Raw genomic sequence first — 45,173 nt, 5'->3', positions numbered from 1 at the left:
GCTGCAGGTGCAGGACGGCACCAACCTGATCACCCTGAACAACAGCGGTATCACCGATCTGGCCGGCAACAGCGGTACTGGCACGACCAACTCGCCTAACTACACCGTCAACACCGTGCTGCCGACGGCAACCATCGTGGTTGCCGACACGGCCTTGGCAGTCGGCGAAACCAGCCTGGTCACAATCACCTTCAGCGAGGCGGTGAGCGGCTTCACCAATGCCGACTTGAGCATTGCCAACGGTACGCTCAGCACTGTCAGCAGCAGTGATGGAGGTATTACCTGGACAGCCACGTTCACGCCATCGAGCAACGTCGATGACAGTACCAACCTGATTACCCTCGACAACACCGGTGTGATGGGGGCGTCCGGTAATACCGGCATCGGCAGCACCGACTCGAACAATTTCGCCATCGACACCCAGCGCCCGACCGCCACTATCGTAGTCGCGGACAACGCCTTGAGCATCGGCGAAACGTCGACAGTCACCATCACCTTCAGCGAAGCGGTGAGCGGCTTTACCACCGCCGACCTCAACGTCACCGTTGGCCTGCTGAGCAATTTGAGCAGCAGCGATGGCGGGGTTACCTGGACTGCCACCCTGACCCCGACCAGTAACATCGCCAACACCAGCAACGTCGTTGTTCTGAACAACGCTGGGGTCACCGACCAGGCCGGTAACAGCGGCATCGGCAGTACCGACTCGAATACCTTCGCCGTCGATACTCAGCGCCCGACCTCGACCATCGTCCTTTCCGACTCGGTACTGACGGCAGGGCAGACCTCGCAGGTGACCATCACCTTCAGCGAAGCGGTGACCGGTTTGACGCTGGATGATTTCAGCGTCAGCAATGGCCAACTGAGCAACCTTTCCAGCAGCGATGGCGGCGTGACCTGGACGGCGACGTTCACTCCCGCCAGTAATGTCGAGCAAGCCGGCAACCTGATCAGCCTGGACAACAGCCGCTACACCGACCTGGCAGGCAACAGCGGGACCGGCAGCAGCGCTTCGCCGGCGTTCAGCATCGACACCGTGCGCCCCAACGCAACCATAGTGGTCGCCGACGGCGCGCTGACCGGTGGTGAGAGCAGCCTGGTCACGATCACCTTCAACGAGCCCGTAAGCGGGTTGACGCTGGCTGACTTCAGCGTCACCAATGGCGCACTTACCAACTTGTCCAGCAGCGACGGCGGGATTACCTGGACCGCAACCTTGACCCCCACCGCAGGCGTCGAGGCCGCCAGCAACCTGGTCAGCCTGAACAACGCCGGCGTGACCGATCAGGCTGGCAACAGCGGCGTTGGCAGCAGCGTCTCGAATGCCTTTGCGGTCGACAGTCGCGCGCCGACCGTAGCCGTCAGCAGCGTCGACAGTTCACCGAACACCCCCGACAGCGTGCGCTTCACCGTGACCTTCAGCGAGGCGGTCAACGGCGTCGACCTGGCCGACTTCGCCCTGCTCGCGACCGGCAACGCCAGCGGCACGTTGAGCAGTCTGCAACGCCTGGATGCGAACACCTATGTGGTCACCGTCAGTGGCATCAGCGGCAGCGGCAACCTGAGCTTGAACCTCAACGGCGCTGCCAGCGGCATTGCCGATCAGGCCGGCAACGCCCTCAGCGGCGGCATCACCGGCGGGGGTTACAACGTCGACCGTGTGGCGCCAGTCACCACTGGCGTGACGGTCCCGGTCGGGGTTACCTACAGCGCCGGCGACAACCTGTCGTTCGTGGTCAACACCAGCGAAACCGTGCTGGTCAACGGCACGCCGCAGCTGGCGCTGGATATCGGCGGGCGCACCGTATTCGCCAACTATGTCGCCGGCTCGGGTAGCTCGACGCTGGTGTTCCAGTACACCGTGCAAGCCGGCGACAACGACGCCAACGGCATTCAGGTGGTCGGCTTGTCGAGCAACGGCGGCAGCCTGCGCGATGCCGCCGGCAACGCCATGCAACTGGCCCTGAACAATGTCGCCGACAGCAGCGGCGTGACCGTCGATACCGATGCGCCGCAGGTCGAGTCGATCGTCGCCGCGCCTTCGGCGCCGGGCAGCATGAGCTTTACCGTGACCTTCAGCGAAGCCGTCAACGGCGTGCAACTGTCCGACTTCAGCCTGCTCACCACCGGCAACGCCAGCGGCAGCCTGCAGTCGCTGGTGCAGATCGATGCGCGTACCTGGCAGGTCACTGTTATCGGCACGGGCGGCTCCGGCAGCCTGGCGCTGGCGCTCAACGGCACGGCCGGCACGATTACCGATAACGCCGGCAACCCGATCAGCGGCGGCTTCAGCAGCCAGGGCCAGAGCATGGTCGCCAACGACGGCGACCCCGAGTTCCGCGCCAACGCCGGGGTCAGCCCGCTGGCACCTGCGCAGCCATTGCTGGTGCCGCAGGTGCCGCTGGCGACGTCGATGGACGCACGCTCGCCGCTGCTGCCAGCACCGCTGTTCGAGGTGCCGACCTTGGGCAACGGCGTAGCCACGCTGGGCAGTGTCTTTATCCACAACGGCGCGCTGGCGCCCAGCTACCTGGCGCAGGTATTCGCCAGCAGCAGCAGCGGCACGCCGGCCACTGGCGGTGTATTCGGCCTGGCCGGCAGCGACGGCAACGCGTTCGGCAGCAGCAGCCTGGCCAGCATCTTCAGCAAGACCATGCCCGACGACGGCGGCCAGTACGAACTCAGCGGCGGCAAGCCGTGGCGCCAGGGCGGCGAAGGCGGGGCGGGCAGGGGAATGACCTCGGCACCAAGCCTGGGCGAACAGTTACAAGGTATCACCGACAATCAACAACGCCCGACCAGGGAACTGGCGCAGGCGCTGGGGCAGATCAACGCACGCGTACCTCAGGTGTGAGCGGGCAAGCAGTCATAGGATTCATATGTGCCGTACCAGGGGGCGGACAGGGATGAGCAAAGCATCGAGGTTTTTTGCGGTAAGTGTTCTAGCGTTGGCGGTGACCGGCTGCGCAGTCAAGACCCAGCCGATCGAGCCGGGCGTCAGCGAGCAGCGGGCCAAGTCCGACCTGGCCAGCATGTTCAAGAATCAGGAGGCCCTGCAAGGCCCACTGACCTTGCACGAAGCCATGGCGCGCGCGGTCAAGTACAACCTTGAAGCACGGTTGAAAATCATGGAAGAAGCCCTGGCCCAGCGCCAGGTCGACCTCGCCACCTTCGACATGCTGCCACGCATGGCCATGTCGGCAGGCTACGCCGGGCGCAGCAATGTCAGCGCCTCCAGCAGCCAGAGTATTCTCACCAATACCCAGTCTCTGGAACCGTCCACCTCACAGGACCGCGACCGCGATGTGGCGGACCTGACCATGGTCTGGAACGTGCTCGACTTTGGCGTCAGCTACGTCAACGCCAAGCAGCAGGGCGACCAGCGTCTGATCGTGCAGGAGCGCCGGCGCAAGGTGGTCCAGACCATCATTCAGGATGTCCGTTCGGCGTACTGGCGTGCCGTTGCCGCCGAACGCCTGCTGGCCCAGATCGACGCGCTGATGGCGCGCGTCGACCAGGCCAAGGCTAACAGCCAGCAATTGGGCGAACAGCGCCTGGGCGATCAGATCGCCACGCTCAACTATCAGCGCGCCTTGATCGAAGCCACCCGCCAGCTCGAAGAACAGCGCCGCGCGCTGTCGCTGGCCAAGACCGAGCTCGGTGCTCTGATCAACCTGGCGCCCGGCAGCAAACTGACCCTGGCCGCCAGCAACGACTACAGCGTGCCCGAGCTCAAGGTCGACCTCGCCACCCTCGAACAGCAAGCCCTGGCCTCGCGCCCTGAATTGCGCGAGCAGGACTACCAGGCGCGCATCAGCGCCGCCGAAGTGCGCAAGTCGATGCTGCGCATGCTCCCCGGCCTCGAGTTCTCGGCCGGCGGCCACTACGACAGCAACAGCTTCCTGAGCAATCAGAGCTGGGCCGACTACGGCGTCAAGATCACCTGGAACCTGTTCAACGTGATCTCCGCGCCCGCCGCGATCAACGTCGCCAAGGCCGGCGAACAAGTGGTCGAAGCCCGCCGTCAGGCCATGTCGATGGCCGTGCTCGCCCAGCTGTACGTGGCCAACGCCAACTACAACGAAGCTCGCCGCCAGTTCGCCACCAGCCAACAACTGGTGTCGCTGGATGGGCAGATCGTCGAGCAACTGCGCAACCGCCATCAGGCCCAAGGCATCGGTGAACTGGAGCTGATCCAGGGCGAGCTGAATGCCCTGCAAGCCGACCTGCGCCGCGACCTCGCCTACGCCGAGCTGCGCAACAGCTACGGCCAGGTCTTCGCCAGCGCCGGCCTTGACCCATTGCCAACCAAACTGCGCTCGGACTCGCTGACCGACATCGCCCAGGCCCTCAGCAGCAATGAAAGCCGCTGGCAGCAGGGCAACATCACCCCAGGTCTGTAAGGCCCGGCCTGCGACCCTGTTCGTGCAGGGTTGCAGCCAGCCTCAAACCAAAGCTTCAAGCACGTAAGCCAGCAAGCGCTCGGCCGAATGGCCAAGCGTCTGTGCGTCCGTCTCCAACTGCAACTGCGGCTGCTCGGGCGCTTCATACGGCGCATCAATCCCGGTAAACGCCGGCAGCTCGCCCGCCCGCACCCGCCGATACAAACCCTTCGGGTCACGCCCCTCGCACGCTTGCAGATCCGCGCTCAGATACACCTCATGAAAGCCCGCCTTGCACGCCCGCCGCGCCGCCGCCCGATCTGCTCGGTAGGGTGAGATGAACGCTGCGATGCAGATCAGCCCCGCATCCGCGAACAACGCCGCCACCTCACCGGCACGGCGCACGTTTTCGCTGCGATCGGCGGGGGAGAAGCCCAGGTCGGCATTAAGGCCAGTGCGCAGGGCGTCGCCGTCGAGAACGTAACAACCGTAGCCGCGAGCGGTCAGTTGTTCGGCGAGGGGCGGTGGCCAGGGATGACTTGCCGGCGCCGGAGAGGCCGGTTAGCCAGATCACCGCGCCGGGGTGGCCGCGGGGGGTAGCAGCAGGGGGTGTGGCGACAGTTTGCACTTGGCTGGATTCCATTCCCGGTGAGCATGCTGAGTTTACTGGACTATTGCTCAGTTGGCGGTGGCAGAGCAATTGCTGGCTGAGGCAGCACCCGCATGCACTGCGGGATCTGCAGGCCATTCAAGCCCTAGTCTGATCTGCCAGCTTCCCCCAGAACTCCTGCGCCGACTGACTGATCGGCCCGGTTGGCCGGGTCAGGTGAATCTCCAGCGGAATATCCCAGCTCTCATCCAGCGCCCGCACCAGGCGGCCATCGGTCACTTCCTGTTCGGTCAAACTGCGCGGCAGCCAGGCCACGCCTTTGCTCTCCAGCGCCATCGACATCAGCACCGCCGCCAGGTGGCTGCTGAACAGCGGCTTCAGGTGTAGGTATTCCTCCTTGCCGCGCAAGCGATGGGCAACGATGCGCCCCAGGCCCGACTCATGGGTGTAAGCCAGATAAGGCAGCGCCTCAGGTGAGGTGCCAAAGTTGGCCGAGGCACTCGCCAGCGGCACCAGCACATCCTCGCCGACCTTCTTGCTGACGAACTGGTCCGGTGCCAGCAGCGGCGGTACATCGGGATGGCGGTGGCAGAGCATGAACTGCACCTGGCCATGGATCAGCATCTGCTCGCACACCGCCATGCTGTCAGAATGCAGCTGCACCGCTTCGATCGGCGCGCCGTTTTCAGCACTGCGCAGCCACTTCGGAAAGAACGTGAACGACAGCGAATGGGTGGCGGCAAAGTGCAGCGACTTGGCGGCCATGCCGGCCACTTCCTGGGCCTCGGTGCGCATGCGGTACAGGCGCCGGGCGGCGTCCTGGGCGCTGGGCAGGATCTGCCGGCCGGCGTCGGTCAGGGTCGCGCCCTGAGGGGTGCGGATGAACAGTTGCACGCCCATCCAGTTCTCCAGCGCCCGTACCCGACGGCTGAACGCCGGCTGGGTAACGTGGCGTGCTTCGGCGGCGCGGACGAAGCTGCCGTACTCCGCCAACGCGGAAAGATCCTCCAGCCAAACCAGTTCCAAGGGCCATGCCTCCTGTGCATAGGGTCCGGCATTAATAGCATTGGGCGGGTACCCTCGCAACGCCTAACGTGGGGCCACAAACAACAACAGGAACCCCGCCATGCGCATCGTCGACATTCGTGAAAAAACCGTTTCGATTGCCTCGCCCATCGCCAACGCCTACATCGACTTCTCGAAAATGACCTGCTCGGTGGTCGCCGTGGTCACCGATGTGATCCGCGATGGCAAACCAGTGATCGGCTACGGCTTCAACTCCAACGGCCGCTACGGCCAGGGCGCGCTGATGCGCGACCGCTTTCTGGCGCGCATCACCGAAGCCGACCCGGAGACCTTGATCGACCACGAGAACAACAACCTCGACCCGTTCGCCATCTGGAAAACCCTGATGACCAACGAGAAGCCCGGCGGCCACGGCGAGCGCTCGGTGGCTGTAGGCACCATCGACATGGCCGTGTGGGATGCCGTCGCCAAGATCGAAGGCAAACCGCTGTACCGCCTGCTGGCTGACCGCTACCGCAATGGCGTTGCCGACGACAAGGTGTGGGTCTACGCGGCCGGCGGCTACTACTACCCCGGCAAAGACCAGACCAAGCTCAAAGCCGAAATGCAGAGCTACCTCGACCGCGGCTACGACGTGGTCAAGATGAAGATCGGCGCCGTGCCGCTGGACGAAGACATCCGCCGTATCGAAGCCGTGCTCGAAGTGGTCGGCGATGGCCAGCGCCTGGCGGTCGACGCCAACGGCCGCTTCGACCTGCAGACCGGTATCGCCTATGCCGAGGCGATCAAGAAGTACAACCTGTTCTGGTACGAGGAAGTCGGTGACCCGCTCGACTACGCCCTGCAAGCCGAACTCGCCAACCACTACGAACTGCCGATGGCCACTGGCGAGAACCTGTTCTCGCACCAGGACGCACGCAACCTGCTGCGCCACGGCGGCATGCGCCCCGACCGCGACTACCTGCAGTTCGACTGCGCGCTGTCTTATGGCCTGGTCGAGTACATGCGCACCCTCAAAGTGATGGAAGACCTGGGCTGGTCATCGCGCCGCGTGGTCCCCCACGGCGGCCACCAGATGTCGCTGAACATCGCCGCCGGCCTGCACCTGGGCGGCAACGAATCCTACCCGGACGTGTTCCAGCCATTCGGCGGCTTTGCCGATGGCATCCAGGTTGAAAACGGCTATGTCGGCCTGCCGGACATCCCAGGCGTGGGCTTTGAAGCCAAGTCCGCGCTGTACGCCGTCATGCGCGAACTGGGCGAGGGCTGAGCCACCCCCCGCGCTGCGGTCTCGCGACAGAGACCGCAGCCGCCGGCGTCGCCCGCCGACGCCACGCCACACGCCCATCACAACAATAAAATGAGGTGCATTCGTGGAAACGTCCAAGTCCCGCTGGTACAGCCAGCTCTACGTGCAAGTGCTGATCGGCATCGTCATCGGCGCCGCCATCGGTTACTTCGTGCCCGACATCGGCGCCAAGCTGCAGCCGTTTGCCGACGGCTTCATCAAACTGATCAAGATGCTGCTGGCGCCGATCATCTTCGGCACCGTCGTGGTCGGCATCGCCAAGATGGGCAGCATCAAGGAAGTCGGCCGCATTGGCGTAAAAGCGCTGATCTACTTCGAGATCCTCTCGACCATCGCCCTGGTGGTCGGCCTGATCGTGGTCAACCTGGTCAAGCCCGGCGAAGGCATGAACATCAATGCCGCCGGCCTCGATGGCAGTGCCATCAGTAAGTACAGCCAGGCTGCCAGCGAACAGGGCGGTACCGTTGATTTCTTCCTCAATATCATCCCCAGTACTTTTGTTGGCGCGTTCTCCAATGGGGTGATGCTGCAGGTCATTCTGCTCTCGGTATTGATGGGTGTGGCGCTGGTGCAGATGGGCGAAACCAGCAAGCCGCTGATCAACACCATCGACCTGTTCCTGCAGGGCCTGTTCAAGATCGTCGCCATGGTTATGCGCCTGGCCCCTCTCGGCGCCGGTGCCGGCATGGCGTTCACCATCGGCAAGTACGGCATTGGCACCTTGCTCTCGCTTGGGCAGTTGCTGGTCGCGCTGTACATCACCACGCTGATCTTCATCGTGGTGGTGCTCGGCGCTGTGGCCCGGTGGTCGGGCATGCCGCTGATGATGTTCTTGCGTTACTTCAAGGATGAGATCCTGATCACCCTCGGCACCTGCTCAACCGAAGCCGTGCTGCCGCGGATGATGGTCAAGCTGGAGAAGCTTGGCTGCAAGAAGTCGGTGGTGGGGATGGTGTTGCCGACCGGGTATACCTTCAATGCTGACGGCACTTGCATCTATCTGACCATGGCGGCGATCTTCATCGCCCAGGCGACCAATACGCCGCTGACGTTCATGGATCAGATGATCTTGCTTGGGGTGTTTCTGCTGACCTCGAAAGGCTCGGCCGGGGTGGCGGGGGCAGGCTTTGTGACGCTGGCGGCGACGTTGACCACGATTCATTCGATACCGTTGGTGGGGCTGGTGTTGCTGCTTGGGATTGACCGCTTCCTGAACGAGGCGCGGGCGGTGACCAACTTGATTGGTAATGGGATTGGTACGATTGCGATTGCCAAGTGGGACAACTCGTTTGATGTGGCAGCGTGTGAGCGCGAGATTGCTGCGATGAAGGAAGAGAAGGCGGCGAGGAAAGCCCTGCTGGCGCAGAAGTAAGCCGCACGCGTGTGTGTGTAGGAGCGGCCTTGTGTCGCGAAAGGGGCGCGTAGCGGCCCCAAACCCTTAGCTTCGCCGCTAACATCGCCGGGCCAGCTGCGCTGGCCTTTCGCGACACAAGGCCGCTCCTACGCCGACCGCTTTATACCTGGCGTTCAGCTCTCGACGGTTTGCTGCTTGGCAATCTCCTGATTACGCAGAATAAACCGCTGCAACTTGCCGCTCGGGGTCTTCGGCAGTTGCTCGACGAAGTCGATCTCACGTGGATAGGCATGCGCAGCCAGGCGGTTGCGCACGTGCAGGCGCAGCACTTCGGCCAGCTCAGGGCTAGGAGCATGACCGCTGTGCAGCACTACAAACGCTTTGATCAACTCGGTGCGCTGCGGGTCGGGTTTGCCGATCACGGCGGCTTCAACCACCGCCGGGTGTTCGATCAGCGCGCTCTCGACATCGAACGGGCCGACGCGATAACCGGAGGTGGTGATCACGTCGTCGTTGCGGCCGACGAAACTGATGCTGCCGTCGGCATTCAACTCGACGATATCGCCGCTCAGGTAATAGTGGTCGACAAAGGCCTTGGTCGGCATGCCGTAATAGCCGTCGAACCAGCACAGCGGCGAGCGCTTGCGGTCGACTGCGAGCACGCCCGGCTGACCAGGTGGCAGCTCGCGGCGCTGTTCATCCAGCACCACGATGCGACAACCCGGCACGGCGTAACCGGCTGAGCCCTCGCGGATCGGGTGGCTGAGGCCGTGGTGGTTGCACAGCACCATGCCGACCTCGGTCTGGCCGTAGTGGTCGTGAATCACCACACCAAGCTGCTCGGCAAACCAGCGGATCACCTGCGGATTGAGCGGCTCGCCGGCACTGCTGACGGCGCGCAGTTTGCCGCGTATGGCATCGGAGAATTCAGCACCCGCGGCGATCAGCAAGCGGTACGCGGTGGGTGAGCCGGCGAGGTTGCTGATCGCGTATTTGTTGATCAGGCGGCTGGTGCTTTCGACCGAGAACGGGCCGTCGTAGAACAGCGTGGCCTGGCCGCAGGCGAGCGGGCCGGTGACGGCGTAGTACAGGCCGTAGGCCCAGCCGGGGTCGGCGAGGTTCCAGAAGCGGTCGTCGTCGCGCAGCTCGATGGCGTCGCGCATATAGCTCTTGAACGCGAGGATGGCGCGCAGGGGCACTTCCAGCGGTTTGGCCGGGCCGGTGGTGCCGGAGGTGCACATCAGCAGAAACGGCGCGTTGCCGTCGAGCAGCGCCGGCGGGCAGTCAGCCGAATGCTGGGACAGCACGTCCCAGAAATCGAAGTCGTCGAGGTCCAGCTGGTCGGCGCCAACGACGATGATGTTCGGGCAGTCGGCGATCTCGTCGAGCTTGGAGCGGTTGTGCGGGTCGGTGAGCAGCCAGCGCGCCTTCGAGCAGCTCAGGCGTTGTTCGATGGCCTTGGGGCCGAACGCGGTGAACAACGGCTGATAGACCGCGCCGATGCGCCAGGTGCCGAGGATGGCAATCAACAGCTCAGCGGTGCGCGGCATCAGGCCGGCGACGCGGTCGCCGGGCTTTACGCCCTGGCTGCGCAGGAAGTTACCGAATTGCGAGGCCTGAAGCTGCAGCTCGCTGAAGGTGTGCTGGGTCGCACGGCCATCGCGGGTTTCGCAGTACAACGCTACGGCGTCACTGGAGGCGTGGCGGTCGCAGCATTCGATGCAGGCGTTCATCGCGGCCAGCTCGCCGTGCAGGTCTTGCGCGGCCAGCTGGTGGTAATTGAAGGAGGTCACTGCTGAGTCGTAATCGCGCATAAAGTACCTGATTGTTATTGTTTGGAATCTTTAACGCCGCGCTGGCGCTGGGTTAGCTGTCGATCATCTGCGCTGCTTGTTGCGTTGCCTGACTGGTGCGCGTGGCCAGCTTGCGCACCTCGTCGGCCACCACCGCAAAGCCACGCCCGGCTTCGCCTGCGCGGGCCGCTTCGATGGCGGCGTTCAAGGCCAGCAGGTTGGTCTGGCTGGCGATGCCCTGGATGGTGGCGACGATGTGGGTCAGTTTGCCGAGGGTCTCCTGCATCACCTGGTGTTGTTGCGCCTGCGCCTCGCGGATGGTGCTTTCTTCATGGCGGGCATGGATATCAGTTATAGCCCCAACTACCCGCAACGGAGCGCCGTCTGCAGCACGGCGGGTTTGCCCGCGGCCGCGGAACCAGCGGTAGGCGCCGCTCTGATGGCGCAGGCGATACTCGACATCGAACGGGGTGTTGCCGCTGCGATCATCGACATGGGCGACAAACGCCGCGATTGCACGGTTGCTGTCGTCGGGGTGCAGGCGGGAGGTCCAGCTTTCCAGGGTGTTGGGGAATTCTTCGACGGTGCTGCAGCCGAGCAGCCTGCGCATCTGCGACGACCACCAGATGGTGTTGCTCGGGTTGGCCGGGTCGCCGGCGACGACTTCGATATCCCACAGGCCGTCGTGGAGCATTTCGCGGGAAATGTCGAAACGCTCGGCGGCCAGCTCAAGCTCTTGGATGTGCAACTGTTGCTCGTGGATGTCCCGCAGGGTGCCCGCCGTGGCGATGGCAACGCCGTTGGCGTCACGCAGCGAACTGCCGCTGAGCCGGCACCAGCGATAGTCGCCGCCGGCGGTGAATTTCATGCGCAGGTCCAGTGCAAACGGTGTGCGCCCGCTGCGGTCGGCGAGGTGCCGGGCGAGGGCTTGCTGATGGGCGTGGCGATCAGCCGGATGCAGCTGTTCGTGCCACTGGCCCAGCTCAGGCAGATGCGGTGCATGGATCGCGGCCGAGCCCGTCCACTCCATCGCGCAGTCTGGCGCAGGCGTGCCTGAGGCAGGAAAATGCAGTTGCCAGAACAACTCATCGGCGCCTTCGGTTACCAGCGTCCAGCGCCCTTGCAACTGCTGCGCCTGTTCGTCGCGCTCAGCCAGGCGCTGTTGCAGTTGGCTCACCTGCGCGGCAAGTTCGCGAGTCTGCTCCTTGAGCGTGCGCCGCTCCTGCAGCAACTGCTCGACGCCGGTAAGGATGCGCCGCAGCAGCGGGTTGCGCGACGACAGCGGCGTACTCGGCTGATCGGGCTGATCGGGCTGGTCGAGGCGGTCGGCGAGTGGGGCCAGTACCCAGCGGCTGGTGCGATTGAAAAACAGCATGCTACATCTCCAACTAGATAGCGGCAGCAGCCGGTAATGGCGGCGTCTGGCTGGTCGACAAGGCGAGGCTGTCGAAGGCGTTCGCCCAGGGCAGTGCTGGCCAGGCCGACGGGCCGGTAGCGATTTCGTCTGCGCTCAACAGGCAGTGGTCGAGCTCGCGTTGCAACGTTGCGGTGTCCAGGTCCTGGCCAATGAACACCAGCTCCTGCCGGCAATCGCCGACGATGCTGTCCCACTTGGCCATGATCCCTTGCAGGCGGTACTTGTCCTGCGGCCACTGCGAAGGGTCGATGAAGTTCCACCAGTGGCCGACGTAGTCCCACTGGAACTGCTTGCCGCTGTGCACCAGCAGGCCGATTTCGCGGTGGCGGCTGGCCAGCCAGAAATAGCCTTTGCTGCGCAGCAGGCGGCCATTGCTCCAGGGGCGGGAGAGAAATTCGAGCAAGCGTTGCGGGTGAAACGGTGCACGCTCGCGATAGACCCACGACGTCACGCCGTAGGTATCCGACTCGGCGGCCGGGGTGTCGTCGGCGTCCATCTGCTTCATCCAACCGGGCGCTGCGGCCAGGCTGGGCAGATCGAACAGCTGGGTGCCGAGGATGGTGGACAGTTCAACATTGCCAGCGACCATTGGCAGGATCTGCGCGCCGGGGTTGAGCCCGGCCAGCACCGCCCGCAGCGTCTGGTATTGCTTGTCGTCGATCAGGTCGCACTTGTTCACCAGAATCACGTTGGCGTACTCGACCTGCTCGATCAGCAGGTCAGCCAACGGGCGCCGCGGCGCAGTGGCGTCGGCCCGATCGACGGTTGCCGGCGAGTCGAGCAGGGCTTGAAACTGGCTGGCATCGACCACGCTGACCAAGGTATCCAGCCGCGCCAGTTCACTGAGGCTGAAGCCCTCGGTGTCGAGAAAGGCAAAGGTCTCGGCCACCGGCATCGGCTCGGAGATGCCGGTGGACTCGATCAGCAGATAATCAAACCGCTGCTGGCGCGCCAGCGCGCTGATCTGCTCGAGCAGGTCGGCGCGCAGGGTGCAGCAGATGCAACCGTTGCTCATCTCGATCAACTCGTCCTGGCCACGGTGCAGCGTTACATCACGCTGCACCTCGGCGGCGTCGATGTTGACCTCGCTCATGTCGTTGACGATTACCGCCACTTTCAAACCCTGGCGATTGCGCAGGATATGGTTGAGCAGGGTGGTCTTGCCTGCGCCGAGGAAGCCGGAAAGGACCGTCACCGGCAGTCGGCCTGCCTGGGCGCCGGCACTCATGCGTGCACCGCTCGCGGGCTGTCGACTTTGTCCAGGTAGCTTTCGAACAGGTCGACCACCACCAGGCCATCGTCGGCGGCGTCGCCCCACAGGTCCTTTACCCGGAACTCGACGTGGTAGGTCGGTTGATGCGCCGCGCTGCGGTCGCCGTGGCCAATCGCATCCGGGAACGGCCACTGCGCAGTGGTGCGGTGCAGCACCACGCCTTGCTTACCACGCACATAGGCCGGCATGCGCACATGCCCGGCGACGTATTCATCACGCACGATGACCCGGTCGCCGACTTCGAACGGCGCCCGCCCGGTGATCGCTTCGCGGCCTTGGGCATGGGCCGGGTTGGCCAGCTTGAAGTGCGAGCCGAGGGCCTCATCCAGTTCGGCCTGGGTGATGACGCCGGTCTCGACCAGCAGGGTGGCGGTGGCGATGACATAGCGCTCGTAGTACTCGGTGCCGACATGCTGGCGCACATCGATACGCTCCACGGCATGACGGATTTCGTCGACGCTGAACTTGCCCATGTGGTCGGCGCCAATGAACATCAGGCTGTAGGCCAGGTGCTCCCAGTCCTGCTTGAACACCTGCTTGTAGCTGAGGCTGTTGATGCGGTGGGGCACTTTGCCAAAGCCCTGGAAACCGCCGAGATCGTGAAAGCCATCCATTTTGAACACTCCGCAAGGGTAGGGGGTTGGGCGCGTTGCTCAGCCGACACGCGGCAGGGCGACGCCAATCAGCACGTCCTTGGTCACCAGTTGGCGCAGCTGCTCTTCGCTCATGTGCTCGGAGCCCGCTGGCCGCTGTGGCAGCACCAGGTAACGGCTTTCGGCGCTGGTGTCCCAAACCTTGATCACCACGTCTTCCGGCAACTCGGTGCCCAGCTCGCGCAGTACCGTGCGCCCCTCGCGTACCAACCGCGCACGGAACTCGAAGCCCTTGTACCACTCGGGCGGCAGGCCCAGCACCGGCCAGTTGGTGCAGGAGCACAGGCTGCAGACGATCACGTTTTTCAGCGTTGGGGTGTCTTCCAGGGCGACGATGTATTCGCCCTGCGGCCCGGTGAAACCGAACTGCGCGCAGGCGGCAGTGCCATCCTTGAGCAGCAGCTCGCGGAAGGCCGGATCGACCCAGGCCTTGGCGACGATGCGCGCGCCGTTGTCCGGGCTCCAGCCGTGTTCCATCAGCTGGGTGAGCTGCTCGATGTAGCCTTCGGGGATGAGGTCTTTGTTCTTCAGCACTGCGTACAGTGCCCGTGCCCGCTCACCCGGGGTTGAGGTTGCCGTCATGGGATTACTCCTCTCGTTCAACACGGTTGTTGATCTAATTGTTGTTCGGGGCTGTGGCGCTGGTCGCTTGCGCTACAGCGTGCGCCAGTCCACCGCGCCTTCGAATGCCGCCGCCGCCTGGTAAATAGTGCCCTCGGCGTAATGCTTGCCAACCAGCATCAGCCCAACGGGCAGCCCGTCGACCAGGCCGCAGGGCATGGACATGGCCGGGTGGCCGGTGATGTCCTGGGCGGCGGTATTACCTAGCATCTCCAATGCCCGCGAGACGTTCTCGGTGATCGAACAATCCGCCGCTGGCAGCGGCTGGGCGATGATCGGCACGGTCGGCATCACCAGCAGGTCGTATTGCTCCAGCGCCTTGTCGTAACCGGCGCGGGCGAAGCGGGCGATGTTCTGCGCCTTGGCGTAGTAGCGGCCGTGGTAGTGGTCGAGGCCAAACTGGCCGACCAACATGCACAGCTTGAGCGACGGCGAGAGGGCGTTGGCCTGGGTGCGCCAGCCGACCTGTTTGTCGAGCAGGCCGACGTCGTACAGGCCCTTCCAGTTAAACCCCGCACCGTTGCCGTGCATCATCTGCATGGTCAGGCCTTCGCAGCCGATCGGGCCCCACAATGTGCCGGCCAGGGTGTGCTCGGGCACCGAGACTTCCTCGACAACCGCGCCCAACGCTTCGAACTGGGTGATGGCGCTGCGCACCGATTTGGCAACCCGCGGGTCGAGGTTGGCCAGCTCGAAGCCTTGTTTGAGGATGCCGATACGCAAGCCGCGCACGCCACGATCAAGGTAGTGGCTGTAAGCGTCGACTTCAGGCGCGCCCTGGCGTGGATCGAGCCCATCGGCGCCGGCCATCACTTCCAGCATCAGCGCGTTGTCGCGCACATTGCTGGTCATCGGGCCGACATGGTCGAAGGTCGCCTCGACCGCCATCACCCCGGTGTACGGCACCAGGCCGAAGGTCGGCTTCAGGCCATAGATGCCGCACCACGCCGCAGGAATACGCGCCGAACCGCCTTGATCGCCGCCCACCGCCAGGTCGACTTCGCCGGCCGCCACCAGCGCCGCACTGCCCGACGACGAGCCACCGCTACTGAAACCCGGGCGCAGAGGGTTATGCACCGGCGCCGGGTCCGAAGTGTGGCTGGCGCCGGACAGGCAGTAGTGCTCGCAGGTGGCCTTGCCGAGGATGGTCACCCCGGCGTCGAGCAAACGGGTGACGACGGTGGCATCGAACGACGGTACATGGCCGGCCAGCGGCGCGGCGCCGTTCATCATCGGCACGCCGGCCAGGGAGATGTTGTCTTTCAGGGCAACGGTTTTACCGAGCAGCTTGCCGGAGCTTGCGCCCATCACCTCGGTGCGGTAGTACCAGGCGTTCAGCGGGTTTTCGCGGCTGGATGGGCGATAACCGGCGGTGCGCTCGTAGCGCACCAGCGGGGTGAAGTCGGGCAGCTCGTCGACCAGGTCGTAGGCGTCCAGGCTGGGCTGCATGAGCGCTAGGTATTCGCTGGCTTGCTCGGGTGTCAGCTGCAGATGCAGGCGCGCGGCGAGGGCCTGCAGTTGTTCGAGCGTCGGGCGGGTGATGGCCATGGTGTGTCCTGTTTCCGATGCCAGGCCTCAGGGCCTGGCAAATGGCTGTGCGAGAGGCCCGCCGCGGCTGGGCCTGCTACTAAGCTAGCGCCAGCGCGCGGCCGGCACTTGGTTGAGCAGGACAGTCGCTTGGTTGAGAAGGACTGCCTTGCGCCAGGTGCTGAGCCTCATCTAGGTGGCCGAGCGGTGTTACGACTCGAGCTTGGGTACTGCGGCCTGTGCCGCCGCTTCGCCACGTGCGGGCCAGACCACGCCGACGCTCTTCATGCCCTTGGCTGGGTCCATCTCAGGGTTGGCCAGGACCACGTCGCGGTAGGACGGGCTGCCGATCACCGCAGGTTTGAACTTGACCAGAAAATCGTTGACCTCCTTGCGCAGCTCCGGCGCCAGGTTGTAGTCGTTGTAGCACTCCTCCAGGCAATCCAGCGTGGCTTGCCAGTGCACCTCGGTCAGGCCCATGCCGCGGTGTGCGGTGACCATGTCGCGGCCGCGGTACTTGGCGCTGCCACCCCAGTGCTGGGAGAGGAAGTCGACAAAGTTGATGTGCTCTTTCTGGAAGGTCGACTCGGACATATGCGCCCAGATATGGCCAATGGCCGGGTGGCCCATGGTCTTGCGCAATACCGCGCCGGCGAACTGGTAGATCACGTCGTAGCCGCCCAGGCGGGTGTACAGCGAAGGTTGTTGCTCGGTGGAAGCGTTTTGGTCAGTCATGTGGATGCTCCATTTCAGCTGAGGATCGGCAGACGGTTAAAAGACCCGGGCGTACCTGAGGTTCAGGCGAAAGTTTTCTTTCGGGCCGTTTTCTACCGCGAGGTCACGCCCCAGTTGCATCTGCAGTTGGTCCTGAGCGGTAAAGAATTTGGTCGCGGTGACGCGGAAGTTGGTGGTCTCGCCGCGGTCATCCTGGTTGCTGCCGTCGACTTTGTTTTCGCCGCCCCAGGTGTGGCCAAAACCAAGGGCCAGTGACGTGCCCGGGTCGATGATGTAGCGCCCCATCAACTGCGCGGCGTAGGACGTATCCTGTTCACGCCGGACCGAGTTGGCGCCGAAGTCGTCGTTGTCGCCGTACCAGATCGCATCACCCACCAAGTCAACTGCCCACTTCTCACCGAAGTGCTTGATGTACGCCGCCTGCAAGTCGACCTTCCAGCGGTTTTCGCCCAGGTTGAGCCCGTCTTTGCGGTCGTAGTTGCCCGTCGGTGCGACCAGATAAACCGTAGCGCCGACCGTGTCGTTGGCTTCGTTGAGGCGGTACTTGAGCGGCGCGGTCAGGGTCAGGTCACCGATACCGCTGGCGCTGCCCAGAGCCGAAGCGTCACCGCCGCTGGAGACATGGCCGAACGGCAACAGAAACTGCGGCTCGATGGTCAGCCGGTCGGTCAATTTGTACACATGCAGCAAACGCAAGATGCCGACATTAGAGGTCAAGTTGAAGTCCGAGCTGGCCTTGTGCCCCTGGGCGTAAAGACTGTCGGTGGTGGAGTGCTGGTAATAGACCACACCGATGGTTGCACCTACCGGCAGCACTTCATAATCCCCCGGCGCAACTTCAACCGCTTGGGCAGACAGGCACGGTGCGGCCACCGCGAGCATCAGGTAACGGAGCTGTTTCATGGACCAAGTCCTTATTTTGAGCCCAAATTCGGGCAAAAAGAGCCCCGCTGCCGTAATAACGGCAGGTGCAGGGCTAAACGTGGAGTTCGGTTGTTAGTTGGTGTTTACTTGCGCGTCACGCAACATGCCCGTGTGCGGGTGGCAGTTGATGTATTCGAACACCTGGCTGCTCGCATCCGACACCGACACTTCGTGGTACAGGCGCAACTTCTGCAGCCCCGCCGCCACCCGGAAGAAGGTAACGAAGATGCGCAAATGAGTCGGGTGTGATTCCGCCCAGCGCTCGAGTTTTTCCACCGAGCGCCAGTGGCCGATGTTGTAACTCATGTCGAGGAAGTTGCCGTTCGCATCGATATTGCGCACGAAGCGATTGCTGTAACAGCCCAACGGCTGGCCGTTATCGCGCAAGAAGTCCATGCCGTCCTGCAAGGTCGGCAAGATCTCATCCAGGTACAACGAACGCTCCGCCGCCTCCGCCGCGGCCCAGTCCTGGCCCGAGCGAATCAAAGCGATATTGTCATGGCCGACCACCACCACCCGACCGCCCTTGGCCGGGTCGCCAGACACCACCCGCAGCTCGCCGTTAGGGTTCATCCAATCGGTTTGCGACACCGGGAAACGGTCGCGCATCGAGCCCCAGTAACCGTGCTCTTCGATCTCGCCACTGGTGTTGTCCATCACCGCGCCAACGCCCGGCAAGTCGCTCTGAAACGCATACAACGTCTCGAACTGCTCTGCCCGCGGCGCAGAGATCTCACGGTAATAACCCAGGCCATCATTCAAGCGCTGCGGCGAACTCCACCAACCCTCCACCTCGGCCGAACGCACCCAACGGCAATAAGCCCCGGCGTCCTTCCAGTAGCCGACGATCATCAGGTTGTCGTAGCCGCTGTTGTCGGTGTGGTGGGTCAAGTCGTGGGTCAGCGGGCCGTCGGCCAGGCTGAAGCTGGCAACGATGTCACGCATCGCCTGCAAGGCCTGCTCACGCTGGCCGTCACCTTTGTATTGCACGCCCAGGTAAGCCATCACCACCTGAGTCAACTGCTCATCAGCACGGCCCACCCACATCGGGAAGGGCGGCTGGTAATCATCAGGCACCCGGCGCGATAAAGTGCGCGGGCACTTGAGGTGTTTGTCGATTGCAGACTCCATCACAGGCTCCTCATTATTTTAATTTCAGGCACACGCTCAGTATTCAGGGTCATTGCTTTCAAACGCTCCGTACTGCTCCGAACAGCAGCCCCGTTGGACGCGGTCCGTGTAGGAGCGGCCTTGTGTCGCGAAAGGGCTGCAAAGCAGCCCCCAACCCACGCAAACCAGACCCGATTTTTCGCTTTCAAAGCGATGGCATTAAGCAAGCCCCTCCCCAACCGAGCCCGCACCGCACATCCCCCCCACTCAAGCACCCAAGACAAAAACTCCTCAGGCGCAAGGTCACGCATATGCAGCCACCTCAACTCATCTGCCACCTGCTGTTGTTGTTCGAATCGCATGGGCTCACCTCATCGGCATGGGTTGCTGATTTGCCGTAAGGTCAAAGTTAGGCAGGACCGACCAGCCCCGCTTTGTTCGCAAGGACAACCGTTTGGTTGGAAAAGACAGCACCAAAACACCCGCTTGAGCACGAACCAAGAGGGTGCGGCGCACTACGTAAAACAGGACTTTTGCCCTGAAATGGGGAGAGAAGGTGACGCTGTTAACAGCCACACGTTTGCGCAATCACGCAGTAGACACTCTCGCGCCAACACAACCCGCTGGCGTGTTTATTGCCTGTACCACCGGCGGTAACAGTGCCCCGTTTTCTCCCGTTGTTGCATCAAGGTGAGCGCCATCATGGCTGAGACCAACCACTACACAACCCTTGCCGTTTCACCCGCACGCCGCTTTGATTACTGGCGAGAAGTGGTCTGCCACCATTGCCTGTCGGCAGACAGCAAACCCTCGTCGCAGAGCGATTTCGAAGGTGCGCTGCAGGTCAACGGAATTGGCCCCCTGGACATCACCACCCTGTCGTCGCCGCTGCACCACTGGGTGCGCTCCGAGCAGCATTTGCGCAGCGACCCCGCCGAAGACATCTGGCTCGGATTCACCCACGGTGGCTACGGCGAAATCGAGCAACACACCCGCAAAGCCAGCCTCAGCGCCGGCAATTTGTTTCTTTACGACGCAACCCAACCGTTCCGCTTCAGTCTCGGTGGTACCGAAAACCACCTGATCCGCATCCCCCGCCCACTACTCGCCCAACGCCTACCGCGCATCGGCGACTTCACCGCACTGGTGCTCGACGAAACCCGCCCCGGCGTGATCCCGCTGCGGCAGATGATCGGCCAGGCGGCCAGCTCAGTCGCGCTGTTGCAGGATGAAGGGATCTCCCGGCGCTACTCCAACACCATCATTGATTTGCTGGTGCTCAGCCTGGAGCTGCAAGACCTCAAGACCACCCATCAAGAGCTGGATCTGTATGGGCGGATCATGAACTACATACAGCGGCATTTGACTGAGCCGGAGTTGTCGATCGAGACGATTGCGGTGGCGCATCATGTGTCCACGCGGACAGTGACTCGGGCGTTTGCTCGGCATCAGAAGTCGCCGGTGGCGGAGATTTGGAAGGAAAGGCTGAATGCTAGCCGGGCGGCGATTGAGTGTGGGCAGGTTAGGAGTGTTTCGCAGGCGGCGCTGGAGTTTGGTTTTTCGGATTTTTCGCATTTTAGTCATGCGTTTAGGAAGGCGTTTGGGGTGGCGCCGCATACGTTGTTGCGGCGCAATGGCGCCTGAGCCGGAAGATTGCGGTTGGCGCTAGGTAGCAGCGCCAGCCAGGTTCGAAGCTATCTCCTCAGACGCACATACTCTTAATTACTCAAAGCCTAAACACACTCACCTGCCTGTGCAGGCCCTGCGCCAACTGCTGCAACGTGCCAGCAGTTTCGGTGGTCTGCTCCACCGCCTGGCTATTCTGCTGTGACATCTGCGCAATCCGTTCAACATTGCGAGCCACGTCCTGGCTGGCTGCAGTCTGTTCACGCAGGGCCAGAGAAATCTGATCAACCATGCGAACCACGTCACCCGAAGACTGACGAATGCCGACGATCGCATCACCCGCTCGTTGCGCCATATCGACGCCGCCTTTCACCTGGGTAACACCGACCTCCATCTGTTGCACAGCATCACGGGTACCCAGTTGAATCCTTTTCACCATCTCGGTGATCTCTTGGGTCGAGTTGCCGGTGCGCTGTGCCAACAAGCGGACTTCGTCGGCGACGACAGCAAACCCGCGACCCTGCTCGCCCGCTCGAGCGGCTTCAATCGCGGCATTTAGTGCAAGCAGGTTGGTCTGGTCCGCAATGCTTTTAATCACACTGACGATGCTGCTGATTTGCTCAGCATGATTGTCGAGGTCGCTGATTTGCGATGCTGAGGCCTCTACGGTTTGCGCGATGAGGTTCATGCGCTCCAGGGTCTCTTGAATGACGCTGCCGCCTTCACTGGACTGGCGCCCTGACTCGCTGGACTGGGCATGCGCTTCGACAGCGTTGTCGGAAACGTGGTTTATGCTCACCGTCAGTTCCTCAACGGTGGCAGCCATTGACGACGCCGAGTGTGATTGCTCTTGAACTGAGGTCGACAGCTGCAGCGATGCGGTCGAGATATTGTCGGCTGCACCCACCAGTTGTTCCGCGCTGATGCCAATCTCGCGAATCATGGCGCGTAGGCGGTCTTGCATGGCCTGGAAGGCTTGTTGAAGCGTGCTCACTTCGTCGTTGCCTGCAACTTCTATCTTGTTGTCCAAGCGCCCATCAGCAATGTTGCGAGCGAGGGTGACCGCTTGGCTCAAGCGTCCGGTAATGGTCTTGGTGAGCAGCGTTGCGATCAGTATTGCCAGGATCGCTGCGGCCAACCCTCCCACTACCAGAATGGTAAAAGCAGTGGATTTGGAGTCGTCCATGAGGGTGCTGCGTTCTTCTTGCAGCGCTTTTTCTGCATCCTGAAACTCGGTGATGAGTGCGCGCATTGCATCCATCTTGGCTTTGGCTTGCCCTGAGCTGATTTGGCTGATGAGGGTGGTCAGCGGGGCGCGATCAGCGTTGATTTCTCGGCGTAAGGTGATGGCGCTCTGCATGTCCTGCTGCAGCCACTGCTGGTAAACCGCTTGCAGGCGGTCCAGCCGTGCTTGTTGCTCTGGGTTGTCCTGAGTCGCTTTTTTGACCAGCGCAAGCGAGTTGGCGAAGGCCTCCTCACCTTTGAGCATCGGCTCAAGGAAGCTGTCTTGCCCAGTCAGAGCAAAGCCGCGCATGGCGGTTTCGATGTCGACGAGGCTGTTCAGGATGGTGTTTGAGTGGTTGAGCACGTCGTAGCTGTGGATGTTGCGTTTGACGCTGCTGCTGACTTGGTCGAAGCCGCGTAAGGCAGAAAGCACCAGGACTGCAATTATGATCAGGACCAGACCGAAACCGGTGTACAGCTTTTTTGAAATGCTGAAATTGTCGAACATTGCGGGTGTTACCTTTCAAGGCCTGGCGGGGGTGCTACGCGGGCTGCCACGCATGGGAATGCGGGAAGCGCCTGCATAGTGACGTTTTGATATCAATCCGTATGAGTGTGTTGTACAGGGAAAGTTCTTTGTACAGGTTTTTTGTTGCTCTGGACTTGGTTTGAGTGCGCTGCAGGTCAACGGAAGTTGCTCTCTGGGCGCCACCTCGCTGTTGGTGCCGCTGTACCTCTGTGGGCGCTCGGCCCAGCGGCTGATTCACATCGACGACTCCCCACGCTGGTGCTGGACGACGCCCGCACCGTGGTTATGTTGCTGCGACAGCTGATTGGCCATGGGGGCAAGGCGGCCAGTTCAGTGGTGCTGCTGCAGCATGAACGCATCTACCGGTGATTCGAGCGTTTGCGCGGTATCAGAACTCGCCGGTAGAGGAGATCTGGCGGGAGCGGTTGATTGCTAGCCGGGCGGTGATTGAGAGGGGGTAGGTGAGGAGCGGTTCGCAGGCGGCGTTGGAGTACGGGTTCTCAGATTTTCCGCATTTTAGTAATGCGTCTCGGCAGGCGTTTGGGGTGTGGCGCCGCACACGTTGTTGCGGCGCAACGGCGCCAGAGCCGGAAACTGCGGTCGGTGCGGCCGCGTCTATATCGTATTTACCCAACGGCCGCGCAACATGGCTTTGAGGTCTTCGATGCTCAAAGTCATCTCTCGCTTGCGATGGACCACTGCGTGGCAGTTGGCGCAAAGGGGCACAAGATCAGTTTCTGGGTTCACAGCTTTTTCGCCACCAAAGTCCGAAATCGGTACGACATGGTGAATATGAATGAAACCCTTGGCGTGCTCACCATAGGCATCCTCGAAATTAAATCCGCAGGCTTTGCATTCAAGGCCATGGATGGCGATCGCCTTCGTCCTCAAATCTTTTCGGCGTTCATATCGAGTGCCGAAGTAGCTCTGCTGGCTGCCCTCGTTGGCTGATTCGAAGATCAGGGGATCACTTTCTGTGTTGGCTTCTGAGGGCTGCTCATTCGCGACTGCCCCAAATTTGGCGTGATGCAGAATGGCATCGTAGTCAACGGCGGAGATTGGCCGAACGCCGTCTCGCCAGTAGTTTTTGAGGCGTTTAGTGGGGATGGTTTCAAGGTATTCACCGTCCACTTTTGCCGCGACGGGTTGTTCGAATGGAGTGAAACCCTCGATCAACGCAAACAGGTCTCCTTTTGTGCTGCCTTTATCAGGGTACACCTTGCCGATACGGGCCTTGGCGAAGTAATGCGGAGCGTTGCTGAGACGAGCGGAAGCAAAGGCCTTATCTTGAATGCGCCCTTTGTAATAGATCACGTCCGTACCCTGGGCCAGCCAGTTCTGGTAACGCTTAGGGAAGTGGTAGACGGCGCCCGTCTGGTCTTCCCACTGCGATGTGTCGTTCTCGACGATGACGACCGGCATTCCATTTCCTCTAGGGTGATGGCAAAAAGCCTATCAAAAAGAGGAATCTTCCTACAGGTTTTTCAGGTGTACTCGTAGTCCCCACCGCCGCGTCACCTGCCGAAATCGTTGGCTACCTGTCAGCCGGGCTACTGTGTGGCGCGAAGCATGTCTCGGAGCACTCCACGCGTGTCGACCAAAACAGAGGTCTGGGGTGTCGACCTGATGCTCAACAAGCAGCGCCCCGGTCAATTGCCCAGCGAGGTGTTGCTGGAGGAGATGCTCATCAACTCGCTGAGCATCCTCTCTGATGAATGGATGCTGATCGGTAGGCAAGAAAGCACCGACGGTGTGTAGGCCGACTGCGCTGAAGTGGCGTTGGACCATTGAGCGGTTGAAGCAGCGGTTTTCGGAGTTTGATGGCGGGCAGGTGGCTGAGACTGTGGAGAAGCTGTGCGATTGATTTGTCAGTTGCAGATTGCTACTCGTGCCTGAATCTGTTGCCCATTGTTTCTCAAGTGTTCACGCTCTCAAATCGTGAGCCGGGGTAATCTGAGTTAAGTCAGTAACATATTGATGGATATTGGGAATTCCGGTTTGTATTTTAAGCTGGAATACCGATTGGAATACTGCGACAAGTATTTCTGGCCTGCCGATGATCAGGGTCGCCCACTCTCTGGCGACCCTGGTCCAAGCGTGGTCACTGAGCTAAATGACTACGGGATAACAGGCATAACCGCACAATATGTCGGTGCTATCCCGCATCTGCAGAATAATGACCAGAACCAGCTTGCCGAGCAGGTTGGCACAGTCAATCGGTTGATCTCGATTGAAGCTGCTGAGATTAAATTTTCAGTACTTCACCACCCAAGGCTGCAGTTCCTGGAGGTTGTTCACCACCAGTTGCTGGGCTTCGGGAAGTATCGCCATGTTGCGGTGGTCAATCTGGTACCGCTGCAACACGTACTTTACCAATGCCCTGCGGCTGGGCACCACCAATTGCCCCTGCGTCATGCTGAAGTCGGTTTCAATGATTGCCTTCTGCGCCTCGTTCAACCGCCCATCCGGTGCAACTGCTCGCTGGGCAGGATGCACTCATGCAACTGGCTGGGTTGGCACCGACCGTCCAGATTTGCGTTCTGATGGGCATGGGGTTTTCCTTAACGTGATGCGGCCTGCAAGCTGCTAGGCCAATGCCTGCTCGACCAGAGTGCTGGCCAGTTGTTCGTTCAGCTGGCGTGCTTGGGTCAGGCGGTTTTTTAGTTGGTCGCAGAGGGCCATCAGTTGATCGACTTTGGCGACGATGCGGTGTTGTTCGTTGAGTGGCGGAAGAGCAATTGGATAGTCATTCATTGCTTTGAGGCCAAGATTCTTGATTGTGGTCCCGGTTGCACTCTTTAAGGCATATTTCATAAATCCAGGGGCCTCAATCAATAATCTGACAAAGTGTTTTGACACCCCGTTAGCAAGGTTCAAGTAGCAAGCGCTTTTCCCTAGAACGATTTTTTCGGAGTTGTAAAAAGCAACATTGCCGATAGTGCCGTTGATTGAAACTAGAAGACTTTGCTCGTCCAGAGGTTTCTTATGTTTGGAGTACTCAGTTTCACTAACCGTCTTGGTTTCCGGCTTGATGACGATCTTGCCTCCCTTCAAGTTGTTTCCATTCACAAAATGGAATTCGCCGTCTTGGTTATAAATCGGTGTGCCGTGCAGGCCATCGCCTAACTGTCGTGTTATCTGCGAAAGCCTCAACCACTTCCACCCTTGAGGCGCTTCAAATGCTGCATCTTCTGTGGAAACAGGGATTATCGATTTTGGCTTCCTGATTTTTCCTTCTGAATGGAGCTGCGCAATCTCTGTAGCTATTTTTACCAGTAAATCGTCGGCCGGCTCATCGCTGGGATCTTGCGGCACCAGTTTGCCCATCACAGCAAGTTGCAGTAGAGTTTGTTTGAGAGCGTCGATGCTGGGTTCGGTGGTGAACAGGGTTTGGAAGTGCTCAGCCAGGCTTTGCCAGTTGGCGGCGAAGTCGGTGGCGTCGCTGGCTTGGATCAGGCTGTCGAGCAGCGCTTGTACCAGTTGGGCGTGGGTTCTCTCGACGTCGACCTGTTGGGCTTCCAGGCGGTCACAGAGCGCCATCAGTTCATCGACTTTGGCGACAATGCGGTGTTGTTCGGCGACTGGTGGAAGCGGAATTAACCCGCTGAAAAACTGACCGTCATTAATGGCTGGGTAAGCGATACCCATCTGCACAGACTCAACATATCGGACAAAAACGGGGCTTCTCAAATAATAGAGAAAATATCTTGCAGGCATCTCCAAGTAGGGATGGATGATCGCGAACGCAGTGCTAGCAATTGGTTCTTGCTCATATGCTTCATCGATAACAGCAACGTTTAGAAGGTACGGTCGAATAGTAGAGTAAATCACCGTACCAGGCCTAACCATTTTTCGTGCTCGCGATGGCGCATCTGTAGCCATAATTACTTGGGGAGTACTGATTATCCCAGCGGCATTATCAATAGCACCAACGTCGATATATGTGAATGCTTGACCTGGGGTTTTCTGACCCCAATCATGACCAACAGCTGCTATGCGAACCCACTCCCAGTTGGTAGGGACGTCAAAGGGTTTATCTTCTTGGTCTATCTCCACCAGCGGCTTCTGCTTCTTAATTTTCTCCTCGGCCACCAGCCGCGCCTTTTCCACGGCGATGCGCTTTAGCAACTGACTGGCCGGCTCATCGCTGGGATCTTGCGGCACCAACTTGCCGCGCACCGCCAATTCCAGAATCAGCTCACGCAGCTTCTTGATGCCATTGGGCGCACCGGCCAGCAGGGGGAGGTTGTCGGTGAGCAACGCCGTCATACCTGGCGCTCCAGGGCTTCGGCCAGCACGGCTTTAAGCTGATCGCGCAGGTCGCTGATTTCGTTTTGCAGTTTGGCGTAGTTGCGCAGCAGCTCGTCCGGATCATGACTGATCTGTTCGCCGATATGCGGGTTCTTGCAGTCCAGGTTCCAGTTGCGTGCCTGCAGCTCTTCGACACTGACATGCCAGGCGAATTCGTTCTCCACCCGCGCAGCAAAGCCATCGGCCTCGTTGCCCCACCAGGCTTCTTCGACGACGAATTCTTCGATGCGCATGGGCCGGGTCTTGGAGTAGTTCTTCACGCCGGCCGGGTACTGGTGTTCGTAGAACCACACTTGCTTAGTCGGCGTGCCCTTGGTGAAAAACAACAGATTGGTCTTGATGCCGGTGTAGGGGTTGAACACACCGTTGGGCAGGCGAACGATGGTGTGCAGGTTACACTCGGTCAGCAACTTCTCCTTGATGCGGCTTTTGATGCCTTCGCCAAACAAAAAGCCATCGGGCAGCACCACGGCGGCGCGCCCGCCGTCCTTGAGCAGTTGCATGATCAGCACCAGAAACAGGTCGGCGGTTTCGCGGGTGCGGAATGCGGCGGGGAAGTTGGTTTCGATGCCGTCTTCTTCCATGCCGCCGAACGGTGGGTTAGCGACGATGCAGTGCACTCGCTCGCTTGGACCCCAGCTAATTAGCGGTTTGCTCAGGGTGTTGTCGTGGCGGATCTGGCTGGGCACCTCGATGCCATGCAGAATCATATTGGTGGTGGCCAGCAGATGTGGCAGCGGTTTTTTCTCCACGCCGAAGATGCTGGCCTGCAGGGTGCGTTCGTCTTCGGCGGTTTTTACATAGCGACTGCGTTTGTGCTCGATGGCGCAGGTGAGAAAGCCGCCGGTGCCGCAGGCCGGGTCCATGACTTTTTCATCCAGCTTGGGATCGACCATGCGCACCATAAATTCGGTGACCGGGCGCGGGGTGTAGAACTCGCCCGCGTTGCCGGCGTTCTGCAGGTCGCGCAGCAATTGCTCGTAGAGGTTGCCGAACTCGTGGCGTTCCTGGGCCTTGTTGAAGTCCACGCCTTCCTGAATTTTGTTGATCACCTGACGCAGCAGCTGGCCGGACTTCATGTAGTTGTAGGCGTCTTCAAATACGCTGCGCACCACAAAGGCCGAGGGCGTGTTGCTGTATTCGTGCAGGTTCTGCAGTTGGGGGAAGAGGTTGTTGTCAATAAAGTCCTTCAGTGCATCGCCAGTCATGCCTTCCGGGTCGGCCGCCCAGGTGCGCCAACGGCAGCTGTCGGGGATGGGCGACTTGTAGTTGTCGTCCATCAGCTCCCATTCCAGCTCGCGGTCATCGAAGATCTTGAGGAACAGCAGCCAGACCAACTGGCCAATGCGCTGGGCGTCGCCATCGACGCCGACGTCTTTGCGCATGATGTCCTGGATGGACTTGATGGTGGAGCTGATGGACATAACGAATTCTCGGTCGGTGCGGCAAAGCGGAGGATTGTAATGGAGTTGGCTGCTTTAGGTGGACAAGGCTCCGCCGTTGCCCACCCTACGGGTAGAGCGGATTAACTGGCGTACAGCGCGTCTTCCAGTTCATGGATAGCTTTGTTGTAGCCAGCTTTGCCGCCAAAGGCTTTAACCAGTTCGATGGGTGCACCGAGCTGGTTAAAAGGATCGAGCTGGAGGATTTTGATGTCCTCAATGTGCTCAATGCCGGTGTCGGCGTATTTATCCAGCAGCGCTTCCAGCACCTGGCGGGCTGCACCGGAATACTTGGCGAAGTAGTTACGCTTTTTCACCTGTTCGGCGCGTTCTTTACGCGACAGCGGCGGTTGGTCGAAGGCGACGTGGCAGATCAAGTCAAACGGATCGAGTGGCTTGCCATGTTTCTTTTCCACTTCTTCGGCCAGGGCTTCCCACATCACACCTTGGGTGGCCATTTCGTCGATGATGGCCTTTTTCTGCTCGGCATCACTCCAATGGCGCAGAAATTCGTCCAGCGAGGCGAACTGTTTTTGTACGCAGGTGCGGGTGTAGTTGTGCAGCGATTCGGTGATCAGTCGGCCATCCGGGCCGTAGTACTGCACACGCTCGGCGATGACATAGATCGGGATGCTGTCGATGATGTACTTGATGCGCCTCTTGCCGTCTTCCTCACCGGTAAAGTCCAGATCATCACCCTCTCCATCGCTACCTGCACTGATGCCATCTCCTTCAAGTAAATCGTCGGGCGGAATTGGCGGCTCGCTGCCTTCAGGGGCGTAAACCACCACCGGGTCACCGTCGAAGGCCGGGTCGGCAAACAGCTCGGTGGCCTTCTTGAAGTCCATGATGGTGAACCAGTATTTGCCGAAGTCTTCATTGATGCGGGTGCCACGACCGATGATCTGCTTGAATTCGGTCATCGACTTGATGTGCTGGTCGAGCACGATCAGCTTGCAAGTCTGCGCATCGACACCGGTGGTCATCAGCTTGCTGGTGGTGGCGATGACCGGGTACCGCTCTTCCGGGTTTATGAAGTTATCCAGCTCGGCCTTGCCTTCCAGGTCATCACCGGTGATGCGCATGACGTATTTACGATTCTCGGCCACCCGCTCGGGGTTGAGGTTGACCAGGGCCTGGCGCATACGTTCGGCGTGGTTGATGTCGTCGCAAAAGACGATGGTCTTCTGGAACGGGTCGGAGGCCTTGAGGAACTCAGTGACCTTCTGTGCCACCAGTTGAGTACGCGCCTCGATGACCAACGTACGATCCATGTCCTTGAGGTTGTAGATGCGGTCTTCGATCAGCTCGCCATTCTTATCGAGCATGCCCTTGGGAGGGCGCCAGCCTTGCAGGTCTTTGTCGAAGTCGATCCGCACCACTTTATAGGGCGCGAGAAAGCCGTCCTCGATCCCCTGTTTGAGGGTGTAGCTGTACACCGGCTCACCAAAGTAGGTGATGCTGGACACCTCTTTGGTTTCCTTCGGTGTTGCGGTGAGGCCGACATGGGTGGCGTTGGAGAAGTAGTCAAGAATCTCGCGCCAGGCGGAATCCTCGGCGGCGCTGCCACGGTGGCATTCGTCGATCACGATCAAGTCGAAGAAGTCGCGGGAGAACTGCTTGTAGACGTTCATCTCTTCTTCAGCGCCAGTCACCGCCTGATAGAGCGACAGGTAGATCTCGTAGGAGGTGTCTATCTGGCGTCTGGCAATTTTGGTCATCGCTTGGCCGAAGGGCTTAAAGTCGTTGTTCTTTGTCTGGTCGACCAGGATGTTGCGGTCGGCAAGGAACAGAATTCTTTTTTTCTGTTTTGATTTCCACAGTCGCCAGATGATTTGAAAGGCGGTGTAGGTTTTTCCGGTGCCAGTTGCCATTACCAGCAGAACGCGGTCCTGCCCGCGCGCCACCGCCTCAACGGTGCGGTTGATGGCGTTCATTTGGTAATAGCGCGGCATACGTCCGGAGCCGTCGTCGTAGTAGGGTGCTTCGACCTTGTGTTGAGCAGCATTGTCCAACCCCTTCCATTGGCAGTAGCGGTGCCAAAGTTCGGCAGGACTAGGGAACTGATCCAAGGAGAGTTCAGCTTCGACCTTGCTGCCTGTACCACTGCGATCATGAAAGAGGAAGCCATCGCCATTGCTGGAGAATACGAACGGCACATCCAACGCCTCTGCATAGCCAAGAGCTTGCTGCATACCGGAGCCAATGGAGTGCTTGTTATCCTTTGCCTCGATCACAGCGATAGGCAGGTTGGCTTGGTGGTAGAGGATGAAGTCTGCACGGCGTGCTTCGCCCCGGCTGTGAAGCTTGCCACGGACCATAATACGGCCTTTGGTGAAGCTGACCTCTTCACGCACCTGTTTGTGCATGTCCCAACCAGATTGCTGAATAGCTGGGGCGATGTATTTACTGCAGATGTCCCGCTCGGAAAGTGATTTCTTGTCCATGGCTGGCTATGTCCCTATGACGTGCTGCGGACTTTATCAGAAGGGCTAGAGGCATGCTGCCAGTATTGAGGGCCGGCACTCTCAACGTCGGCCGTCAGGCCTGCGTATGCCCTGACAGCGGTTGAAAACCCATGGCTTTTCTAATCGTCGGGCGAGCAGCCGTACGGTCAGTAGATAGTAATACTGTGAAGCACCACTTCGTTCTTTCAGGCGTTGCTCGAGAAACCAAACCAAATGCTTTCTCTGCCAGGCCCAAGGCGTTTCTCGCTGCCAGCGTACTGCTATTTCAGCCTGGATGATTTTCGCCTGTCGCACATGGCGTTGTTGAGTTGCCTGCGACCCCGTCAGCACTCCAGCCAAGAACAGTTCCATGTCGAATGGCTTACTCATGTTCGCCCTCCAACGTAGGCAGAGACCACGTCGATCCGACCGTGCCCCAGCTCGTAGCTGATTTGCCTCCGGGCCTCACGATCAAGGTTCCTATCTATCTGGCAACAGTGGCCGCCATTGATCGGCGCTCGGTGTTGGGTTATTTGCTCATAGCGCTCACAAGCGTACGCCGCTCGTAGCTCATGGAAGCCTTTAAGATTGTGTGAATGCAGGATGTCGCGGGCGGGATGAACGATTCCTTGCAGAATGCTCAGGTAGCTTTCGTGTGGCGCAATAAGGTTACGGCTACCCGCAGGCGAAATCTGCCTTGCAAACTCAAGTGCACCTCGAACATGTTCGTCCACCGCAATCCAACGTGGTGCCGAGGCGCCGGCGCGGCCACCTTTGGTGCCATCCTGAATGTTAATCCTGCCTAAGTCGTTTGCCTCGCGGTTTAACCGTGGCAGGTCAGCCAAGATAGCCTCACGCAAGCGCATGCCGGTGGCTCGCGCCAACCGAATGATCGCGGCGGCCCGTAGTCGATGATGGCGGCAAAGTGCATCGAAGATCTGTTTAACCTGTTCGCGGTCTTGGCCCTGAGGCACCGATTGTCGAACCCCGGTGCGCTGCATACCCAGCGCCTTGCTCGGGTTTGGCAACTTCACACACTGATCACCGCGAAGCGCCGCCATGGTTCTGTTAACGCTTGATAGCCGATTTTGTGCGGTGCTGACGGCGAGATCACCGCGCCTAACCATGTCGCGCAGATACGCTGCATAGTCGGCCAACACCTTCCGATCAATCTGCCGCGCATCATTGATACCGGGCCCCTGTTCAGAGCGGCACCACTTCACGAATGCCTGCCACCGATCACAGTGCGCTTTGACCGTGCCGTAGTGACCGCCGCCGAACATGTATTTCAGCGCTTGCGGTCCCGCGTAGCTCAACTGCCTGCCGTAGCCGAAATTGCGGCCATCGCGTTTACCCACCAATGCCATGTCGCTCACCTCATTTTCCGCTCTTCGATCCTCGCCCCACGTCATCCCGCCAGGAATGTTGAGTGTTATCAGGGATCAAGGCCCCTGCGACCTGTGGGGAATGTCCACTACGCGGGACTGGCGGCTCCTTACGACCGGGAGCAAGGGCATCTCATGATCTGGCCTCCTGAACACCGTTGCCGGTGGGCGGGTGGAGGCAGCACTGGCTGACTAGACCAGCGCCTGAAGATCCTGAGCCGGGTGAAAGCAGCGATGCGATGGCCGGGGCATGCCTGACTGTCAGTCAGGTGCTGTCCATTCCTTGGACTGCGGCACCATCATCTACAGCGCTGTTGCTGGTGACATCGGCGTTTGTCACGCCAATTGTCACGAGGGGAATAGCCGCTGAGCCATGTGCGATCAGGGCTGCAGCAGTGTCAGGAGTGCCCGTCTCTTTCCAGTGAAAGAGACGGTCACAGGTTGGCGCAAGATTCGGCCAAGCGGATAGGTTGCTGCAGAGCAGCGAAGTAGGAAGTGTTGTCTGGCGCACGAGGGCCATCATCTGAAGTAGGCATCCATCACCGGGGAGGTGACCGGGCGAGCTGCCGGACGCGAATCGCCATTTGGGGGAGAACCACCGCAAGAGCGGCGTGACCTTCAAGGTTCGGGCCACCTGGGTTGCTGTCATCGACAGCGCTTGCACGGCCAGTTCTACGCCTGTGGATAAACCCGGTCAAGGGCCGAAATTCAGCGCTCTTGGGGACATGAAGAGCGGTTATCCATCGGTGGAATTCCGTGGTAAATCTCGGACAACGTCGTGGCTTTTAGCTCTTCAAAGTGAGGTCCATCCAAACAGGGCGGCTTTGCAGCCCTGTTTGGATGGGCCCGCGCTGACAAGCGGCTAAACGAGGCTGCTTTCCCTGAATCTTGAGCGCTCAGTTGCTGTCGCCGCCGTTATTGCGCCTGTACAGCGCTAGCGTATCGGCACCACGTTCTTGTCTCTGACTTGGCCGTACGCTGAGGCGAGCAGGCTACCGGTGGCGGCTTTCTGGATGTACTCACTCCACCAGGCCATCATCGGACGACGGCGCTCAATGTAGTCGGCGCGGTTGTAGGCGCTGCGCACCTCGTCCTTGTCGACATGCGCCAGTGCTACCTCAATGAGTTCCGGGTCCCACCCATGCTCATTCAGAATGGTGCTGGCCATCGAGCGCATGCCGTGGCTGACCAACCGATCCTGGAACCCCATGCGTTTCAACGCCATGTTGGCGGTCTGACTATTGGCATGGGTACGAGGATTTCTGTCAGCCGGAAAGACGTATTCGCGATGGCCGCTGTGAGTCTTCAATGACTCCAACAACGCGACAGCGTGATCACTCAAAGGAATGCTGTGTGGGCGGCGCTTCTTCATCCGCTCTGCTGGGATGGTCCAGACACGCCTTTCAAAGTCGATGTCTGCCCAGCGAGTGGTCGCCGCCTCGGCAGGGCGAGTCATGGTGTGCAACTGCCATTCGATCAGACAGCGGGTGGTGCGTTTGATGCTGGCGTTCGCGATCTCCAGCATGAGCTCGGGGAGCTCCTCGGGCGGAAGCGCAGCCATGTTTTCTTTCTTGGGCTTCTTGAATACTGCCCGAATGCCGGTGAGCGGGTTGGCGAAGATCAGGCCGGAGTTTACGCCGTAGGTCATGATCTCGTTTAGCCGCTGGCTAAGACGCTTGACCGTCTCCAAGCTGCCTTTCGCTTCGATTGGACGAAGCAATGCGATCACCATCGGCGCGGTGATTTTCGCAAGTGGTGTCGTTCTCAAGTCGGGGAACACGTGCAGCGTGAGCGACCGCCAAATGTCTTCGGCATAGGCCGGGGTGACCGAGTCTTTCTTGAGCTCGAACCAGGCCGTAGCCACGTTCTCGAAGGTGTGTTCCGTTTCTGCGCGCTTGGCTTCATTCAACGTATCGCGCTGCGCCTTCGGATCGATGCCTTGGGCGAGCAGCTCGCGCGCTTCGACTGCCTTCTTTCGTGCATTCGCCAGTGACAGTTCGGGATATGTCCCGAAGCCAATGTTGATGCGCTTCTTGGTCACCGGTTCGCGGTAGTTGAAATTCCACAGCAACGAGCCGTTGCTGCGTACACGGAGCTGCAAACCGTCGCCGTCAGTAAGGACGTAATCCTTGGACGCGGGTTTGACTCCCTTGAGCTGTCGATCGGAGAGGCGGAGGTTTTGAGCAGGCATGAGATTGTCCTCAAGCACTGATTCGGTATTCCAAAGATTAGCACCGGGTGAAGTGGAATACCGCCTGGAATACCCGAACGGCTGGAACTCAAAAACTCTCGAAAGACCGCAAAAGCGCTGGAAGCCGCGTATTTACTGGCTTTCAGGCACAAAAAAAGACGTCCGTGGACGTCTTTGATTGATCATTTGGTGGAGCCGGGGGGATTTGAACCCCCGTCCGCCAGTACTCCGCTGTCGGTACTACATGCGTAGCCATCTCAACTAAGTTAATCCGCAGCCGCCCGAGTGGCAGGGTGCTTTGGACGAGTTGGGTAAGTTTTAGTCGCTTTGCCCCCAACGTGCTACACGACGATCCTGTTCTGTATGACAATCACTTCGGGTTTACAGGCATCCCCTAGTGATTGCTGGAGCCGAAGCTACCAGGAGAGCGGGCTCAGCTGCTTACGCAGCGAGAGCGTAACCCTCGTAGTTTTCGTCATTGGCAACTATAGAAAGTTGCAACAGTGGATTTACGAGTTCTGTTACCAACTCGGCATGCACCTAGAGTTTCGCGACCGGCGTCGAATCCTAATCGGCCCCAACTCAGCTCTAGAGCTGAGCGTGCTTTTCAGCACGCAAGGCGGAGTATACGCCTTTATGCGGACGACGTCGACTGCGGGTGCCGTCGTCCGTTTGCTGCCTGCTGCTTAGGTCCCGCTGCCGCCAGCGGTGCCGCTGCCTTTGTCGGTTTTTTCGAGACGCTGGAGTACTTTGCTGGTGATGGTGATGCATTCTTTGGTGTCGCCGCTGGCTTGGGCAGCCTTGGCTTTGTCGACGTGCTCGGTCAGGGTTTTGTCGAGGCCTTCGGAGGTGGCGCCGGCGGTGGCCATGCTGTCGTCGATTTTCTGCAGGTTGATCGCGCAGAGGTCGTCGGCAGCAAACGCTGGCGAGGCCAGCAGTGTGGCAGCCGCGAAGAGAGCGGAAAGCGCAGTACCTTTCATGGGTGTCTCCTTCTGGAAGGCCTCTGGAAGGCGGGCCTGTAAAGATGGACTGCGCGGTTTCCGCGAGGGTTCAATGCAAATGCTGGCCTGCTGACATGGTTGTCGTTATTGGATTGCGTCGCGTAGGGCTTTGCCACTTTCTATGTCGGTGCCGAGTGCCCGAGCTAGAGCGCTCAGGTAGCGGGCGGCTTCGAGGGCGACGGGGTCGTCGTTTTTGTCGGCTTGCTGGGTGAGGTGGCGGACCATGCTCAGTAGCGCGGACAGTTCCTGAAAGGCGCGCTCGACGTGCACGCCGGGCTTGATGCGGTAGAGGTCGTGGCAGGTTTCGGTGCCGACGGTGGTCCAGCTGTCGAGGTCGTGGGTCATTGCGGCGCTCCTTCTTCAACGGTGGCGCGGTGCATGACGTGTTCGACCAGGGCGCGGGCGGTTTCCGCGGCGTGGGCGGCGTTGCTGAGCAGGTTAAGGCCGGGCTCGCCGGCGTGATGGCGGCAGTGCTCGTCGATGGTCTCGATTACACCGCGTAGCAGTTCGCTGGAATGGGCGAGCGCGTCGGGCGTGGGCAGGTCGTTGTGGAGCGAGAAGAAGGGGTTATTGAGCATTTTGAAGCGGGGTGGATCAGGGACTAATTTCTTCATGGCGTGACTCCTACGTTACACAGGAGCTACCTCCCACAATCCCTCTCACAAGATAAAGGTGGCAGCGGTACGTGGGGTGAGAGACCGGCAACATAGGAAACCCGGCCAGGCCGAAGCCTGCCCACGCACAGCTGCCATAGCGGAGCTGCGGTTGTTACCCATGGCGGGCTCTCACACCCAGATCGCCCAAAAAGACGACCCGAGGAAATTAGCCCTGATGGCCAAGATCAACAACAGCGAAACGGCGTCAGCGCCCGTAGGATAATTCCCAAGACCCCAATCCAGAAGCATTTGGTTTCAGGTTCGGAAATGTCCTACGGAAGACCCGCAACTGGACACCGCCAAACCCAAACTCAGATCACCCGCGCGCGAGTCACCCGATCCACCAGATAAACCAACCCGTGATAGTCGATCCCGCTGTTGCTCGACAGCCCGATTTCACACGTACGACTGGTCGAAATCCCCTCGCTGCAGTACTGCACCGCATCCTTCAAACTGCGCAGCGCATGGTTGTTCAGCTCCGGCGTGGTAAAGCCCTTGTCCCCGGCAAACCCACAGCAATGAATCCCCTCGGGGATCACCACCTGCTTGCTGCAACGCCGCGCCAGGTCAATCAGCGCCTGGCTTTCACCGAGGTGCTGGGTGCTGCAGGTGACGTGCACGGCCACCGGCTCCTCCTGCGGGGTGAACTCCAGCCGGTCGACCAGGAAGGTGCGAATGAAGCGCACCGGGTCGTACAGGTCGAGGCGGGTTTCGCCAAGGTCCTGCACCAGGCGCAAGGTGCACGGGCTGGTGTCGCAGTACACCGGATCGATGCCGCCGCGGGTGGCCAACAGCAGGGCGTTGATCAGCTCCTGGCGCTTGTGTTCGGCCTGCTCGGCGTAACCTTTTGACGCAAATGGCTGGCCGCAGCAGAGGCTGTCGGCGTTTTCCGGGAATACCACCTGGTAACCGGCTTTTTCCAGCAAGCGTTGGGTTTTGTCCAGCAGCGAGCTTTGTTCGCGATCGGCGTAGGCCGGGCCCATCACCCGCGACACGCAGGCGGCGAGGTACACCACGCGGGGGCGGGCGTCGTTACTGGCCGGGCCGAAGTCGATGGCGCGCAGGGGTTGCGGCATGGCGCTGGTCCACTGCGGCAGGCGGCCGTTGCTGGCTTTGCTTAATGAGGCGCTGAGACGTTCGAGGCGCGGCGCACCGAGCAGTTTGCGTGCGCCGTTGGCGGCGGCGAGGGTGAAGCGGGCGCCGCGCAGGGTGGCCTGGAAGTGTTCGGCCAGCCAGTCGGCGGTTTTGCCGTGGTCGGCGGCCTGGCCACGCAGCTTTTTCACCAGCTCGCCGGTGTTGATGCCAACCGGGCAGCGCTGGGCGCACAGGCCGGTGGCGGCGCAGGTGTCGATGCCCTGGTACTGGAAGTCGCGCAGCAGTTGGCGCACGTCTTCGCCGGAGCGCTTTTTCGCTTGAATGTCGCGCCACATGACGATGCGCTGGCGGGGGCTGAGGGTCAGGCCTTTGGACGGGCACACCGGTTCGCAGAAACCGCACTCGATGCACTTGTCGACGATTTCGTCGGCGGCGGGTAGCGGTTTGAGGTTTTTCAGGTGGATGTCCGGGTCTTCGCTGAGCACCACGTCGGGGTTGAGGATGCCGTTGGGGTCGAGCAGGCGCTTGAGCTGCCACATTAGTTGGTAGGCGTCTTTGCCCCATTCCAGCTCGACGAAGGGCGCCATGTTGCGGCCGGTGCCGTGCTCGGCCTTGAGCGAGCCGCCGAATTCGACGGCGACCAGTTGCGCGACGTCGTCCATGAAGGCCTGGTAGCGGGCGACTTCGGCGGCGTTGTTGAAGCCTTGGGTGAAGACGAAGTGCAGGTTGCCTTCCAGGGCGTGGCCAAAAATGATCGCCTCGGCGTAGCCGTGTTTGTCGAACAGCTGGATCAGGCGGTTGACGCCTTCGGCCAGGACTTCAACCGGGAAGGTGACGTCTTCGATGATTACGGTAGTCCCGGTCTGACGCACGGCGCCGACGGCGGGGAAGGTGTCTTTGCGGATTTTCCACAGCAGGTTGTACACGGTCGGATCTTCGCTGAAGTCGACCTTCTGCTCCAGCGGGAATTCGGCAATCGACGCCATGATCAGCTCGAGTTGCTCGTGCAGCAGCGTCTGGCTGGCGGCGCGGGACTCGATCAGCAGGGCGCAGGCGTTGTCCGACAGGGCGCGGACCCACACCGGCATGCCGGGTTTGCTCTGTACGGAGCGCAGGCTGCGGCGGTCGAGCAGTTCGACGGCGGACACCGGCTGGCTCTTGAGCACGGTGACGGCCTTGCAGCAGCTTTCTACGGTGGGAAAGACGATCAGCGCCGAGGCTTTGTGCGGGTGGTCAAGCACGGTGTCGTAGGTCACGGCGCTGATAAAGCCGAGGGTGCCTTCGGAGCCGACCAGCAGGTGCTGGAGGATGTCGAGCGGCTGGTCGTAGTCGATCAGGGCATTAAGCGACAGGCCGGTGGTGTTTTTCAGGCGGTATTTGTGGCGGATTCGCGCAGCCAGTTCAGTATTGGCGCGGGTCTCCTGGCCGAGTCGGGCCAGCTCGGCGAGCAGGGCGCCGTGGCTGTGCTCGAAGGCGGCGACGCTGGCTGGGTCTTCACTGTCGAGGCGGGTGCCGTCGGCCAGCACCAGGCGCAGCCCGGCGAGGGTGTGGTAGGTGTTTTGCGCGGTGCCGCAGCACATGCCGCTGGCGTTGTTGGCGACGATGCCGCCGATCTTGCAGGCGTTGATCGAGGCCGGGTCGGGGCCGATCTTGCGCCCGAACGGGGCCAGCCAGGCGTTGGCCTGGGCGCCGATGACGCCGGGTTGCAGGCGGATCTGCTCGCCCTGGCGGCGGATTTCCTTGCCGTTCCAGCTGTCGCCGAGCACGATCAACACCGAGTCGCTGAGGGCCTGGCCAGACAAGCTGGTGCCGGCGGCGCGGAAGGTCACCGGCACGCGTTCGCGCTGGGCCAGTTGCAGCAGGCCGACCACTTCGTCTTCCGATTCGACGCGCACTACCAGCTGGGGGATCAGCCGGTAAAAGCTGGCGTCGGTGCCAAAGGCCAGGGTCGAGGTCGGGTCGCTGAAGCGGCGGTTGGCGGGGATCAGGCGCTCGGCATCTCTGAGGAACGCGGCAGGCAGGCTCATGCAATCTCCTCGCGGGGCCGTCGCATCTGTGGCGCAACGTGCCCCGGGCAATCAGGCGGTGTGGGGTAGGGCGCGTCAGGCGCCCAGTTCGCGGACCAGCGAGTCGCGGCTGATTTCGCTGATCGACTTGGCGCCGGTCAGCACCATGGCCACGCGCATTTCTTTTTCGAACAGGGCCAGCAGGTTTTTCACCCCGGCTTCGCCGTGGGTGGCCAGCGCCCAGAGGAAGGCGCGGCCGATCAGCACGCTGTCGGCGCCGAGGGCGATCATGCGCACCACGTCGAGGCCGCTGCGGATGCCGGAGTCGGCGAGGATCTTGATGTCGCCTTTGACCGCATCGGCAATCGCCGGCAGGGCGCGGGCGCTGGAGAGCACGCCGTCGAGCTGGCGGCCGCCGTGGTTGGAGACGACGATGCCGTCGGCGCCGAACTTGACCGCATCACGGGCGTCGTCCGGGTCGAGGATGCCTTTGATGATCATCGGGCCGTCCCAGAATTCGCGGATCCACTCGAGGTCTTTCCACGAGATCGACGGGTCGAAGTTGTTGCCCAGCCAGCCTATATAGTCGGCAAGGCCGGTGGGGTTGCCGCGGTAGGTGGAGATGTTGCCCAGGTCGTGCGGGCGGCCCATCACGCCGACGTCCCAGGCCCACTGTGGGTGGGTCATGGCTTGCAGCACGCGGCGCATCGGGCCGTTGGCGCCGCTCATGCCGGAGTGGGCATCGCGGTAGCGCGCGCCGGGTACGGGCATGTCGACGGTGAAGATCAGGGTTTTAACGCCGGCGGCCTTGGCGCGCTCAAGGGCGTTACGCATGAAGCCGCGGTCTTTCAATACATACAGCTGGAACCACATTGGCCGGTCGATCGCCGGGGCGACTTCTTCGATCGGGCAAACCGACACGGTCGACATGGTGAAGGGGATGCCGTGCGCGGCGGCGGCGCGGGCGGCCTGCACTTCGCCGCGGCGGGCGTACATGCCGGTCAGGCCGACCGGGGCGAGGGCGACCGGCATGCTCAGGGTTTCGCCGAACAGCTGCGTCTGCAGGTTGAGTTCGGACATGTTGTTGAGCACGCGTTGGCGCAGGGCGATGCTGGCCAGGTCTTCGACGTTGCGGCGTAGGGTGTATTCGGCGTAGGCGCCACCGTCGGCGTAGTGGAACAGGAACGGTGGCAGCTTGCGCTGGGCCGCGACGCGGTAATCGGTGGAGGCAGAAATGATCATGGATGCTCGCTGCAAAGGTGGTGAGGGGTGGCTGCCGGGCGCAGTCGAGTGCGCCCGGCCCCTGTCACTTTAGTGGTGAACCAGCATGCCGGTGAGCCAGTAGGCTTGCACCAGGGTGATCACGCCGACGATGGTGGCGAAGAACAGGCTGTGCTTGACGGTGAAGCGGAACAGGTCCGATTCCTTGCCAACCAGGCCGGTCGCGGCGCAGGCCACGGCGATCGATTGTGGCGAGATCATCTTGCCGGTCACGCCGCCGCTGGTGTTGGCCGCCACCAGCAGGGTGTCGCTGACGCCGATCTGGTGCGCGGTGGTGGCTTGCAGCGAGCTGAACAGGGCATTGGACGAGGTGTCCGAGCCGGTCAGGAACACGCCCAGCCAACCGAGGAACGGCGAGAAGAACGGGAACGCAGCGCCAGTGCCGGCCAGGACCAGGGCCATGGTCGAGGACATGCCGGAGTAGTTGGTGACGAAGGCGAACGCCAGCACCATGCCGATCGACAGGATTGGCCAGCGCAGCTCCCACAGCACTTCTTTGAAAGTGGTAATACCAGTTTTGAAGTTGATCTTCAGGACCCACATCGAGATCAGTGCCGAGAGGAAGATCGCGGTGCCGGTGGCGGAGATCGGGTCGAGCTTGAACACCGCTGGCATGGCGGTTGGGGCTGCAACGATCGGCGCGGTCTTGATCACCAGCTGGTCGAGGTGCGGGATGGCGAAGTTGAAGACGAAGTTGTACATCGCGCCGCCGGGGGCGAACGCGGCCTTGAATGGCTTCAGGGTCCAGATCGTTACCAGCACGGTGAGGATCAGGAACGGCGACCAGGCCTTGAAGATTTCACCGAAGCTGTACGGGGTTGGCTGGCTGCCGCTGGACTGCACTACGGCGGCGCCGACGCTGCCCTGGGCCACGGCCATCGAGCGCTTTGGCTGCCAGACTTTGAGGAACAGGGTCAGCGAGATCAGGCTGGCCAGCGCCGAGGTGATATCGGGCAGTTCTGGGCCAATGTAGTTGGAGGTGAAGTACTGGGTCACGGCGAAGCTCAGGCCGGCGACCAGGGCGGCAGGCCAGGTTTCTTTGACGCCGCGCAGGCCGTCCATCATGAACACCAGCCAGAACGGTACGAACAGCGACAGCAGCGGCAGCTGGCGGCCGGTCATGGCGCCGATGTGGAAGGCGTCGATGCCGGTCACCTGGCCGGCGACGATGATCGGGATGCCGAGCGCGCCGAAGGCGACTGGCGCGGTGTTGGCGATCAGGCACAGGCCAGCGGCGTAGAGGGGATTGAAGCCCAGGCCGACCAGCAGGGCAGCGGTGATCGCTACGGGTGCGCCGAAGCCGGCGGCACCTTCAAGGAAGGCGCCGAAGCAGAAGCCGATCAGCAGTACTTGCAGGCGTTGGTCGTCGGTGATCGACAGCACCGAGCTGCGGATCACTTCGAACTGGCCGCTCTTGACCGTCAGTTTGTACAGGAACACCGCGGCAACGATGATCCAGGCGATTGGCCACAGGCCGTAGAGGAAGCCATAACCGGCAGCTGCCAGGGCCATGTCGACCGGCATGTTGAAGGCAAAGATGGCGACCAGAATCGACAGGCCGAGGGTGATGCTGCCGGCCACGTGGCCTTTGAGGCGGAATACGGCCAGGGCGAGGAAGAAGAATACGATCGGGATCACGGCCGCCAGCGCGGACAGGCCAAGACTGCCCAATGGGCTATAGATTTGTTGCCAGGTTTGCATGATGGGTTGGCCCCTAATTGTTGTTGGTCAGCACTGGCACTGGGTAATTGGTAAGACCAATTTACAATGTGCGGATGCTAGGTTAAAAGCGCAGCTGGGCCTGTGTCAATTTGTCTCGGCTTGTACTTTGGTGGAATGTCGATGAGTGGCTTGGGGTTGGGGTGTTTTTGGGCGTTGCGTTTGTCTTGAGGGTGCTGGGGCGCAAAGCGCCCCCGGCAATGCTCGCCAGGATCAAAGCCAGCGCGGCATGCGAATACCCAGCTTTTATTACGCAACTGATACGTGTGAGCGCAGCCTGGATAGGCCAAAATAGTAGGCCTCGCTGTGTGTGCGAGGGTTTGTGGAGAGTAAGTGATGGTTTTTGATCAGGTTCGCCAACGGCGCCTGTCCGACGACATTGTCGAGCGCCTGGAAGGGATGATCCTTGAAGGTACCTTGACCTCGGGTCAGCGCCTGCCGGCCGAGCGCGCCCTGGCCGAGCAGTTCGGCGTGTCGCGGCCATCGCTGCGCGAGGCGATCCAGAAGCTGGTAGCCAAGGGGCTGCTGGTGAGTCGCCAGGGTGGCGGCAATTATGTGGCGGCGTCGCTGGGGGCAACCTTCAGTGACCCGCTGCTGCAGCTGCTTGAACACAGCCCGGAGGCGCAGCGGGACTTGCTCGAGTTTCGCCATACGCTGGAGGCGTCGTGTGCGTTTTATGCGGCGCAGCGGGCGACCGAACCTGACCGTGAGCGGCTCAAGGCGGCGTTCGATGAGCTGCAGGATTGTTATTCACGCAAGGCCGAGGTGAGCCGGGCGGAGGAGGGCGCGGCGGATGCGCGGTTCCATCTGGCGATTGCCGAGGCGAGCCATAACGCGGTGTTGCTGCACACGATTCGTGGCTTGTTTGATTTGCTCAAGCGCAATGTGGTGACCAACATTGGCGGGATGTATCAGCAGCGTAGCGAGACGCGGGATATGTTGATTGGGCAGCATCGCGAGCTGTATCAGGCGATTGTTGAGGGTAGGGCTGAGGAGGCGCGGGAGGTGTCGAGCCGGCATATCCTGTATGTGCAGGAGGTGCTCGAAGAGGCGCAGGAGGAGGCGCATCGGGTGGCGCGGGCGGAGCGGCGGAGTGGGCGGTGATGGGGTTTGGCTTGAGATGGCTGGGGCCGCTTTGCGGCCCTTCGCGGGCAAGCCCGCTCCCACAGGTATCTGAGTGCAGCTTAGTGCCCTGTGGGAGCGGGCTTGCCCGCGAAGGGCTGCAAAGCAGCCCCAAAGCAGGCACCACAAATCAACGAGGAATCAGTCTTCCTTGCCTTTGTTGCGCACAGCCCGCTGCATCTCGCGGTTGGAATCGCGTTCGCGCTCGGTGTCGCGCTTGTCGAATTCCTTCTTGCCCTTGCCCAAGGCGATTTCGCACTTGATCAGGTGTTTGCTCCAGTACAGCGACAAGGCCACACAGGTGTAGCCCTTCTGCGCCACGGCAGCGTGCACGCGCTCAAGCTCGCGCTTGTTCAGCAGCAGTTTACGGGTGCGGATCGGGTCGGCGATGACGTGGGTGCTGGCGGCAGTCAGCGGCGCAATGTGGCAACCGAACAACCAGGCTTCACCGTCCTTGAGCAGCACGTAGCTGTCAGTCAGGTGTGCCTTACCGGCCCGCAGGCTTTTTACTTCCCAACCGGACAGGACCAGCCCGGCCTCGAACTTGTGTTCGATGAAGTAATCGTGACGCGCTTTCTTGTTCTGCGCGATGGTCCCGGTCGGATGTTTCTTTTGCTTAGCCATAGGGGCCGCATTATAGGCAGTCATGGCGTTGTCGGCTACGGGGTTTTCGGTGCGCTTGAGCCTGCCGGGTGAATCCCGGACAATGGACACACTGTGTAACCCACAGAACCTGTTTTCGGTGAGCTGCGAAGTGCTGCCGCCCAGCCTTGGAATCGATGCCTGGATGACTACCCATATTCAACGCTCTGCCCTGCTGCCGTACCCTGCCCAGGCGCTGTATGACCTGGTCAATGACGTCGCCAGCTACCCAGAATTTCTGCCGTGGTGCTCGGCCTCGACGGTGCTCGAGAGCAGCGAGACGAGCATGCGCGCCAAACTGGAAGTGGCCAAAGGCGGGCTTAGCCAGCACTTTGTTACGCGCAATGTGCTGGTGCCGGGGCAGTCGATCGAGATGAACCTTGAAGAAGGCCCGTTCAGCCAGTTGCACGGCGTGTGGGTGTTCAAGCCGCTGGGTGACAAGGCCTGCAAGATCAGCCTCGACCTGTCGTTTGATTATGCCGGGCCGATCGTGCGCGCCACCCTCGGGCCGCTGTTCAACCAGGCCGCGAATACTCTGGTCGATGCTTTCTGCCAGCGTGCCAAGCAGCTCAACGGCTGACGATTTGGCAAAGCGCAGGCACAAAAAAAGCCCGAACCTAGGTTCGGGCTTTTTCTTGGAGCCAATCTGCTTACTGCGGATTGGTATCCAGCGGAGCTGGGGTCGGCACCGGTGTTGCTTCGATGGTGTCGATTTCGCGTTGGATCGATTCTTCGGTCGAGCCGCGACGAGCTGGCTTTTCTTCTGGCTGGGTGGGTTGGCCAGGCTGAGCGTCCGGGCTGACGGTGGTATCACCGCTGCCACCGAGGATCTCTTGATCTCGGCTGACGCCAGGCATGAAGTCACCGGACAGACTGACCAGCTGATCACCTTCATTGAAGAAGATGCTCATGCGCTCTTGCTGACGTTTACCGCCACCAGGCTGCAAGCTGTAGAGATAATCCCAACGGTTGGTGTTGAAAGTATCCTGAATCAGCGGGTTGCCCATGATAAACCTTACTTGCCGGCGGGTCATTCCCGGGCGTAATTGGTCTATCATGTCCTGCGTGACGACATTGCCCTGCTGGATGTCGATTTTGTAAACCCCGGGAAACGAGCAACCGGCGAGTGCGAGCAGTCCCACTAGGGTGAGGCTGGTTAGCAAGAGCTTGGACTTTTGCATCGGTGGGCGACTTCCACTATCTTGGCTGGACAACGTAAACCCCGATCATACCCGTATTAAGAGAAGCTGCGAAGCAGCATCGGCGAGAAAGCTGACCATGGTTGAAAATAGCGAACTACGTAAAGCTGGTCTCAAGGTGACACTGCCTCGAGTTAAGATCCTTCAGATGCTCGATTCTACCGAGCAGCGACACATGAGTGCCGAGGATGTCTACAAGGCGCTGATGGAGGCTGGCGAGGACGTCGGTCTGGCCACTGTTTACCGGGTTTTGACCCAGTTCGAAGCAGCGGGCCTGGTGGTTCGTCATAACTTCGACGGCGGCCACGCGGTGTTTGAGCTGGCGGATGGCGGTCACCACGACCATATGGTCAACGTGGAGACCAGCGAAGTCATCGAGTTCTTCGATTCGGAAATCGAAAAGCGCCAGAAAGAGATCGTGGCCGAGCATGGCTTTGAGCTCGTGGACCATAATCTGGTTCTTTATGTGCGTAAGAAGCGGTAACGATTTAGATCGTTGACGGCTGGCGGGGCGATCTTTCGAGGTCGTGCCCGCCAGTTGTGTTTTTGGGGCCGCTGCGCGGCCC

36 protein-coding genes, 1 other RNA gene and 4 pseudogenes are annotated in these 45,173 nt (G+C 60.8%); 10 read left to right on the top strand and 31 right to left on the bottom strand.

What is annotated here, in order from left to right:
• Both IDM28_RS19480 and IDM28_RS19475 read left to right on the top strand, forming a co-directional pair.
• Positions 1–2,851: Ig-like domain-containing protein (locus IDM28_RS19480; RefSeq protein ID WP_262500171.1), on the top strand; the 2,851-nt coding region annotated here is incomplete at its 5' end.
• A 52-nt stretch (positions 2,852–2,903) separates the two neighbouring features.
• Positions 2,904–4,400: a TolC family protein gene (locus IDM28_RS19475; RefSeq protein WP_188036703.1), complete on the top strand. Its 1,497-nt coding sequence runs from the start codon at positions 2,904–2,906 to the stop codon at positions 4,398–4,400.
• Between the two features lie 42 nt (positions 4,401–4,442).
• Here the strand turns inward: IDM28_RS19475 and cysC are convergent, their stop codons facing one another.
• The 3 genes from cysC to IDM28_RS19465 form a co-directional block, all read right to left on the bottom strand.
• On the bottom strand, positions 4,443–4,841 hold the full coding sequence (gene cysC / locus IDM28_RS19470; RefSeq protein ID WP_262500172.1) for an adenylyl-sulfate kinase: 399 nt from the start codon (positions 4,839–4,841) through the stop codon (positions 4,443–4,445).
• Positions 4,825–5,022, bottom strand: a complete 198-nt coding sequence (locus tag IDM28_RS23960) for an adenylyl-sulfate kinase (RefSeq protein ID WP_262500170.1) — start codon at positions 5,020–5,022, stop codon at positions 4,825–4,827. The genes cysC and IDM28_RS23960 overlap by 17 nt, the downstream gene beginning before the upstream one ends.
• Before the next feature lie 105 nt (positions 5,023–5,127).
• Positions 5,128–6,015, bottom strand: coding sequence for a LysR family transcriptional regulator (locus IDM28_RS19465; RefSeq protein ID WP_188036702.1), 888 nt, complete (start codon positions 6,013–6,015; stop codon positions 5,128–5,130).
• 100 nt (positions 6,016–6,115) lie between these two features.
• Between IDM28_RS19465 and IDM28_RS19460 the strand changes: the two genes are divergently transcribed.
• Together IDM28_RS19460 and dctA are read left to right on the top strand one after the other, a co-directional pair.
• Positions 6,116–7,285, top strand: a complete 1,170-nt coding sequence (locus tag IDM28_RS19460; RefSeq protein WP_101322207.1) for a mandelate racemase/muconate lactonizing enzyme family protein — start codon at positions 6,116–6,118, stop codon at positions 7,283–7,285.
• Positions 7,286–7,388: 103 nt separating this feature from the next.
• On the top strand, positions 7,389–8,696 hold the full coding sequence (gene dctA / locus IDM28_RS19455) for a C4-dicarboxylate transporter DctA (protein WP_150572289.1): 1,308 nt from the start codon (positions 7,389–7,391) through the stop codon (positions 8,694–8,696).
• A 155-nt stretch (positions 8,697–8,851) separates the two neighbouring features.
• Here the strand turns inward: dctA and IDM28_RS19450 are convergent, their stop codons facing one another.
• From IDM28_RS19450 to IDM28_RS19410, 10 genes and pseudogenes are all read right to left on the bottom strand, one after another.
• Positions 8,852–10,492, bottom strand: coding sequence for an AMP-binding protein (locus tag IDM28_RS19450; RefSeq protein ID WP_188036701.1), 1,641 nt, complete (start codon positions 10,490–10,492; stop codon positions 8,852–8,854).
• Between the two features lie 61 nt (positions 10,493–10,553).
• A pseudogene (locus IDM28_RS24295) lies at positions 10,554–10,808 on the bottom strand (methyl-accepting chemotaxis protein); the annotation flags it as partial.
• 30 nt (positions 10,809–10,838) lie between these two features.
• Positions 10,839–11,501 (bottom strand): annotated as a pseudogene (locus IDM28_RS24290) (PAS domain-containing protein); the annotation flags it as partial.
• A 358-nt stretch (positions 11,502–11,859) separates the two neighbouring features.
• A complete protein-coding gene (locus tag IDM28_RS19440; protein WP_188036699.1) occupies positions 11,860–13,116 on the bottom strand; it encodes a GTP-binding protein in 1,257 nt (418 codons plus the stop codon).
• Positions 13,113–13,775 carry a nitrile hydratase subunit beta gene (nthB, locus tag IDM28_RS19435; RefSeq protein WP_188036698.1) on the bottom strand — a complete coding sequence of 221 codons (663 nt, stop codon included), beginning with the start codon at positions 13,773–13,775 and terminating at the stop codon, positions 13,113–13,115. Before nthB ends, IDM28_RS19440 begins: the two co-directional genes overlap by 4 nt.
• Positions 13,776–13,814: 39 nt before the next feature.
• Complete coding sequence (gene nthA / locus IDM28_RS19430; RefSeq protein ID WP_150572284.1) at positions 13,815–14,396, bottom strand: nitrile hydratase subunit alpha; 582 nt, start codon at positions 14,394–14,396, stop codon at positions 13,815–13,817.
• Positions 14,397–14,468: 72 nt separating this feature from the next.
• Positions 14,469–15,983: an amidase gene (locus tag IDM28_RS19425; protein WP_188036697.1), complete on the bottom strand. Its 1,515-nt coding sequence runs from the start codon at positions 15,981–15,983 to the stop codon at positions 14,469–14,471.
• A 189-nt stretch (positions 15,984–16,172) separates the two neighbouring features.
• The gene (locus IDM28_RS19420; protein ID WP_188036696.1) at positions 16,173–16,697 is read right to left on the bottom strand and encodes a group I truncated hemoglobin; all 525 of its coding nucleotides are present in this window, start codon (positions 16,695–16,697) and stop codon (positions 16,173–16,175) included.
• Positions 16,698–16,733: 36 nt separating this feature from the next.
• A complete protein-coding gene (locus tag IDM28_RS19415; protein ID WP_188036695.1) occupies positions 16,734–17,600 on the bottom strand; it encodes a transporter in 867 nt (288 codons plus the stop codon).
• A gap of 93 nt (positions 17,601–17,693) precedes the next feature.
• Positions 17,694–18,752 carry a phenylacetaldoxime dehydratase family protein gene (locus IDM28_RS19410; RefSeq protein ID WP_188036694.1) on the bottom strand — a complete coding sequence of 353 codons (1,059 nt, stop codon included), beginning with the start codon at positions 18,750–18,752 and terminating at the stop codon, positions 17,694–17,696.
• A gap of 681 nt (positions 18,753–19,433) precedes the next feature.
• Here IDM28_RS19410 and IDM28_RS19405 point away from each other — a divergent pair.
• Entirely contained in the window at positions 19,434–20,375 is a 942-nt protein-coding gene (locus tag IDM28_RS19405) for a helix-turn-helix domain-containing protein (protein ID WP_150572278.1), read from the top strand.
• Between the two features lie 82 nt (positions 20,376–20,457).
• On the opposite strand, the gene IDM28_RS19400 is transcribed toward IDM28_RS19405, so the two are convergent.
• A complete protein-coding gene (locus tag IDM28_RS19400; protein WP_188036693.1) occupies positions 20,458–22,089 on the bottom strand; it encodes a methyl-accepting chemotaxis protein in 1,632 nt (543 codons plus the stop codon).
• A 386-nt stretch (positions 22,090–22,475) separates the two neighbouring features.
• Between IDM28_RS19400 and IDM28_RS23945 the strand changes: the two are divergent.
• Positions 22,476–22,687 (top strand): annotated as a pseudogene (locus tag IDM28_RS23945) (AraC family transcriptional regulator); the annotation flags it as partial.
• A 38-nt stretch (positions 22,688–22,725) separates the two neighbouring features.
• Here IDM28_RS23945 and IDM28_RS19395 read toward each other — a convergent pair.
• The gene (locus tag IDM28_RS19395) at positions 22,726–23,532 is read right to left on the bottom strand and encodes an HNH endonuclease (RefSeq protein WP_188036692.1); all 807 of its coding nucleotides are present in this window, start codon (positions 23,530–23,532) and stop codon (positions 22,726–22,728) included.
• A gap of 168 nt (positions 23,533–23,700) precedes the next feature.
• Here IDM28_RS19395 and IDM28_RS19390 point away from each other — a divergent pair, with 168 nt between their 5' ends.
• Positions 23,701–23,868, top strand: coding sequence for a hypothetical protein (locus IDM28_RS19390; protein ID WP_262500169.1), 168 nt, complete (start codon positions 23,701–23,703; stop codon positions 23,866–23,868).
• Between the two features lie 495 nt (positions 23,869–24,363).
• Here IDM28_RS19390 and IDM28_RS19385 read toward each other — a convergent pair.
• The 14 genes and pseudogenes from IDM28_RS19385 to IDM28_RS19320 form a co-directional block, all read right to left on the bottom strand.
• Positions 24,364–24,582: pseudogene (locus IDM28_RS19385) on the bottom strand (WYL domain-containing protein); the annotation flags it as partial.
• Positions 24,583–24,696: 114 nt separating this feature from the next.
• Positions 24,697–26,379 (bottom strand): restriction endonuclease subunit S, encoded by a 1,683-nt coding sequence (locus tag IDM28_RS19380; protein ID WP_188036691.1) that lies wholly within the window; start codon positions 26,377–26,379, stop codon positions 24,697–24,699.
• Positions 26,376–27,845: a type I restriction-modification system subunit M gene (locus tag IDM28_RS19375; protein ID WP_188036690.1), complete on the bottom strand. Its 1,470-nt coding sequence runs from the start codon at positions 27,843–27,845 to the stop codon at positions 26,376–26,378. Before IDM28_RS19375 ends, IDM28_RS19380 begins: the two co-directional genes overlap by 4 nt.
• Before the next feature lie 101 nt (positions 27,846–27,946).
• On the bottom strand, positions 27,947–30,310 hold the full coding sequence (hsdR, locus tag IDM28_RS19370) for an EcoAI/FtnUII family type I restriction enzme subunit R (protein WP_188036689.1): 2,364 nt from the start codon (positions 30,308–30,310) through the stop codon (positions 27,947–27,949).
• A gap of 81 nt (positions 30,311–30,391) precedes the next feature.
• Complete coding sequence (locus IDM28_RS19365) at positions 30,392–30,700, bottom strand: hypothetical protein (RefSeq protein WP_188036688.1); 309 nt, start codon at positions 30,698–30,700, stop codon at positions 30,392–30,394.
• A complete protein-coding gene (locus IDM28_RS19360) occupies positions 30,697–31,677 on the bottom strand; it encodes an integrase domain-containing protein (RefSeq protein ID WP_188036704.1) in 981 nt (326 codons plus the stop codon). Before IDM28_RS19360 ends, IDM28_RS19365 begins: the two co-directional genes overlap by 4 nt.
• 952 nt (positions 31,678–32,629) lie before the next feature.
• Entirely contained in the window at positions 32,630–33,886 is a 1,257-nt protein-coding gene (locus IDM28_RS19355) for an integrase domain-containing protein (protein ID WP_188036687.1), read from the bottom strand.
• Between the two features lie 187 nt (positions 33,887–34,073).
• Positions 34,074–34,465: a transfer-messenger RNA gene (ssrA, locus tag IDM28_RS19350) on the bottom strand.
• A gap of 107 nt (positions 34,466–34,572) precedes the next feature.
• Entirely contained in the window at positions 34,573–34,866 is a 294-nt protein-coding gene (locus IDM28_RS19345; protein WP_101322181.1) for a hypothetical protein, read from the bottom strand.
• A 105-nt stretch (positions 34,867–34,971) separates the two neighbouring features.
• Complete coding sequence (locus IDM28_RS19340) at positions 34,972–35,232, bottom strand: DUF3077 domain-containing protein (protein ID WP_150572266.1); 261 nt, start codon at positions 35,230–35,232, stop codon at positions 34,972–34,974.
• Positions 35,229–35,501 carry a hypothetical protein gene (locus IDM28_RS19335; RefSeq protein WP_188036686.1) on the bottom strand — a complete coding sequence of 91 codons (273 nt, stop codon included), beginning with the start codon at positions 35,499–35,501 and terminating at the stop codon, positions 35,229–35,231. The genes IDM28_RS19340 and IDM28_RS19335 overlap by 4 nt, the downstream gene beginning before the upstream one ends.
• A 353-nt stretch (positions 35,502–35,854) precedes the next feature.
• A complete protein-coding gene (locus tag IDM28_RS19330; protein ID WP_188036685.1) occupies positions 35,855–38,665 on the bottom strand; it encodes an FAD-binding and (Fe-S)-binding domain-containing protein in 2,811 nt (936 codons plus the stop codon).
• Positions 38,666–38,740: 75 nt separating this feature from the next.
• Entirely contained in the window at positions 38,741–39,886 is a 1,146-nt protein-coding gene (lldD, locus tag IDM28_RS19325) for an FMN-dependent L-lactate dehydrogenase LldD (RefSeq protein WP_188036684.1), read from the bottom strand.
• A gap of 69 nt (positions 39,887–39,955) precedes the next feature.
• A complete protein-coding gene (locus tag IDM28_RS19320) occupies positions 39,956–41,626 on the bottom strand; it encodes a lactate permease LctP family transporter (protein WP_150571223.1) in 1,671 nt (556 codons plus the stop codon).
• A gap of 354 nt (positions 41,627–41,980) precedes the next feature.
• Between IDM28_RS19320 and IDM28_RS19315 the strand changes: the two genes are divergently transcribed.
• Positions 41,981–42,748, top strand: a complete 768-nt coding sequence (locus IDM28_RS19315) for an FCD domain-containing protein (protein WP_188036683.1) — start codon at positions 41,981–41,983, stop codon at positions 42,746–42,748.
• Between the two features lie 159 nt (positions 42,749–42,907).
• Here IDM28_RS19315 and smpB read toward each other — a convergent pair whose 3' ends face one another.
• A complete protein-coding gene (smpB, locus tag IDM28_RS19310; RefSeq protein ID WP_101322174.1) occupies positions 42,908–43,390 on the bottom strand; it encodes an SsrA-binding protein SmpB in 483 nt (160 codons plus the stop codon).
• Between the two features lie 163 nt (positions 43,391–43,553).
• On the opposite strand from smpB, the gene IDM28_RS19305 reads away from it, so the two are divergent.
• Positions 43,554–43,988 carry a type II toxin-antitoxin system RatA family toxin gene (locus IDM28_RS19305; RefSeq protein ID WP_101323113.1) on the top strand — a complete coding sequence of 145 codons (435 nt, stop codon included), beginning with the start codon at positions 43,554–43,556 and terminating at the stop codon, positions 43,986–43,988.
• Between the two features lie 70 nt (positions 43,989–44,058).
• Here IDM28_RS19305 and IDM28_RS19300 read toward each other — a convergent pair whose 3' ends face one another.
• Positions 44,059–44,589, bottom strand: coding sequence for an outer membrane protein assembly factor BamE (locus tag IDM28_RS19300; protein ID WP_101322173.1), 531 nt, complete (start codon positions 44,587–44,589; stop codon positions 44,059–44,061).
• Between the two features lie 97 nt (positions 44,590–44,686).
• On the opposite strand from IDM28_RS19300, the gene fur reads away from it, so the two are divergent.
• The gene (fur, locus tag IDM28_RS19295) at positions 44,687–45,091 is read left to right on the top strand and encodes a ferric iron uptake transcriptional regulator (protein WP_101322172.1); all 405 of its coding nucleotides are present in this window, start codon (positions 44,687–44,689) and stop codon (positions 45,089–45,091) included.
• Positions 45,092–45,173: the final 82 nt, after the last annotated feature.

This window comes from Pseudomonas sp. EZ-C24 (assembly GCF_014525325.1).
Lineage (GTDB): Bacteria > Pseudomonadota > Gammaproteobacteria > Pseudomonadales > Pseudomonadaceae > Aquipseudomonas > Aquipseudomonas shirazensis.
This window is presented reverse-complemented; position numbering and strand designations above follow the sequence as displayed.

Coding starts and splice junctions, on each gene's coding strand:
- IDM28_RS19475 (WP_188036703.1), top strand. CDS start 2,904: ATGAGCAAAGCATCGAGGTTTTTTGCGGTAAGTGTTCTAGCGTTGGCG.
- IDM28_RS23960 (WP_262500170.1), bottom strand. CDS start 5,022: ATGGAATCCAGCCAAGTGCAAACTGTCGCCACACCCCCTGCTGCTACC.
- IDM28_RS19460 (WP_101322207.1), top strand. CDS start 6,116: ATGCGCATCGTCGACATTCGTGAAAAAACCGTTTCGATTGCCTCGCCC.
- IDM28_RS19450 (WP_188036701.1), bottom strand. CDS start 10,492: ATGCGCGATTACGACTCAGCAGTGACCTCCTTCAATTACCACCAGCTG.
- IDM28_RS19440 (WP_188036699.1), bottom strand. CDS start 13,116: ATGAGTGCCGGCGCCCAGGCAGGCCGACTGCCGGTGACGGTCCTTTCC.
- nthB (WP_188036698.1), bottom strand. CDS start 13,775: ATGGATGGCTTTCACGATCTCGGCGGTTTCCAGGGCTTTGGCAAAGTG.
- nthA (WP_150572284.1), bottom strand. CDS start 14,396: ATGACGGCAACCTCAACCCCGGGTGAGCGGGCACGGGCACTGTACGCA.
- IDM28_RS19425 (WP_188036697.1), bottom strand. CDS start 15,983: ATGGCCATCACCCGCCCGACGCTCGAACAACTGCAGGCCCTCGCCGCG.
- IDM28_RS19420 (WP_188036696.1), bottom strand. CDS start 16,697: ATGACTGACCAAAACGCTTCCACCGAGCAACAACCTTCGCTGTACACC.
- IDM28_RS19415 (WP_188036695.1), bottom strand. CDS start 17,600: ATGAAACAGCTCCGTTACCTGATGCTCGCGGTGGCCGCACCGTGCCTG.
- IDM28_RS19410 (WP_188036694.1), bottom strand. CDS start 18,752: ATGGAGTCTGCAATCGACAAACACCTCAAGTGCCCGCGCACTTTATCG.
- IDM28_RS19405 (WP_150572278.1), top strand. CDS start 19,434: ATGGCTGAGACCAACCACTACACAACCCTTGCCGTTTCACCCGCACGC.
- IDM28_RS19400 (WP_188036693.1), bottom strand. CDS start 22,089: ATGTTCGACAATTTCAGCATTTCAAAAAAGCTGTACACCGGTTTCGGT.
- IDM28_RS19395 (WP_188036692.1), bottom strand. CDS start 23,532: ATGCCGGTCGTCATCGTCGAGAACGACACATCGCAGTGGGAAGACCAG.
- IDM28_RS19380 (WP_188036691.1), bottom strand. CDS start 26,379: ATGACGGCGTTGCTCACCGACAACCTCCCCCTGCTGGCCGGTGCGCCC.
- IDM28_RS19375 (WP_188036690.1), bottom strand. CDS start 27,845: ATGTCCATCAGCTCCACCATCAAGTCCATCCAGGACATCATGCGCAAA.
- hsdR (WP_188036689.1), bottom strand. CDS start 30,310: ATGGACAAGAAATCACTTTCCGAGCGGGACATCTGCAGTAAATACATC.
- IDM28_RS19365 (WP_188036688.1), bottom strand. CDS start 30,700: ATGAGTAAGCCATTCGACATGGAACTGTTCTTGGCTGGAGTGCTGACG.
- IDM28_RS19360 (WP_188036704.1), bottom strand. CDS start 31,677: ATGGCATTGGTGGGTAAACGCGATGGCCGCAATTTCGGCTACGGCAGG.
- IDM28_RS19355 (WP_188036687.1), bottom strand. CDS start 33,886: ATGCCTGCTCAAAACCTCCGCCTCTCCGATCGACAGCTCAAGGGAGTC.
- IDM28_RS19345 (WP_101322181.1), bottom strand. CDS start 34,866: ATGAAAGGTACTGCGCTTTCCGCTCTCTTCGCGGCTGCCACACTGCTG.
- IDM28_RS19340 (WP_150572266.1), bottom strand. CDS start 35,232: ATGACCCACGACCTCGACAGCTGGACCACCGTCGGCACCGAAACCTGC.
- IDM28_RS19335 (WP_188036686.1), bottom strand. CDS start 35,501: ATGAAGAAATTAGTCCCTGATCCACCCCGCTTCAAAATGCTCAATAAC.
- IDM28_RS19330 (WP_188036685.1), bottom strand. CDS start 38,665: ATGAGCCTGCCTGCCGCGTTCCTCAGAGATGCCGAGCGCCTGATCCCC.
- lldD (WP_188036684.1), bottom strand. CDS start 39,886: ATGATCATTTCTGCCTCCACCGATTACCGCGTCGCGGCCCAGCGCAAG.
- IDM28_RS19320 (WP_150571223.1), bottom strand. CDS start 41,626: ATGCAAACCTGGCAACAAATCTATAGCCCATTGGGCAGTCTTGGCCTG.
- IDM28_RS19315 (WP_188036683.1), top strand. CDS start 41,981: ATGGTTTTTGATCAGGTTCGCCAACGGCGCCTGTCCGACGACATTGTC.
- smpB (WP_101322174.1), bottom strand. CDS start 43,390: ATGGCTAAGCAAAAGAAACATCCGACCGGGACCATCGCGCAGAACAAG.
- IDM28_RS19305 (WP_101323113.1), top strand. CDS start 43,554: ATGACTACCCATATTCAACGCTCTGCCCTGCTGCCGTACCCTGCCCAG.
- IDM28_RS19300 (WP_101322173.1), bottom strand. CDS start 44,589: ATGCAAAAGTCCAAGCTCTTGCTAACCAGCCTCACCCTAGTGGGACTG.
- fur (WP_101322172.1), top strand. CDS start 44,687: ATGGTTGAAAATAGCGAACTACGTAAAGCTGGTCTCAAGGTGACACTG.